Here is a 56,019-nt window from a genome sequence, read left to right as displayed (position 1 = left end):
TGCGAAGCTTCAGTGCTCCGAGGAGAGACCAGATGGACGTCCACAAGAATGCGCCTTATGGGCAAATTGTTAGGTTGTACCAAGCGGAAATCTCATGATCAGACCCGACATTACTGCGTATGACCCCGGAGCAGAAGTCGCAAAGCACGAGGCCGAACTCGAGGAAATAGTGCCTTTGTACCACTACACGTCCGCCGCAGGTTTACATGGCATCATAGCCAGCAGATCGCTGTGGACCTCACACTACCGCTTCCTCAACGACACGTCGGAGTTTCAGCACGGCTGGAAGATCGTGATCGAGGCCCTCGACCGTCGCGGCGCCGAAATCAGAGAACTCTCATCGCTTGCCTGGGAGACGATCGCACTGTTTCGTCAACACAGTGACGAAATTCATGGGTTCGTCGGGTCATTGACGTCTAAAGGCGATCTGCTCTCGCAATGGCGAGGCTACAATCGTGGACAAGGCTTCTCGATCGGATTCAACGCAGACTGGCTTTTGAAGAACGCCGCGGCGCAGGGATTTGATATCACGCCCGTCCTCTATGACCCAGAGAGCCAACGAGCGGCGGCTGACGGGGCAGTAACCCTGCTCATCGACCGCTTGTTGGAAGGGACGGATGAGCCGGAGGGCGCCCGCGCACAAGTCAAGACATGGTGGTCGCATGCACTGAAGACAGCTCTCGTTCTCAAGAACGGGCAGTTCCAAGAGGAGCGCGAGTGGCGCCTGGTTTGGGTTGGTGTTTCCTGGCCCGCTGGACTAAAGACGCGCTTCTCACCAGCCGGTTTAGTTCCTTACCGTGCCTGTCAGTTTAACAAGGTCGTCATCAACAATGCAGCCACGCACCCCAATAACTGGGGCATCGAGGAAATCATCATTGGCCCCGCTTTGGCGCATCAGCAGACCTGCGCGGTGGACGCTCTATTGGCTTCACACGGCATGCGTCTCACGATCAAGCGGTCGGCGATACCCTATGTAGCGGACTGAACGCCTGTGCTGCTACGAAGAGTTGGTTCAGGGGCGCTCTTTATGGCCCTTTTTCCCGAAGCGAGCGAGGCGTTGCGGCTGCCGAACTGGTCTCGACCTGCGCATCCAACCGCGCGAGCATTCGCGCATGGAAACCCGCATCGTCGATACCATTCCCGAGTGGCGCTATCAGGCGGAAGTTATCGCTCGCCTTCATGCGCTCGAAGATGCAGGGCTTCCGATCACCTGCGCCGGCGATATGAACCGAGCTAAGCGTTCGCGACGCGAGCGTATGGAAGCGAAGGTCACGGGCCTCACGGCGGGCGAACCCGACGTTCGTGTTTATATCACCGGCGGGTTTCTGCTCAGCATCGAACTGAAGACGCCGAAGGGATCGCGCTCGAAGGCGCAGAAGGAACGTCATCCGAAGCTTCAGGCTCTCGGCTTCACCGTGATCACGGCGAAGGCTCCCACCTCGGAAGAGCTCGCGGACGAAGTCGAACGGATCGTGCGGAGCTATCTGTAGTGCAGATCACGCTCACGCTCACGAAGGGAATGCTTGACCGGCTGGATCAGCTTCGCGATCGCAGCGTCAACACCGCGACCGCCAAGGCCCTGACGTTCACCGCGCAAGACGCGCAGCAAGCGTTGCGCACGCAAATCCCAGGCGTGTTCGTGCTGCGCCGCCCGTGGGTGGTCAGCGGCATCCGCATTCGCCCGGCGAACGGCGGCAATCTCACGTCAGTGGTCGGCTCCATCGACAAGTACATGGAGCGCCATGTCATCGGTGCGGGCAAGGAGAAGTATCCCGACAACGCGCTCTCGATCCGCTCGAAGCGCAACAGCAACGGCCGCCTCGCGACGGGCGGCATCCTGATCAAACCATACGGCTCCATTGGCAGCGCCCCGGTTCATACCGTGGTGCGTCGCCAGTTGAAGCGCGTGGACGGTCAGAAGCGCAAGACGTTCCAGATCGCGAGCAACGGCAAGGTGCTCATTGTGCGTCGTCGCACGAAGAAGCGTCTGCCGCTGCAAACGCTCGCCGTGCTGCAAGGGAGCGCGACGATCAATGAGCATTGGGATTTCCTCGGGACCGTGTCCGGCGTCGTCCAGGCGCGCTTCCCGCAGCATTTCTATCGGGCGGTGGTCAATGCAGCGACGCGATAGAGGGTCAACGAGCGAATCGAATCCACCCCCTTCGAGCGGGAAGGTTCATGAGCTAAATGACTCCCACCCCCCTCGGACGTAGGCGATCGTGTGCGGCAATGTCGCGCAGATCATGCCCTATACGGGTGGATGATCACCTCGCCATTTCTGAACCTCCTCTGCTGGTTCGTCATCAAGCGGTCGCAGGAGCTCCTCTGGAGAGAACAGCTCGCGATCCAAAGTAAGGTCTTCCGGATCGATGGAAAACGACAGAGCAGGATGATTGTCCCGTCGTCCCTGAAGCTCGTCATGCAACTGCTTTTCCAGTCGCTCAAGCTCCCCTTGCGGGAGTTGCTCTGAATGGAATGCGGCTTGCGCCTGAATGAAAGCCGACGGGGCGGGGTGATCATCTCGCCTTTCCTGAAGCTCCTCTGCTGGCTCGTCATCAAGCGGTCGCAGGAGCTCCTCTGGAGAGAACAGCTCGCGATCCAAAGTAAGGTCTTCCGGATCGATGGAAAACGACAGAGCAGGATGATTGTCCCGTCGTCCCTGAAGCTCGTCATGCAACTGCTTTTCCAGTCGCTCAAGCTCCCCTTGCGGGAGTTGCTCTGAATGGAATGCGGCTTGCGCTTGAATGAAAGCCGACGGGGCGGAGTGATCATCTCGCCTTTCCTGAAGCTCCTCTGCTGGCTCGTCATCAAGCGGTCGCAGGAGCTCCTCTGGAGAGAACAGCTCGCGATCCAAAGTAAGGTCTTCCGGATCGATGGAAAACGACAGCGCAGGATGATTGTCCCGTCGTCCCTGAAGCTCGTCATGCAACTGCTTCTCCAGTCGCTGAAGCTCCTCTGAAGCGACGGAGACCGCCGACGGCATGGCTTGATCATCGAGATGATCCTGCACGCGCTGAAGCTCGCCCTGAGGGAGCTGCTCTGAATGGAATGCGGCTTGCGCTTGAATGAAAGCCGACGGGGCGGAGTGATCATCTCGCCATTCCTGAAGCTCCTCTGCGGGGTCGTCATCAAGCAGTCGCCGAAGCTCCCCTGGATGGAACTGGTCGAGATCAAAAGTAAACTCCTCCGAATCGACGGGAAACGACTGAGCAGGATGATTGTCTCCTACTCCGTGATGCTCGTCTTGCAACTGTGTTTCCAGCCGCTGAAGCTCTCCCTGAGGGAGCTGCTCTGGGTGGAATGCGGTTTGCTCCTGAGTGAAAGCCGACGGGGCGTGTTGACCGTCCTGTTCTTCCTGAAGCTCCCCTAGCCGAGTGCTCGCTTCGTGCGGCGCGCTGTGCTGCGCAGCGGCGGCGTCGATGCGCAGCGGTCCCATCGGCGCCGCGCTTTCAGGATTGATGAGGGCCACGTTCTGGGGGGAAGGATCGATCAGCGTCCTCCGTCTCTTCGCTGCTCTCGATTGAGCGGTGTCATGCTCATGATTTATGAGGACCCCTTCGCTTGGCAGGAGATTGCTCCCGGCGCGTGCATCTGTCCTTTGGCGAAGAGTTTGTTGGACATCGTTAGATGCGTCTTTCCCTGAGGGGAGGGCGCGCGGTCGCCCGCGAGAAACTAAATGATTGGGGTCATGATACGCACGAAGGACGCTCAGCCCGACCTTAATCATTGGGTTGTTCGGAAAGTAAGTAGTTGCGTGATCTAGCAGAGACTTGTAATCTGCTAGATCGGTCGTTTGGCCGCGAGCGCGGAGATCATTCACAAGTCGATGAAGTGCCTGCGTATAGCGTCTAACCGTTTTAGGTTGTGAGTTGTTCTGCGCCACATATTGAGCGATCGCGCTATCGATATGGTTCCGGTCTTCCGTCGACAGATAGTCTGGGGCGGGGTCGTGATACGCACGAAGGACGCTCAGCCCCGTCCTTATCTTTCCGTTTGTCCGAAAGTGGGTATTTGCGTGTTCCACTAGGGCATCGTGGTTCGCTAGATCGGTCGTTTGGCCGCGAGCGCGGAAATCATTCCCAAGTCGATAAAGTGCCTGCGTATAGCTTTTAACCGTTTCAGGTTGTGAGTTGTTCTGCGCCGCATATTGAGCGATCGCGCTATCAATATGGTTCCGGTCTTCTGTAGAAAGATGAGGATAGGTGTTATGCGGACGAAGAACGCTCAGCGCTGCCTTAATATTTTCGTTGTCCGAAAAGTAAGTATTTACGTGTTCCGCTAGGGCATCGTGGTTCGCTAGATCGGTCGTTTGGCCGCGAGCGCGGAGATCATTCCCCAGTCGATAAAGTGACTTAGTATAAGCTCTAACCGTTCCAGGTTTGGGGTTTTTCTGAGCCGCATATTGAGCGATCGCGCTATCGATAAGGTTCCGGTCTTCCGTCGACAGATGGGGATGGCCAGGGCCCCGGCTGCCAGCGGTGCCGTCGATGCGCCGCGGTTCCATCTGCACCGCGCTTTCGGGATTGAGGAGCGCGCTCTGGGAGGAGTTATCGCGCTTAGCTCGTACGACGAGTTCTTCCGCCGCCCAAAAGGTCCTAAAATAATTCAAGGACTTAAGGAGATCCGCATTGCGCCCGCCGGTGTACTTGTGTATGGCGCCATCGTCGATCAGCGACTTGCTGTCCAGGCGATCGACAATGCTTGGTAGCTTATTTTCGAATAGCCAACGGCTATAGGTAATGAGGCGGCTTACATGCTCATGTGCCCCTCGGCTCTTCATGCCGCGCTCTATGAGGGCGTGCTCAAGCTTCAGGACGGCGGCATCCTTGGAATAGAGAGGCCGCTCGTCCGAACGCCCTCGGACTATGATGCCCGTTGTTGCAACCTGCGGTGCACCGCTACTTTCTCCTGAAGCGGCGTTCGCGTTTGACTGTCGGTATATCACAACCTCTTCAAGATCGGGCAGCGTCCTCCGTCTCTTCGCTGCGCTCGATTGAGCCGCGTCATGCTCATGAGGGATCACAGTATCGATAAAGTTCCGGTCTTCTGTAGACAGATGGGGATAGCTGGTGGCCCTGTGTCCGCTGGCGACGGGAGCAGCCTGGCTTGCCTCGGCCAAGTGCTGCTCAAAGACGTCTTGCCCGGCCGGGCCCGCCTGCGGCTCTTCCGAAACGGCGTGCCGCGCTAGCGACCCAGCTGGCACATTAGATGGATCGAAGTTCTGCCGGTCCATGTCAGCCTCGTGTTCAAGATTACCTGCGTAGGTCCCCTACTGCGGCAAGCTTTCTAGAACCTGACGTAGAGATGTCTCGCAGCGGTCGCAAAGGCCAGCCTGGGAACCGACATCGCTAGGAGTCAGCGTCTTCCCCATGATCTAGCTTCTCGCACCTGCTGCCAGCTTCGAACATCTCACAGATTGTAACTGGGTCCTTCCAGGGCCCTTCCCCCATTCGGGTGACGCGCGACCGCTCGACTCTGGCAGATATAAAATTTCAAAAGTGACTTTCTGTTCTCGGATCGGTTGCGGAACCTGGGTTCGGGCGCAACCCGGCCTGCCACGGAAAACATCCGATTGGCGATATTTGAGGCCCGAAATTGATATTTTGGTCCGGCGGCCAACCGGCGCGGCGAGGGGATACCGAAACACGCTCGAAAGAAACTATACCGATTGAGACCGTATGGCTCTTAATCGGAGCCTCCATCCATGATCGTTATCGGCCTCAAGGGCCTTATCGGGTCCGGCAAGACCACCGTGGCCCGCCATCTCATCGAAAATCACGGGTTTGTACGCGGCCGGTTCGCTGGCGCGCTGAAGGACATGCTGCGCGCCTACCTGCGCTACCGGCGCTGCGACGAAGCGACCATCGAGCGCATGATCGACGGCGATCTGAAGGAACAGCCGTCGCCCTGGCTGGGCGGCAAGTCGCCCCGGCACGCCATGGAAGGTCTCGGCGGCCTTTGGGGTCGCGACCACATGGGCTCGGACTTCTGGATCGGGACCGAGACCGACGTGCTCTACATGAGCGCGCCGAAGCGCGTCGTGTTCGAGGACGTGCGCCATCCCAATGAGGGTGAGGCCATCGACCGCATGGGCGGATGGGTCGTCGAAATTCACCGACCCGGCCTGATCCCCCAGGAACACCGCACCGAGAAGGCGCAGGTCGAGGTCAACGCGCATCGCTGCGTCATGAACTACGACGGGGACATGCTGTCCACCTTCCGCCAGGTGGACATCGTCGTCGCCGATCTGATCGCGCGGACGGACCGCAGCAACGTGATCGACTGATCATGGGCAAGACCGTCAATCGGCAAGAGCTTGCGGACATCTTCGGCTATTCGCTGCCGACGATCTCCGCATGGGTCGAGAACGGAATGCCGGTCAAGTCGCACGGCGGCCGTGGCAAGCAGTTCGAGTTCGACACCGAAGACGTGCTGAAGTGGTTGCTCGCGCGCGAGCGCGCCGAACGCAAGGCGCACACGGCCGCGACGCTGAAGGAAGGCGGCGAAGAGATCACCATCGACAAGGCGCGCCTTCGCAATGAGATCGCGAAGGCGAAGCTCTCCGAGTTGGAGTTGGCGACGAAGATGGAGCTTGTCCGCCCCATCGACATGGTCGCCAGGGTGCTCTCGAACGAGATCGCGAACGCTCGCGCTCGTCTGCTCGGTATCCCATCCAAACTACGGCCTGCGATCCAACTCGAAGTCGGCGCGCCGGACGGCACGAAGAAGCTGGTCAACGAAGTTGAGCGGCTGATCCTCGAAGCACTGAACGAAATCAAGATGTCGGCTGACGACGCGGTCGAGGAAGAGCCTCACGCCGAGCCGCCGTCTGAGTCCATCATCGAAGAGAACGAAGAAGAAAATGACGAGTGAGTTCAAGCCTTCTTGGATGAAGTGGCCGCCGAACAGTTGCGAAGTCTGCACCGCCTGGAAACGGGAAGGGGAATGGCATGGCGTGTGCCAGCGCGCGGCGTCGGTCAACTTCGATCAGCCGACCGATGCGCGCCAGCGCTGCCCTGAATATCAGCGCAAGCCGGACGCCTAATGACCGCAGCCGTCGCCGTCGTCGATGAATATCATGAGGATCGCGCGTATGAAGCCCGGCTTCGCGCGCAGGTCCGTGAGATCATTGCGCAGAGCTTCAGCCCGCCGCCTAAGCTGACCGTCTCCGAATGGGCAGACGAATACCGCGTGCTGTCGCCGGAAGCGTCGTCGGAGCCCGGCAAGTGGTCTACTGCGCGCGTCGAGCCGTCGCGCGGCATCATGGATGCCTTCGCCGATCCCGAGATCGAGATCATCACCTGTATGGTCGCGGCGCAGACGGTGAAGACCGAAGTCATCAACAACGTGGCTGGCTTCCACGTCCATCTCGATCCGTGCCCGATGCTCATTCTGCAACCGACGTTGCAGATGGCCGAAGCATATTCGAAGGATCGTCTCGCGCCGATGATCCGCGACACGCCGCCTCTCTCGGCGAAGCTCGGCAACAGCGCGCGGGACTCCGAAGACACGATCCTTCACAAGAAATATGCGGGCGGCCACATCACCATGGCGGGCGCAAACTCGCCCGCATCGCTCGCATCGCGCCCGATCCGCATTCTGCTCTGCGACGAAGTTGATCGCTATGAGGCGAGCGCCGGTAAGGAAGGCGATCCTGTCTCGCTGGCTATCGAGCGAACCACGACGTTCTGGAATCGCAAGATCGCGCTCGTTTCGACGCCGACCATCAAGGGCGCGTCGCGCATCGAGTCCTCCTATGAGGAAAGCGATCAGCGCCGCTTCTTCGTGCCGTGCCCGAAGTGCGCGCACATGCAACATCTGCGGTGGGCGCAGGTCCGATGGCCCGACGACGAACCGTTGGCCGCGCGCTATCACTGCGAATACAGCGATCCCGACACCGGCGAACTGTGCGATCACGGATGGAGCGAGGCCGAGCGCCTGAAGGCCATTCAGCGCGGCGTGTGGATCGCTACGCGCCCCGAAGTGAAGGGCCACGCTGGCTTCCATCTGAACCGCATCGCGTCGCCCTGGCGAGCGCTCGGGGAGATGGCGCGCGACTTCGTCTTGGTGAAGAAGCACCCCGAGCGTCTGAAGACCTGGGTGAACACGCGCCTCGCGGAAACGTGGGAAGAGCGCGGCGAGCGTGCCAACCCGGATTCGATCTATGCCCGGCGTGAGGACTATGACGCCTCGGTCCTTCTCCCGAGCGGTGTCGGCTGCATCACGGGGGCGGTCGATATTCAGGACGACCGCGCCGAAATCGAGTGGTGCGGTTGGGGCCAGGACGATGAATCGTGGTCGCTCGACTACAAGGTCCACTATGGCGCGCCCAACTCTCCCGGCTTTTGGGAGGTCGTCGATAACGCCTTGCAACGGACGTTCAAGCATCCGTCCGGCGTCGAGATGCGCGTGGAAGCGGCCTGCATCGACTCTGGCGGCCACTTCACGCAGCACGTCTACAATTTCGTCCGGCCGCGCATCGCTCGCCGCGTCTACGCCATTAAGGGCATCGGTGGACCCGGCCGCCCGATCTGGCCGGTGAAGGGCACCGTCAACAAGGCGAAGAACGTCACGATCTTCGTGCTCGGCGTCGATCAGGCCAAGGACATGCACTACAAGCGCCTCGAACTGAAGGAGCCCGGCCCCGGATACTGCCATTACCCGCTGCTCGAAAACTATGACAAGAAGTTCTTCGAGGGCCTGACCGCCGAAAAAGCGGTCCTGAAGACCGATAGGCGCGGTTTCGTGACGAAGGAATGGCACAAGGTCCATCAGCGAAATGAACCGCTGGATCTCCGCGTCTACAACATCGCCGCGCGGCTCTCGCTCGGGATCAATATGGAGCGCCGTTTGATGGCCCTGCGGGCCGCTGCGGCGAACGCAATGAATGCTGCCCCTCAACAGACCGTCGCGAGCGAAGAGCCCGCCGTAGCGGCTCCCCAGGCGGTGCCTGGGCGGCGTCGCATGCGCAGCCGTGGCGTTGAAAGTTAAGGAACGACCGGCTAGATGAAGAGCATGATGACCAAGGACGATGTCCGCGCCGCCCGTACCGCCCTGGGCAAGATGTGGAAGCCCGGCGGTGCCCCGCTGACGGCCCAAGAGCTTGTGCGCGCCCTGGGGCTCTCCGAAGAGCACGGCACCGACCATGTTTACAACATGGAGAAGGGAAAATCGGCCGTTTCTGGCACTATCGAGATGCTTCTGCGCATCTATCTCGCCGGTGGAGTGCCACCCGAAGATGTCGTGATCTTCAAGGACGCGCCGAAACGGTCGGGCTAGGTCCGCCGCTTAGAAGTGCGGAAGCAGTAGAAGCTGTAATCCCGCGGTGGCCAGAATTGCCGCAAGGACGAAGCGCGTCGTCTTATCCGTGAGCCACCGCAGCCCGATCATAGTCCCGAGCATCGCGCCGACGAGCGCCGCCATCGCATAAAGCCAAGTGTGAGCAGACGGCATCTGACCGGCGTACCTGGCGCCAATCAGACCCATAAGTGAGTTCGCCAAAATGAAAGGGGCGGTGAGGGCTGCGGTTTGCTTGGGTGAAGCCCAACCCATTGCTATCAGAATGGGAGCAAGAAAAATGCCGCCACCAACACCGGTAAGCCCCGAGACGAGCCCGACCGCCGCTCCAACAGTGACGGAGCCCCAAAACGGGGTTATTTTGTCCGCCTGACCATCACGTCCACGACGGAACGCGAGAATTGCCGCTGCGCATAGAAGTGCAACACCGGTAACAGAATTATAAACACGTTCATCGAGCACGATGAACCCGCCGATAAGAGCGGTTGGCAGTGACGCGAGTAGAAGCGGACGAAGCTTTGCCCAATCTAACGAGCGAGTGCGATTAAACACCCAAGTCGAATAACCAGCAGCCAATATGTTCAGCACGAGGGCCGTCGGACGCATTTCGCTTGGCGGAAAGGAGGCGAATGCCATCAAGGCGAGGAATGCGGTCCCGCCAGCTTGGCCCACCATTGCGTACAAGAGCGAAATCACCGCGAACAGCAGCGGAAGCATCATGGCTAAGCGTTGCCCGGCGTAGCATTCCAAGCGCGAGCTACACTCAGTAGCCGCTCGCCGACCAAGCGATGTCTTTCAACCAGCTCCAAAAACCGCGTCTGGGCCTGTTCTATCGTCATGTCACCGCCCTCAACCAGCCCTTTCAGCCCGTCTATCTCGGCAAAAATGGCATCATTTTCGGCCTGAGCCTTGTCAAGTTCAGGCTCGCCCCATCGCTTTTGGTCTTTCTTGTCAATCGTCACCGCGAGCCCTCAAGAGAAATGCCCTAGCATGAAAGCACAGGAGCGCGGAATTTTCAAAACCTACGGCGCGCTAAGGGAGATCGGAACGATCTCTCTCGAACCATCCATGTCCCGTAGTTTCGGGCCATGGCAAAGACCGTCGAAGAGCAGCTTGAAGAGACCCTAACCTCGATCAACACGGTCGAGCAGAACGGTCAGCGTTACACGATCAAGGATCGTGAGCTTTGGCGCGCCGATCTGCGCCAACTCGATCAGCGTGCCCAACGCCTCGAAAAGCAGGCCGCTCGGGCCAAGCGTGGCGGCATTCGTACCCAGCGGGTGATCCCGCTGTGATTAAGCCCGTCGCACCGACCCTTATGGACCGCTTCCTGGCGGGCGTCGCACCGAACTTCGCGACGCGCCGCTACCATGCGCGCCTCTCGCTCAACTACATGGGCCAATACGCCGGTGCGCGCTCGAACCGCGCCGCCCTGAAGGCGTGGAAGACCCATCCCGGCTCGGCCGACTCCGATACCCTGGGCGACCTTCCCGCGCTGCGCAGCCGCTCGCGCGATCTCGGCCGCAACAATCCCATCGCCACCGGCGCAAGGCAGACCTCGAAGAGCAACGTTGTTGGGTCCGGCCTGCGCGTGCGCTCGAAGCTGAACCCGAAGCTGCTCGGCATGTCGCCGGAAGCCGCCGAGTTGTGGGAGCGCAAGTCCGAGACGCTGTTTGACCTTTGGGCGCAGTCGAAGCTCTGCGACATCACGCTCACGCAGAACTTCTATGAGCTTCAGGGTCTCGTTTTCAGTGCCGTCTTCGAATCCGGTGACACCTTCGTGTTGCGCCGGACGCCGAAGCGCCCCAACGCCGTCGTGCCGCTCGCGCTCAACGTGATCGAGGCCGACCGCGTCGCCACCCCGAGCGAGTTGGAAGGCGAGTACCTGATCCGTGACGGCGTCAGGATCGACGAAGACGGCGCTCCGGTCGCTTACATCGTCCTGAACGAACACCCCGGCGAGCGCCAGACCTATACGGTCAACGGCTTCACCGAAATCCCGGCCTTCGGCAAGAAGTCGGGCGAGCAGATGGTGCTCCATATCTTCGAGCGCATGCGCCCCGGCCTGAACCGTGGCATTCCTGCGCTCGCTCCGGTCATCGAAATCCTGAAGCAACTCGACCGCTACAGCGAAGCCGAGTTGATGAAGGCCGTCGTGTCTTCGTTCTTCACCGTCTTCCTGAAGACCACGGGCGACGACGGCTTTGCAGGCGCTACGCCGGGCCTTCCTGGGATGGGCGCGAACGACGTGACCATGGGGCCGGGCACCATCGTCGATATCGGCACCGACGAAGAGATTCAGACTGCGCAGCCCGCGAACACTGCGAACTTCGACCCGTTCTTTCAATCGGTCGTGAGGCAGATCGGCGTCGCTCTGTCCATCCCGTTCGAACTGCTCATGATGCACTTCACGGCGAGCTACAGCGCGTCGAGGGCATCTCTGGAAATGGCCGCGCAGTTCTTCCGCGACCGCCGCACTTGGCTCGTCCGCAACTTCTGCGCGCCCGTTTACGAGTGGTTCCTGACCGATGCGATCAATGCCGGTCTGATCGACGCGCCCGGCTTCTTCAATGATCCCGTCAAGCGCGCGGCGTGGCTCGGCGCTCAGTGGATTGGCCCCGCGCGGATCATCCTCGACCCGCTCAAGGAATGGAAGGCCGAGACCGAAGCCGTCAACCTGGGCGCTCGCACCATCGAGCAGGTCATCATCGAGCGTGGTGGCGACGACTTCGAGCAGACCACGGCGCAGCGCGCACGCGAGCACACCGCTCGCGCGGCGGCGAAGCTCGAACCCGAAGTGCTCGCGCCGTCCGGCATGGGGTCTCGCGTCAACGAAGACATCGAACAGAAGGGCGACGGCACGGACAAGCCCGCCCCGAAGAAGCCCGAGAAAAAGCAATGACCATCAACGTCCGCAACCCGCTGATCTTCGACGCCGCTCTCACGGCCAATTGGGCCATGGAAGAGGGGGCTCTGCGTCAGGTCATGGAGATCGCCGCGCGCGAGACTCAGATCACGCCGCAGATGCTCGAAGCCTATCGCGGCCAAGAGCTTGAGCGGTCTGAGCGCGCGACGCGGCGCGGCAACGTCGCCGTGATCGACGTGGCTGGCCCCTTGTTCAAGCGCGCCAACCTCATGACCACGTTCTGCGGCGCGACCGCTTACGAGACCGTGCGCCGCGACCTTCAGGCCGCGATGGACAATGCGTCCATTCGCTCGATCCTGCTCAACATTCATTCGCCTGGGGGCGAGGCCGCTGGCGTTGCGGAGCTTGCCACGGCGATCAACGAAGTGCGCGGTAAGAAGCCCATCGTCACGTATGCAGGCGATCAGGCGGCCTCCGCTGCGTTCTGGTTGGGCACCGCGTCGGACGAGTTCTTGATCGGCCCGACCGCCGCACTCGGCTCGATGGGCGTCGTCGCTGGCTATCGTGACACGTCCGCGCAGGACGCGGCGCGCGGCATCAAGACCATCGAGTTCGTGTCTTCGCAGTCGCCCTACAAGCGCGTGGACATCAACACCCAGGAAGGCCGCGACCGCGTGCAAGCGCGCGTTGACGCAATGGCCGCCGTGTTCGTCGAGACGGTCGCGAAGTATCGCGGCGTAAGCGTCGAACATGCACTCGAACGTTTCGGCCAGGGCGATGTCCTGATCGGCAAGGCGGCAGTGGATGCCGGGATGGCCGATGGTGTTGCGACGTTCGAACAGGTTCTCGCGAGCTTGGCTCGCGGCGAAAGTCCGAAGGCTTCCTTCGGTTTTAACCCGGCCGCGACCGGCCAAAGTGGAGAAGTCAAGATGACCGATGAAGAGAAGGCTGCATTCGCTGCGCAGATTCGCGCTGAAGTGCAGGCCGAGAACGAAGCCAAGGCAAAGGCCGAAGCCGAAGCCAAGGCGAAGGCCGACGAAGAAGCCGCCGCAGCCGCCGCCGCCGCCGCGAGCGATCCGGTCGTCGTCGAGCGGAAGCGCGTCACCGAGATCATGGGCCTGACCCTGCCCGGTTACGAGGCCGCCGCCGCAAAGGCTATCGAAACGGGCTCTTCGGCTCACGAGTTCTCGGCCATGATCGTAACCGCTGAAAAGGCCAAGCGCACCGAGCGCGCCGCTGACATCAAGACGGACACCGAAGCCAACTCTGGCGTCGCCCCGTCGAGCGGTCAGGAGAAGGCGCAGGGCGACGAAGCCGCTGTCAACGCAATTCTCGGCGCGATGAAGCTCGCGTCCGGCAACTAAGGAGCCGCAAGGTGGCGAAGTTTGAGAACGAAGGCGCATACGTCCCGAGCATGCTCATGCTCGGCCACCACCGCGCCCGCAAGGTGACGATCAAGTCCGGCGCTGGCGTCCTGGGCCGTGGCACTGTGCTCGGTCAGGTCACTGCCGACAAGAAGTACCTCAAGTCGATCCTCGCGGCGAACGACGGCTCGCAGGTCCCCGACGCGATCCTCAGTGAGCAGGTCGATGCGACCTCCGCTGACGTGGAGGCCATCGTCTACATCGCTGGCGAGGTCGATCAGGAAAAGCTGATCCTCGGCGCCGGACACACCCTCGGATCGGTGGATGGATCGGTGGATGCGGTCTTCCGCACGAAGTCGATCTGGCTCGTTAAGCCGATGGGCTAACCGAGACAACCTCGAAGAAAGCAAACGGGAAGCCCTCACTATGGACCTCTTTTCGACCACCGCCCTCAACCGTGTTGTCGAGGAACTGCCGCTCAACCCGGCGTTCTTCCTCAACACGTTCTTCACGACCGCCGAGACCTCCAACACCGAAGACATCAAGTTTGACTCGGTGAAGGGTCGTCGCCTGATCTCGCCGCTTGTCTCGCCCATCGTCGCGGGCAAGGTGATCCGCGAGAAGGGCTACAAGACTCAGTCGCTCGCCCCGGCCTACATCAAGGACAAGCGCGTCTTCAAGCCGAGCGGCCAGTTCAAGCGCCGCGCAGGCGAGAAGATCGGCGGCTCCCTGTCGCCCGAGCAGCGTCTTGCTGCGTCCATCGGCTTCGCCGTGAGCGAGCAGTTGGATATGTGGACCCGCCGCCTGGAAGTCATGTCGGCCGAAGTGCTGCGTACCGGCAAGCTCGTCCTGAAGGGCGACGACTATCCCGAGCAGCTTGTTGACTTCGGTCGCGATGCCGAACTGAGCATCGTCCTGACCGGCACCGACAAGTGGGACAACGCCGCCGTCAACCCGCTCGACGACATCGAAGATTGGGGCCAGATGATCTTCGATCATTCGTCCCTGACCTGCCGTGACGTGATCATGGCGAGCGACGTGTGGAAGACCATCCGCGCCAAGCTGGCCGGTCCCGACTCCGATGCGGTCGCTAAGGCGATGCGTCTTCAGATCGACATGACCGCCGCGACTCTGGAATCGGCTCGCGCCTCGCTCGGCCCGATCCTGATCACCCCCGGCATCCGTCTGGTCGCTCAGTTCGGCGACTACCGTTTGTGGGTTCACGCGGACAAGTACGTCGATCCGCTCGACAACGTCGAGAAGGACGTGCTCCCGGCTGGCGAGATCGTCATGGCCTCGCGTGAGATCGAGGGCGTCCGCCACTTTGGCGCGATCATGGACCTCAAGGCCGGTATCCAGCCCCGCGACTTCTTCGTGAAGTCCTGGGAGGAAGAGGACCCGTCCGTGCGGTACATCCTCGGCCAGTCCGCCCCGCTGATCGCGCCCTACCGCGTGAACGGCACCCTGGGCGCGAAGGTGAAGTGAGATGCCGTTGTATCGCGGCCTCGTAACGATCAAGCGTGACGGGCGGTATATTCCGCCCGGCACGCCGGTCGAAATGACCGAGAACGAAGCGAAGGCCCTCGGGCCTGCTCGCGTCGTTCTCGATCAGAACCCGGTTTCGGCCGTTGCCGAGATTGCTCTGGATTCCGCCAGCACGCTCGCTGGCATCGAGTCCGCCGGTGATGCCCCCGGCGACGCGCCGTCCGCTGATGAAGTCCCTCCCGCCTCGCATCAGACGGACGGCGCGAGCACTCGCGTCGTGGACATCGCGTCCGCAATCGACCTGCTCGACGAAAAGAAGGACTTCTTCAAGTCCGGTCATCGTCAGGGCAAGCCGAAGCAGAAGCCGATTGAAGAGATCGTCGGGTTCGACATCACCGACGAAGAGATCGACGCTGCTCTGGCATTGCGCGCATCGGGCGTCTGATGCCGGTCGAGACCGACAACGATCTGCTGATCTTCCTCAACCCCGACGAGTTCGGGGTTGAGGCGTCTTATGTGAGCCGCGATCCAGCCGTCGCGCCGAAGGACATCCCCGGCCAGTTCGACGACGAAGGCAGCAATTGGAATCCGAACCGTTGGAACGGGACCCAATTCCAAATGCAGATGGGCGCGAGCGTCACGTCATCCGGCCCGACGTTTCTCTGCCGCACGTCCGATCTGAACAAGGGCGGTCGCAAGGGCGAGAAGCTGACGATCAAGGGCCAAGAATATCGGATCGAGGACAAGCGACCGGACGGCACCGGCCTGTCCCTGCTCTTGCTCATGGCGAACGACTGACATGGCGCATCCTCGTAAGCGAATCCGCGAAGCGTTCCGAGCCCGGCTCGCCGAAATCGTTGACGGCGAGTACCGCACGGTCGCGCAAAGCCGCGTGTTTGCGAGCCGCATGGCTCCCGTGAACGAGGAAGAGTTGAAAGAGGACGGCCCGGCCATTCTCGTCTATGCGCGCATGGAGAAGTACAACCCCGAGAAGGACTACGGGGTCGAGGGCGACGCGACCTATATCGAGCGTGAGTTGACGCTTGTCACGGAGGCCATGCTGCTCGGCGGCGAGACCGTTGACGACAAGCTCGACGACATCGCAGAGCAGATGGAAGCGGCCTTTGAAGGCTTCGTGATTCCCGGCTTCGAGTCCGCGCGCATGCGGCTGCTCGAGTCCGACATCGACGTGATCACCGAGCAGGTCAAGCGCCCCATTGGCGCTATCGGCCTCGTTTGGCAGGTCATCTATCGCACCGCATGGCGTCCGCGCGCCACGGCCGACAACCTCGACGCCGACATGGCGGACTTCCTGGCGGGAAAGTAGCATGGTCAAGTTTCTGCGCGATCCCGCGAGCACCGGCGGCGTGTCCGACCCGGAAGCGACCGACATCGATCGGCGCGCGCAGGATGTCGTCAAGTTCGGCAAGATCAAGGAAGTGGACTACAAGCGGCAGCCCCCCGCGTACCGCGTCCTGATCGGTGACGAGAACGACGAAGACAACCACAACATCACCGATTGGCTCCCGGCGGGCGGCATGCGCGCCAAGGGCGACCGCGAGACGCACTTCCTTGAGAAGGGCGAGAAGGTCGTTTTGCTTGCCGAAGGCGGCGAGCTTGCGACGGCGCAGGTCTATCCGGCAGGCACGTACACGCCTGAGAATGAAGACGAGAAGGAAACGACCGACAAGGCGGGCGTCTGGCGCAAAATCTTCGCGAAGCCGAAGAGCAACGACGGTCAGGGCGGCGAGGGCGGCGAGGGCGGCGGCGAAGGTGGCGAGGACGGGCAGGACGGCGAGGAAGACGAAATCCTTGGCGAGATCAGTTACGACCGCTCTACGGGCGACTGGCTGATCAAGGGGCTGAAGGACAAGGGCACCATCACGATTGAGGGCACGGGCTGCTCAATCGTGATGAAGGAAGGCACGATCACGCTGAAGGCGAAGAACCTGAAGATCGAGATGGAAGAAAACGTCGAGATCGAGGCGGAAGACACGATCAAGACGAAGACCGGGCAGGCGCTCCACGAGTCCGACATCTTTGCGGTCGCCGCCGCGACGTTCCTGGGCCTCGACGATACCAGCGAGCGCCCGCAGGATCGCGTCGAAGTCGTCAGCGACATCCCGACCCTGAAGACCTTCGCCAAGAAGGGCTGATATAGGCGACCGGATCAGGCTGTAAGCGACCGAGCCGACGCGGCACGGTGCGCCTTATGGCGACCATTGACCTCAACACCGGCAAGCCTCTCGAAGGCATCGACGATGTCTGGCAGTCGATTGCGACGATTCTGAGCACTTCGCTGAAGTCGCTCGTTATGGCCCGCGATTTCGGCTCGAAGATGCCGCGCCTTGTTGACCATGCCGTGTCGCCCGTCACGCTGATCGATTTCTACGCGGCCGTGCCGGAAGCGATCAATCGGAAGAGCCCTGAGTCCTTGATGGCTGAAGAGCCTCGCTTCCGCATCATTCAGATGGAGCTTTCCGACATGACGGATCAGGGCCATGCCCAATTCGATATCGAGGGCATCTATTACCCGCGCGGCCATCTCGGCGACTACTCGGAAGCCCGAGACGCGCAGGGCCGCGTGATCCTTTCTGACAACATGGTCGTCGGGAGCTACGTCTAATGGACGCGCCGCTCCCGAACCTGCCGCTGCCTGTCATCGAGCGCGAGCCCGCGTTCCAGGCATTGTTCGACGCCCGCCTGACGCAGATGCGCGGCCTGCTTGAGACTGCCGGTCTCGATTGGGACACGTACATGCTGCGGTCGGACCCGATCAACAACTTCTGCCGCCATGCCGCCTATGGCGATCTGCTCTATGTCACGTCGCTCAACGACACGTTCCGCGCGACGCTGCTCGACTTCGGGCAGGGCGCGGACCTGATCGCGCAGGCGTCCGATTGGAACATGACGCAGGCAGTTGGCGAGTCCCTCGACGACCTGCGACGCCGCCTGCGCGAGCGGAAGAAGGGGCAGGGCGGCTTCACCGAGAATTGGTACAAGCGGTACGCCTTCGCCGCCGACCCGCTCCGCGTGGCCGACGTGGGCGTTGTGGGCGATGCCAAGGGTGGGGTTAAGGTCTCGATCCTGTCCACCGAAGGGGATGGCGTCGCTAGCCCCGCCTTGCTCGCGACCGTCGCCGCCGCGCTGAACGATCCGCTCGTCCTGGGCGACAACGATCACGTCGATGTCGTCCCCGCCGTGATCCGCGTTGTCAACGTCGAGGCGGACGTGTGGCTCTTGCCGGAAGCCCCGGCGAGTGAGTTGCAGACGGCCGAAGATCGCCTGAAGACCGAGTTCGCCGCATCGCGCCGCCTGGGATGGGACTTCACCGCTGACTTCGTGATCGCGTCCCTGCGCACGTCCGGCGTCCGCCGGATCGTCATGATCTCGCCTGCCGCCGACGACTACACGCGCGCGGAGCCGAATGAGGGCGTGGCGCTCGGCACCATCAAGCTCAACTTCAAGGGTCGGTCCTATTGATGACCGACCTGATCGACATCGTCCCGCGCAACACGACGCCGCTTCAGCGGTCCGTTGTGAAGACTATCGACTCGCGCTCGCGCTATGCCGCGTTGGTGCAGTCGATCATCGACGTGCGCTATCTCGATGTGATCCCCGAAGACGTTCTGCCGTGGCTGTTGCGCCATTGGGGCCTCGAAGACGCGGCTGAGTTCGTCGCCGACCATCAGAGGCTCTACAGGGAAGGCAAGCGTTGGCAGACGCTCCGGGGCCGCGTGGAAGCCTATGAGATCGTCTTCGATTGGCTGGGCCTCGACGGTTTCTATGAGCGCGGAGATCACGGCGCTGTGCGCTGGGGCCTGTTCCAGATCGGGCTCACTGAGCGGCCTGACCAAGATGTGCTGCTCAACCTGATCGGGCTGGCGAACCTCTCCAAGAAGGCGTCTAGCGTCCTGGGCCGCATCTATGGCGGCTATGACATCCGGCCGATGCGCCTCGACATGATGCGCCTCGACGGCGCGCTGCTCGACGATTGGTCCGGCGTCTATCTCCCCGGCATCAAGCCGAAGCTTTCGTTCGGCAAGCAGCACGGCGAGGAAGTCGATTTCAACGTCGATATGGACGGCGGTGTCTTCACGTCCGTCGAGGGCGTCGCGCGCTTTGAGGAAGGCTTCGTGCTCGACCGCTCTCTGCTCGATGGCGAGGTCGTCGAGCCGTCCGTGGTCTCCATTCAGGCTTCGCTCTCGGGCGAGCAGATCGACTTCGCAAAGGAAGCGTTGATGCCTTGGCCGCGCGTGCCTTGGCCGAACGTCTCCTATTCCAACATTGAACAGTTCACGATTTACGGAGGACCCGATGGCACTTCTGGTTAATAGCGGGCGCGAAGGTCTCGCCGCCGCGTTGAAGTCTCGCACGATGTTTTTCGCCTGGGGGCGAGGGGACTCGTGGTGGGGGCAGACCGACGTGAAGAACTTCACGTTCTCGGGTTCGCCCGAGCGCTTCATGCTCGATCACGCGCCGGTCTCTGCGCTGGCCGTGAAGAGCGTCGATAGCGCTCTCACGTTCGAGACGCCGCGCGACTACACGTTCAACGCCAACACCGGCGCGGTGACGCGCATCAACGGCGGCCAGATCGCGCCGGGCGCGACCGTCCAGGCTCAGGTTCAGTACGGCACGCCCGCCTTGGGCTCCGGGGAGACCGCCTTGGTCAACGAAGTTGGCCGTCGCATCGCGTCGTCGGTGGAGTTCGTTGTGCCGGACGACAACGGCAACATCAGCACGCCGGGCGGCCAGCGGTGGACGATCTCGACCACGGCGACGCGCTACCTCTATTGCAACGTGCTGTTCGATTACCTCGAAGCCGCGACCGAAACGATCCGCGAAGTCGGCATCTATGTCGATGGCACGCGCAAGCCGGGAGTGCCTGAAGGGCAACTGTACTTGACTCCCGATCAGGTCGCCGAACCGGGATACTTGCTCCTGCTCGACCGCTTCGCGGGCAAGGTTCGCTCCCCGAGTGAGCGGCAGGGATTCTCTTACGTTCTGGTGATCTGAAAATGGCTGACGCTCGCGATACCCTCCCGGCATACATCAACACCTTCGATCCGGCGAAGGGCTATCAGCGGATGGTGGCTCACTATGACCGCTTCCTGACGAGCAACGAACTGAACGTCATTCAGGACATCGAGGCGAACCGCCTGAAGGGCGTCGCCGATGCGTTCTGGCGCGACGGTTCGCTGGTCAGCGGCGGTGCCATCGTGCTCGGGCCGATCATCAACGCCAAAGTCGAGGCGAGGTTGGCGGCGGCCAAGGTCTACATTCGCGGGGCGGTGCATAACATCGACGCCCGCAATCTCGTCATCTCGGCGGTCGGCACCGTCGTGATCGGCATCCGCCTGCGCACCTTCACCGTCACCTATGAGAACGATCCGACGCTGAAGGGCCTCGCCCCCGGAACGCGCGCACAAGGCGAGCCGGGCGCTTCGGCGCTGGCGATGCTCGGCCGCTGGGGCTATGAGGGCGACGGCGAAGAGGGCGACTTCTTCCCGATCTATACCATCAAGGACGGCACTATCGACACTCCGAATGAGCCCGGCATGGATGACGCCTGGGCGAACCTGCTCGCGCGCTATGACCGCGAGGCGCACGGCGGGTACGTCGTGGAAGGCTTCAACTTGAAGGCGCTCGGCCTCGACGACACCGGCAAGCAGACCTTCACCATCTCGGAAGGCACGATCAACGTTTGGGGCTACAAGCGGACCCGGCCTGCCTCCGCACGCCTTCGCGTGACCGAAGAGCCCGAGATCATGCTGCTCGATGACGAGCCGCATGCCGTCAATTCCGGCACGCAGACGATCAAGGTGCGTTTCGCGCCCATCGCCTCGATCAAGGAAATCACGATCATCGCCGAGAAGACCGTGACGCTGACCCACGGCACCTATTCCGGCGCGTCCGACACGCTACCCGATCCGACCGTGCTCTCGATCCGTCAGGTCAAGCAGGGCGCGACCATTTACGCACCGACCGCCGACTACAAGCTGACCGGCGCGGCCGTGGATTGGTCGCCGAGCGGCGCGGAAGTCGCGCCGGGCTCGACCTATCAGGTCACGTATCGCTACCTGACCAACGCGGTCCCGACCAACATCACGCGCGATGGCTTCGACATCACCGGCGCGGCCGACGACACGACCGCGTTCATCAAGTACGAAACGAAGCTGCCGCGCTATGACGCCATCGTGGTCGATCAGCAAGGCGTGATCTCATACCTGAAGGGCATTAGCTCGCTGTACGCGCCGCAGCCGACGACCGTCGCGCCGACGCTGCACAAGCTGGCCGATGTCTACAACAATTGGGGTCTCGTCCCGACGATCAAGCAGGTCGCGACCGTCCGCATGCCGTTCGCCGATCTGCGCAGCCTCGAAACGATGGTCAGCGACCTCTACGCACTGGTTGCCGAAGAGCGGCTTCAGCGCGACGTGGATCGGAAGGAAGTCGCCTCGAAGCGCGGCGTGTTCGTCGATCCGATGCTCGACGACGACATGCGCGATCAGGGCCTTCCTCAGACCGGCGCGATCTTCGGCGGCCTGCTCTGGCTGCCGATCATCCCGACCGTCACTACGATGCCTGCCGACACGGCGCTCACGTACACGTTCGAGAACGTGTTCGAGCAGCGCCAGATCACCGGCGAATCGAAGATCAACCCCTACGCCTCGTTCGGTCCCCCGGCGACCGATGTTGCTCTCGATCCGTCCGTCGATCTTTGGACCGACACGCAGGACGTTTGGACCTCGGTCTTCACGTCGCGCGTCGCTTGGCAGCGCACCAACTTCGCCGCTGGCCCGCTGATCGGAACGACCACGGAGACCACGGATCGCATCGTCAACAACGCCACGGTCGCGGAAGAGACGATCCGCCAGCGCTCGGTCGGCTTCACGATCCACAAGTGGGGCTATAACGAAGTCCTGAAGAAGGTGACGTTCGACGACATCGACGTGACCCCGGCGGGCACCATCCGCGCGGACGGCAATGGCACGCTGACTTCGGCGTTCCAGATTCCGGCGAACGTCCCGGTCGGCGTGAAGCACGTCGCGTTCGAGGGCGTCGGCGGTTCGTCGGCCAATGCGCTCTACACGGCCTACGGCTGGCTGACCACGATCACCAACGAACGCACCGTCGTCACGACGTACTGGTATAGCGCCGATCCGCTCGCGCAGACCTTCCGTCTGAGCGAGCCGCGTCAGGCGCTCGGCGTGGACGTGAAGTTCACCAAGGTCGGCGACAAGAGCAAGCCGGTGCGCGTCCAAATCCGCGAGGTCGAGCTTGGCCTTCCGACCGAGCGCGTCGTCGCGGAGTCGATCCTCGACATGAACACGGTGAAGGTCATCGACCCGCTCTCGGTTCAGCCGCGCGTCGAAAGCGATTGGACCTTCGCCGCGTTCGAGCGTCCGGTGACGCTGCGCGAAGACCGTAGCTACGCGATCACGCTTCTGACCGAAGACCCGACCCATTCGGTCGCCATCGCCGACCTGGGTGGTTTCGATCAGATCAACGGCTGGGTGACGAGCAATGCGTTCCCGCTCGGCACCTTCCTCGACGGCTCGGACTCGCGTACCTGGCTGCCGAAGCCGGGCCGCTCGCTGGGCTTCCGGCTCCGCTGCGCCAAGTACGCCCAAGCCGTTCGCACCATTGAGGTCGGCGATCTGCCGGTGGTGGATTGCTCGGACCTGATGCCGCTGCTCGCGGCAGAGCGCCCCGAAGGCACCGCTATCGAGGTCGAGTTCGAGGCCCCGAACGGAGCGAAATACGTGACGGCCCCGGCGGTCAACGTCTCGCTGCCGCAGGCCATCACTGGCACGCTGAAGGTCCGCCTGCGCGTGACCGGAAAGACCAACCTCTGGCCGATCATGCTGCCCTACGTTCAGGTTGTGGCGGGCGCGATCCAGGCGACCGGCGACTACATCACGCGCGCCTTTGAGGCGGGCACCGACTCGAAGGTTCGCCTGATCCTTGACGTGTATCTGCCCGGCAACGCGACCTTCGAGGCGAAGATTCAGACCGGCGTCAACGCGGGCTTGCCCGTGTGGTCGGCCTCGAACGCGCTCACGCTCGAAAAGGCGACGCCGCTCGGCGATGGCTGGGAAGAGCGCCAGTACATGCTCGATCACGTCAACCTCGCCGTGTCGCGCGCGTATGTGAAGATCGGCGGCGGCCCCGCCGCTCGCTCCAACGCTCGCAACATCCGCGCCGTCGCAGTCAAGTCCACCACGGGTTAATAGGCCATGCCGAACGATAGCACGACGCGCGGTTATCCGCTCCCGCATCCCGACAACGTTGCGCGTGACGACGCGCAGCGGATTCGGGACGCGATCACCGCGATCAGCGAAGACTTGGAAGGCATGGGCATCGAGCCCGCTTCCGAGACCGAGATCGGCGGCGTCCGCCTTGCCACGGCAGCCGAAGCGACCGCAGGCGCGACGCAGGCCGCCGTTCCCGTCGTGAAGCGTGTCATGGACATGATCACGTCGGCTACGTCAGCGCTGCACACGACCATCGTCGGTCAATACGGTGTCGCGATCTCGACTGCCATCAACGATCTGAAGGGTGGCGTCGAACCGGCCTATGACACGCTTGTCGAGATCGCTGCGAAGCTTACCGACATGACGCAGATCAACGCGATCCTCGACTCGCTTGCGAAGCGTCTGCGCATCGACACCGCCGCGCAAGGGTTGGATGCGACTGCGCAAGCCAACGGTCGGGCCAACCTGGGCCTCGGCAACATCGCGATTGCTAATGGCGTTGTGCTCGCCGACCTCCGTGCTGGTACGGGGCAGGGCGTCCTCACGACCGACATCATGTGGCAGGCGACGGGCTTCAAGAACTACGGCAACAGCGGTAACGGCACGGTGCAGATCGACTGCACGCAGGGATCGCGTTGGACCGTCACGCTTACTGGCAACGTCGTCGTCTCTCTGATCAATCCCAAGGACGGTCAGGTCGTCGATGTCGTGTTCATTCAAGACCCGACCGGAAACCGAACGGTTGGCTGGAACAGCAACTTCCGCTTCCCTGACAACATTGTCCCTAGCGTCTACGCCGGTGGGGGCGGGATTGCGGTGGTCGTGTCCGCCGAGTATCACGCTGGCGTCGGCGCTTGGATCGCGGCGGGCTGGAAGGTCTGGTAATGCTGATCCTTCCGTTTCGTCGCATCATCCCGAGCGCTTTTCCGCCGGTCACTCCCGGCAGCATGGCTTGGACGACGCCGGGCACCTACACCTTCACCGTCCCCGCGCACCGCAACTTCAACTATGACGTTCGCGGGGCTGGCGGTGGCGGGCAGGGGCCGGGCGGCATGGTCATCACCACCCCGCCGTTCGGCATGACCTTCAATCCGGGCGGCACGGGCGACACTGGCGGCACGTCACAAGTCTACCTGCAACAGAACCCCGCGCTTCTGAACGTAATCGGCTTTGGCGGCCAAGGCGGCGCGAACCAAGCAACGGGTGCCGCTGGCACTGCGCAGGGCGGCGACCAGAACATCACCGGAGGCGGCGCGGCTGGCGGCGCAGGCGGTTATCTCGCAAGCGGTGATAGCCCTGTTCAATCAGGATATGGAGGCTATGGCGCTCGCGCGACTAGGAGCCATCTCAGGGGCATTATCTTGATCGGGCAGACTTTGGTGATCAATGTCGGCACCGGCGGCGCTCCCGGCGGCTACGGCGCGAACAGTACGCCATTCAACTTCGCTCAATCGCCGGGGGCCTACGGCTCCAACGGCGCAGTCTACATCTCATGGAGCTAAACGTGAAAATCATTGTTCAGGAAACGTCCCAGGGCGTCTTCACGCAACTCCCTTACGGGCAGACGATCTCTGTCGGCGAGGCTCAACAGAGTTGGCAGATTGTCGAGCTTTGGTCGGACGCGGACCTTAAGAAGATCGGCGTCTACAGGGTTGCCCCCGCGACCGCGCCTGACGGCTATAAGATCGTAAGCACGACCATCAAGCGCGTGGACGGCGTCGTGACGCAGGTCGCAATGACGGAGCGCTTGCCGCCGCCGGTGCTGAAGGCCAGCGCGCGCCAACTCCGGCTGGCGATGAACGCCCTGGGGCTCCGCGACGAAATCGAAGAGTACGTCGCTTCGCAGTCGCGCGACGTGCAAGATAGCTGGCAGTGGACGACGGAGTTCGACATGAATCATCCGTTCGTCATTGGCTGCGCCGAGCAGTTGAACAAGAGCGAAGCGGAGCTTGTCGCGCTCTTCACGCTCGCGCAAGGCATCGAGTAAGGGATACCCAAACGGTCCCGACGCAGGGCAGGGTGATCGCTAGGGTACGCTCAATCCCAATACTGAGGATTGAGAGAACAGATGTCCCTTACCGATTTCCTTCACGGCGTCGAGACTGTCGTCGTCGATAGCGGCCCCCGGCCGATCCAGACCGTCCGCTCGTCCGTCATCGGATTGATCGGCACCGCTCCCCTCGCGAACGAAGTGGCGTTCCCCCTCGACACCCCCGTGCTCGTCAACCGTCGTCAGGCGGCGGCCATGATCGGCGCGACCGGCACGCTGCCGCAGGCCATCGACTCGATTTACGATCAGGGCGGTGCGCTCATCGTCGTGGTCCGCGTCGCTGATGCGCAGACCGAGAACGAGCAGCTTTCCAAGGTCATCGGCGGCGTCGATGCCGACACCGGCGCGTTCACCGGCATTCACGTCTTCCGCGCGGCCGAAGCCGAGTGCGGCGTGTCCCCGATGATCCTGATCGCACCGGGCTTCACGCATCAGCGTCCGCTCGGCGTTGCCGGTCATACCGTTACCGCGCAGGGCAACGGCTACACCCAGGCGACCGTGGCCTTCACGGGCGGCGGTGCGGGCGCGGTGCTGCCGACCGCGAAGCCGATCATCACCGGCGGCAAGATCACTGGCCTTGAGTTCGACTCGCTCGGCTTCGGCATCGTCTCGCCGCTGACCGCGACCGTCACCGGCGACGGCACCGGCGCGACCATCACGATCCAGATCGGCGCTTCGGCGAACCCGGTCGTCAGCGAGTTGAAGCAACTGGCTGATGGCTTCAAGGCGCACATCATCGCCGATGGTCCCTCGACCACCGATGCCGCTGCGTTCGCCTATCGCAACGACCACGGCACGCGCCGCGTGTTCATCGTTGATCCGACCGTCTCGGGTTGGTCCGTGAAGACCAGCACCTACGCGCTCGAACACTCGTCCGCCCGAGTGGCTGGCCTGATCTCGCGCGTGGACAACGAGAAGGGCTTTTGGGAGTCGCCGTCGAACAAGGAAGTCTATGGCATCGGCGGCCTGGGCCGTCCCATCGACTACGCCTACGGCGACAAGAACAGCCGCGCGAACATTCTCAACGAGAATGAGATCGCGACGTTCATCCGCGACGAAGGTTGGTATCTGTGGGGCAACCGCACCTGCTCGGCCGATCCGAAGTTCGCCTTCCTGTCCGTCTCGCGTACCGGCGACATGATCGACATCTCCATCGCGAAGGCCCATCGCTGGGCGGTGGATCGCTCGATCACCAAGCAGTATTTCGAGGACGTGACCGCGTCGGTGAAGGCGTACATGCGCCAGCTTCGCGTGCGCGGTGCGATCCTCGGTGGTGACTGCTGGGTCGATCCCGAGTTCAACACCGAAGCCGACATCTCGCAGGGTCATGTGACGTTCTCGTATGACTTCACGCCGCCGTACCCGGCCGAGCGTGTGACCTTCCGGTCGCATCTCGTCTCGGACTACATCCGCAACCTCTTCGCATAACGGGGACGAAAGATGATCCCGCGCGTACTTCGCAACTTCAACAGCTTCGTGAACGGCGTCGGTTACGCCGGTCGCATCTCCGAAGTCGAACTGCCCGAGCTTTCCGTGAAGACGGAAGAGTATCGTGGCGGCGGCATGGACGGCAATGTCGAGTTGGACATGGGCCTCGAAACGCTGACCGCCAAGTTCACCTTCGGCGAGTATGCCAACCAGATTCTCGGTCTGTGGGGCAACATGGACGGCAACGCCGCCCGTATCCAGCTTCGCGGCGCGCTTCAGCGTGACGGCGAGACTGCGGTCCCGATGACCGTCGATCTGCACGGCGGCTTCAAGAAGAACACGTTGGGCACCTGGAAAGCAGGCGACCTGACGCAGAACGAAGCCGAGATGTCCATCCGGTATCTGAAGATTCAGATTCAGGACACCGTCGTTGTCGAGATCGACATCGACAACATGATCCGCATCGTCAACGGCGTGGATCAGCTTGCGTCCATTCGCACTGCGATGGGCATGTAGGGCAACATGGCCGACCCCTCTAGGCGCAAGCGCACGGGTCGGTCCTCAACTTAGCGGGAGAACTAGACTGTGACTGAGAAGAAAGACATGCGGCTGTCGGCGGAAATCACGCTCGACTTTCCGTTCGAGGTCGATGGCAAGACCTACAAGACGATGACCATGCGTCGGCCGAAGACGAAGGACTCGCTGAAGGCCGCGAAGTTCAAGGGCCACGACGCCGACAAGGGCATCCTGCTCCTGTCCGATCTCTGCAACGTCTCGCCGGACGTGATCGAAGAGCTTGACGAGATCGACGCGAAGAAGCTGAGCGACCAACTCGATGCTTTTCGTGGGGGTCAGTCGAGCTAAGCGATCTCCGAAAGGGGATTCTGACGCTCGTTCGGCTGACCAAAGGCGGCGTCTCGATCTCTGAAGTCGAGGAAATGTCCCTCGACGATTTCTACGGCTGGCTTGAAGACGCCACGAAGCTTCAGGCCGACATCAACAAGGCGATGAAGGCAAAGTAACATGGCGACCGGCTTCTCCGTATTCGTCAACATCGGGGGCAAGGTTAGCCCCAGCCTCAACGCCGCAGTCAACGCAGCGAAGACCCAGGTCAACAGCCTGGGAGCTTCGCTCGCTGGCATGGCCGCAAAAATGAACGCGCCGTTCGCGGCCGTAAACAAGCATCTCGCCGATACCTCGAAGCGCATGGCCGTGATGCAGCGGCATGGCCGCAACGCGACGCTCGGAGTCACGACGCCCGCCGCGTGGTTCGGCGCGAACATGATCAAGGACGCCGCCGAGTTCGCCAAGGCGGGCAACATGGTCGAGGCGTTGGGCGAAGCGACGAAAGAGCAGCGCCTTGAGCTTTCGAAGATGTCGCAGGACTTGGCAGGTCGGTTTGACGCCGGTGGCGCGACCGGCATCATGAAGTCGGCGACGGAGCTTCTGAAGGCGGGCTTCACGTTCGAGCAGACGAAGGGCGCGCTCGAACAAGTCTTGGCCGCGTCTGCGCTGGCGGGCGATATGACGCCTGCGGATGTCGGCGCGTCACTGAGCAAGACCATCACGCAATTCCGCATGCCCATGAAGACCTATGAGCAGGCCGTGAAGTCTTCGACCGTCGTCACCGACCGCATGGTCTATGCCGCCGTGTCCACGGTCGCGTCCATGAAGGACATCTCGGAGTCGTTCAAGTATGCGGGCGGCGTCGCGGCGACGACCGGCAACTCGCTCGACTCTGTCACGGCGATGGTCATGGCCTTCGCGAAGGCCGGTGTGCTCGGATCGGAAGCGGGCGTCGCGCTGCGCTCTGCCATCGTGCGTCTCGTCAAGATGCCCAAGGGTGGCATGAAGGCGCTGAGCCGCATCGGCATGAACCTGTCCGACTACACCCAGGCACGACCTGTCACCGCCGACACGGTCCTTGAGAACTTGAAGGCGGACGGCATCGACGCGAGCAGCGTGAAGGGCCAGATCGCCGACGCGATCAAGAACAACAAGGGCGACCACGCCGGGTTGTCGGCCGCGATCACCAAAGCTGTTCAGGGTGCCATCGGCAGTTCGTCGGCGGTTGACGCTGACAAGATTTCGGACTCGGTCAACGACGCCGTCGCGGCGGCGGGGTCGAAGGTGGACATCACGAAGTTCATGACCGACCTGAAGAAGAAAATGGACGACGGTGTCGCGACGACCGGCGACATCGCGCAGATCCTCGAAGCGCGCCATATCTCGCGTTACATGGCGTTGCTGAAGGCCGATCTGCCCGCGATGATCAAGGAAGTCGAAGAGAAGTCGGACGGCTATTCGCAGCGGCAATACAAGATCGCCAACCAAGGCTTGCCCGCGATCTTGCTCAAGCTCGGCGCTGCCTGGGAGAAGTTCCGCAACACGATTGTGGACGCGGTCGGCAACGACATCGCCAACGCCTTCACGAAGCTCGCGGACACGTTGCAGAAGCTGTCGGAGACGAACCCGGCGCTCTTGAAGACCGGCGTCTACTTCGCCGCTGCGGCTGCCGCTGCCGGTCCGCTGCTCTTCGTCCTGGGCGCGCTCGGCCGCGTTGGGCTGCTCGCGATGCGCGGTCTGAACCTCGCGCTGCTCGGTGTGCTGTTGCCGTTCCGGCTGCTCGGCGGCGTCATCGCTGGCGTGGCGACGGCCGCTGTAGGCCGCTTGGCGGCGATGGCCCTGGGCTTCCGCATGCTGACCGCGCTTGGGGCGGCGGCGACCCTGTCGGCTCTCGGTGGCTTTCTGCTCGCCCTGGGGCGGTCGATCCTGCTCTTCCCGCTGACGGCGCTGCGCGCCATTGGCGTCGCCATGTGGGCGCTGGTTGCCAACCCGGTCGGTCTGATCATCACGGCGCTGGTCGTCGCCCTGACGGCTCTGAGCGTGTGGGTCTACAACAATTGGGCGGGCATCAAGGAGTTCTTCGCCGGGTTCGGTCAGGGCTTCATGGAAGGTCTCGGCCCCGCCGGTCCGGCCGTGAAGGCAATCTCGGACGGCTTGGCCTCGGTCTACAATTGGATGTCACAGTTGCTCGGTCCGCTCGACGCGACCAATGCGAAGTGGCGCGAGTGGGGCCAGACCGTTGGCGGCGTTGCAGCGTCGGGCGTGCGGTCGGTCATCTCCGCGATCCAAAGCCTGATTGGCTTCTTCGGCGCAGCCATCGACAAGGCGATGTCGCTGGGCAGCGCGATCAAGAACATCTTTAGCAGCGGCGGCGGCAAGGGTGCCCCGGCAGGCGGTGCGGCCCCTGCGCCCATTGCTGGCGCCCGCGCGCTGGGCGGCCCTGTGAGCTACGGCAGGCCGTATCTTGTCGGCGAGCAAGGCCCCGAGCTTTTCGTGCCCGGCATGTCCGGCCGCATCGAGTCGAACGACAAGCTGCGCAGTCTGACCTCGGACGGCGCGGCAGCGGTCGCCAGTTCGAGCGAAAGCAGCACGGCCGTGTCGCGCACCAACACGGCGCAGATCACCGTCCAAGTTCAGGGCGGCAACCCCAACGATGTTCGTCGGGCGGCCGAAGACGCGGTCTACGCGGCCTTCGCGCGGCTCGAGTCTGAGCAGCGTGGACTCTTGAGCGACTGACATGCAGAGCACCGTCCTTCTCGCGCTCGGCGCGTACCGCTTCTCGATCAACACCGGCGCCTATCAGAAGTTCGACCGGACTTCCGCCTGGCGCTGGCCGTCCACGGAGCGGATCGGCATGGCCCCGGCACCGCAATACGTCGGCCCCGGCGAAGACACGATCACGCTCGATGGCGTGATCTATCCGCACTATCGCGGCGGTTTGCGGCAGGTCGATCAGATGCGCGCGCAGGCCGGTCTCGGGCAGCCGCTCCCGCTCGTTACCGGGTTCGGACGATATCTTGGCAACTACGTGATCGAGAAGATCAGGGAGGGGCAAGAGACCCTGATGTCTGACGGCGCGCCCCGTAAGATCGAGTTCACGATTGATCTGAAGGCTTATGTCTGATGGAGCAGTATTTGACCATCGAAGGCGATACGGTTGACCTGATCGCCTACAACCGCTTCGGCGTCACGCACGGCGCGACGGAGGCGATCCTGCGCGCCAACCCCGGCCTCGCTGCGGCGGGGACGAAGCTGCCCCAGGGGATGTCCATCAACATTCCGGCCTTCACTGTGAAGAAGACCAACACGGCCGCGAGGATTTGGTCATGACGCCCGCTGCTCGCATCCTGCTCGACGGCCGGGACATCACGGCCAACCTGATCCCGGCACCCTTCGGCCTGCCCTTGGAAGGCGGCGGCCACGTCATTCCCGGCGGCGTCCTGGGTGGCGGCCCGCTGCTCTCGCTGACCGTTCAGGACAATGAGGGCAAGAAGTCCGATAGCTGCGAGCTTGAGATCGACAATCGTGAGTACATCCCTGCGCCGGGCAAGGGCTCGAAGCTTCAGGTCTCGCTCGGCTTCGTCGAGACCGGCGTCAACTACATGGGGACCTTCCTCATCGACTCGTGGACGAAGAAGGGGCGGCCCAAGATCATGACTGTGACGGCGAAGGCCGCAGGTCTGACCACGGAAATCAAGTCGCCGAAGTCGCGCTCGTATCATGAGAAGAGCGTCGATGACATTGTGCAGTACATCGCCGGGCGCAACGGCCTGTCGGCCATCGTCAACGGCGAGGTCGGCGGGATCAAGATCGACCACATCGATCAGTCGAGTGAGTCCGATTTGAACTTCCTGACGCGCTTGGCGGGCCGCGTGGGCGCAAATTTCAAGCTCGCCGATGAAAAGGTCATCTTCAACAAAGCGGGCTCTGGCAGCCTTCCCAGCGGCGGCGCAGCCCCTACCTTCGTGCTGACCGAGATCGGCGTCACCGATTGGGATTGCACCGGCTCGACGCGCGGCGACTACAAGTCGGTCGAGGCGGCGTGGCACAACATCAAGAAGGGCGAGCGCGAGTGGGTAAAGGAAGGCGGCGGCTCGCCGATCTTCCGCAGCCGCAAGCTCTTCAAGACCAAGGAAGAAGCGCAGGCGCAGGCCAAGGCCACGAAGGGCGCGCTCGCTCGCGGAAAGAAGGTCTTCGCGGCCAACTTCCTGGGGCGCACTGAGATGTTCGCCGGTGCCGGTCTGACGGCCATCGGCTTCGATCCCGACTGCGACGGCAGCTACACGATCAAGTCCGCCACGCATCGCCTGAACGATCAAGGTCTCTCGACGCGCATCTCATGCGAGACTTCCGGCGAAGGAAGCGACGACTTTTGGGGCGGTGGGGGCGGGGAGTAGGGCGACTCGAACGGCCCTGCGCAATTCGTTCCGCTCGGCAATCATGTTCTCAACAAATTGGAGAACGTGATGTCGATCAGCATCAAGAACGGAATGGGCTATCGGAACGGAGCGGCGATGCCGTTCGTCAAGAGCCCGAACCACGGCGGCGCTCTGAAGCCGCGTTTCATCGTAATCCACGACACGGCGTCGGGCCTCAAGGACGACGGCGACATTTCGTGGCTGACCAATCCGGCGGCGAAGGTCTCGGCGCATGTCGTCGTGAGCCGTCAGGGCAAGATCACCCAGCTTGTGCCGTTCAACGTCGTGGCGTGGCACGCCGGGCAGTCCCAATGGAAGGGGCTGAAGTTCATGAACAGCTACGCGGTCGGCATCGAGATCGACAACCCCGGCAAGCTTCAGAAGGTGTCGGAGGGCGTCTACAAGAACGAAATCTGCACCATCGACACGAACAAGGACCCGTCGCTGAAGGTCGAGTACGCGAAGACCACGGCGCACGGTGCGGGCTACTGGCTGCACTACAGCCCCGAGCAGATCGCGGCCGTCACCGATCTGTGCGCCGCGCTCGCGGAGACCTTCAAGATCGAGGACATCATCACGCATTGGATGATCTCGCCCGGTCGGAAGATCGACACGAACCCGCTCTATCCGCTCGATCAGTTGAAGGCTTCGGCGCTGCCGTACCATCCGGTCGGCCTTCTCTCGACCCCGGAAGACGGCGAGCGCCACGACTCCGACGAAGCCGGTGAAGAGCAGGTCGATCTCGAACCGCACAGCGATGTCCGTGACGAGAGTGCGACCGCGCCCGGCAAGCTGAAGGCGTTCATCAAGAGCAAGATCACGGCGGTGTCCGGCCTGTTCGGCGGCCTGTCGGTCACGTCCTTCCTGGGCGTGCTTCAGGATTGGAAGGTCATCGTCGCCCTGGGCACCTTCATCCTGATCGGCCTCGCCCTCTGGATTTGGATGGAGAAGAAATGATCAGGCAGTTCTTTGTGAGCTTGAACGACAAACTCGGGCTCGGCGATCTGCTTTGGCAGATTGCGGCCTCCGACGTGGTGATCCTTACGCTCGCGGCTCTCGTCTTCGTCTGCATGATCGTCGGCCACTTCCCGATCATCAGCAAGATCAGTTTCATTGCGCCTTACGCCAGCGCGGCGGCGGCTCTCGTCTACGTCTTCCTTTCGGCGCAGGCGTTTCTTGTCGGCTACCGCTTCGCGGATGGCAGAGCCGAAGCCAAGGTGTTGCGTGAAGCAATCTCGGTCCGCGACGGTGTGATCGCTGGGCAGCGCAAGAGCCTCGACATGGTGTTCGACGCCGCCGAGACCGCCGTGAAGCAACGTGACGAAGCGGCGCAGCGCGCCCAAGAAGCTCAGGACCAAATCGATGACTATGAAAAGCGCCTCAAGGATCGCCCGAACGCTGCTTGCCTGCTCACTCCTGACGATTTCGCTGACGGCGTGCAAGACCACCGAAAGCGTTAGGCCGTCGCCGGACTTCAGCGTCCCGCACGAATCCACGCTCGTTCTCGACGAAGTGCCCGCGCCGAAGACTGCCCCCGGCATGGACGCGCGAGTGGCATGGAAGCTCGAAGAAGCAGCGCGCAAGGAAGCGAACAAGCGGCTCCGCATCTCTCGTTCCAACGTGCGCAACGTGCGCCTCAAAGCATCGGCCCAAGTCAAATGATCACGATCCCTGAATGGCTCATCGGCCTGCTCGGCAGCGGCGCCGGCGCAATCATCGCTCTGCTGATCCGCAATGCGGTGGCGCACGCGAAGAACGAGGCGTCTGCGAAGGCGGGGCAGGCCATTGCCAATGAGGCGAAGGCGGCAGCCGCCGAAGCGCAGCGGCTCGCCGCCGCGACCGAACGCGACCTCGCGCACTTCCGCGAGAAAGTCGCAACCGAGTACGCGACCGTCCAACTGCTCGACCGGATCGAAGAGCGGTTGGTCGGCGCGTTGGATCGCATCGGCGAGCGCTTCGATCAGTTTCTCTTGACCCAAGGCAAAGCAAAGTGACCACGGACAAACAGCGTAAGGAAACCATCGAGACCTGTCTGCGCGATGGGTTCGTGCCGTATCGGTCCGAGCATCGCGGCAAGGGCTCGGCCGTTCTCGAAGCGACGCGCCGCCTGAAGCTGAACAAGAACACGCTGACGGATTGGGTGCGGGCGCAGGACGCTCTCGCCAACCGGGGCGAGAAGAACCATCTGCCGGATTGGTCGCTGTACGCGGTGCCGGAAGACAAGCAGCCGCCGTCGCGGCGCGAGCTTCACGATAGCGCGTACTGGCGTCGGCGCGCGCAGGGCGTCGAGAAGGAACTGGCCGCCGTCGAGCAGATGCTTGAAGAGATCGGCGGCATCCGCAACCTTCAGGTCGCGCCGCCGGAATGGCTGTTGAAGCACGGCCTGGGCAAGCGCAACCGCGCCGTCCTCTCGATGCTCTTCACCGATCTTCACATGGGCGAGGTCGTCGATCCCGACGAAATCCTCGGGCTCAACGCTTTCAATCCGCAGATCGCGGCGACGCGCATCCGGCGCTTCTTCGACGCGGTGTGCGAGATCGGCCCGCGTTGGTCGGCTGACTGCAAGGTCGAGGGCCTTCTGCTCAACCTGGGCGGCGACCTGATCTCGGGCGACATCCACGAAGAACTGCGGATCACCAACGGCCTGACCTCGCATGAGCAGGTTCGCATGGTGGTGGCGCTGATCATCGCGGGCATCAAGTTACTGCTCAAGGTCTACAAGCGCATCCACGTTTCGTCGGTGCCGGGCAACCACGCCCGCACCACGTTCAAGCCGACCGCGAAGCTGTACTCGAAGCTGAGCTATGACACCCTCATTGCTCACATGGTCGCAGACGCCTTTAAGGGCGACGCTCGCGTGACTTTCCAGATCGGCGTGTCCAACGACGCCATCATCCCCGTGCTGGGCTACACGGCCTTCCTGACGCACGGAGACAAGATGGGCACCGGCGGCGGGCAGGGCTTCGCCGGTCCGCTTCTCCCCATCGTGCGCGGCACGAAGAAGGTCGAGGCGCAGCAAGCCAGGGCGCAGCGTCGGCCGGACATCATCATGCACGGCCATTATCACCACTCGGCCAATCCCGGCCCGGTGTTCTCGAACGGCGCGTTCCCCGGCTACAGCGAGTACGGCAACGGCCTGCGCGCCTCGCTCGAACTGCCGCAGCAATGGTTCTTCCTGATCCATGAGACCTGGGGCGTGCGCGAGCGGTGCGAGATCAAGCTCGAAACCCCGGCCGTGCCGAAGCGCCCGGCAAGCTCGATGCCGAAGGACATGGCGGCATGAAGCAGGTCGGCGCGTACTTCTGGAACGTGCTGATCGCCATCGATCAGCTTGGCAACGCGCTGCTCGGCGGCTGGCATGACGAGACGATTTCGAGCCGCCTGGGCAAGTCGATCCTGAAGGGCGGCTGGGCATCGACGGTGCCTTGGCCGGTCTGGCTTTACGATCACTTCATCGACTCGGTGGAGCCCGACGAAGACTGGAATAAGGGCTACTGAACCGATCTCGCGCTGCGGTGCAAAGCGGGCTCTCCTGTCTCTGACTTTCACAGGAAAAGCCCGTGTCCCGCGAGAACCCTTACGCCGTTCCCTTCGATGGTCCCGCCCTCGATTGGGTGCCGATTGTCCCGAGCGCGACCGCTCTGGCGCAGCCCATCCGCGCGATCCGCGCGAACACCGATGGCACCGTTACCGTCACCATGAAGCGCACCGGCGCGAGCCGGACGCTCAACTTCGTCGCCGGTGAAACGCGGACCCTTTGGGCGACGCACGTCACCGCCGCGACCGCGACCGGATTGGAAGGCGCGATCTAATGCGTCTCGGTCTCGGACTCGGAATCGTCCGCTCCACGGGAACGGTACTCGCGCCGCCGCCGGGCTATGTCTTCGTCGTCGATAGCGACGGGTTCATTCTCGTCGATAGCGACGGGGCCTTCCTGATCGACAAAGCCTAAGAGAACGGCCCGCACATGCAGACCCGCAACGCAGCTTTCGCGCTTAGCCTTCGCAAGCGTTTTCTGAACACGATCTTCTACGTCGGCGATAGCCGCAACGCGATGAAGTATCTTGATCCGCTCAAGTACAACAAGGCGGCGAACGGCTGGGCGAATTGGATGGAGGCTTACTGCCGTTCGCAGGGGCGTCCGCTGATCTGTCTCGGCAATGTCGCCGTCTCGGGAACCTTCCCGTCTCAATGGCAGGCGCAGGTCGATGCGGCCATTGCCTCGGGCGCGCGCTTCATCTGCTTCACCGGCATCATCAACGCCATCGCGCAACAGACCCCGGTCGGTAACGTCGTCCAGGGCAACCTCGACTTGATGAAGAAGTACATCAAGCAGGTCAACGACGCGGGCTCGACCGCTGTGCTTTGGTGGGAGCGCGGCGCGAACAATTTCAACTCGACGCACATCGCGAACATGAACGACTACAATCGTCTCATGGTCGATTTCATTCAGTACGGCGACGACGATGGTCGCGGCCCGCCTGATGTCTTGGTGCTCGACCAGACGCCGTTCTCGAACAACACCGCGAGCAACGGCACCATCGCGCTCAAAAACACCTATGATGGCACGCACGACGACACCGCCGCAGGCCAGATCATCGGTCTCGGCTGCGGCACGATCATCCTGCCGCATCTTCGCCCGATCCCCGGCCATCGCCTGGGCGCTGTCAATCAGTCAAAGTCCGGCTATGGCGCGCGCTCGATGTTCTCGCAAGCTGGCTTCCCCGGCTCGGTCGCTGCGACCGGCAACGGCAACAGCGGCAACGTGCCGACCGGCATCATCACGAAGGCATGCACCGGCGGCGTGACCGTCGTGTATTCGGTCCAGCCGACGCAGGCCGACGCGAACGGCAACACCTTCGGTCAGGAAATCAAGATCGTCGCGACTGCTACCGCCGCCGGTGCGTTCGGCTGCTACGCCGCGCTCGACCGCACCGGCGTCAAGCAGGGCGTCGTCGTGCGCGGTGGCGGCGAAGTCGATCTTGCGCCCGGCGCAACCGGCTTCGCGTCTGTGCTCGCCGATCTCGAATGGTTTCCGTCCACCGGCGGCTACGGCCCGGTCTATGACATGCTCGCTGCTTCGAACCTGGGTAACGATCCCGGCAGGGGCTTCACCGGCATCGTCTATGAGCCGGACGGCATGGTCATTCCGGCGTTCACCGGGACGCCGTTCACGAACCTCGCTTTCGGCGGCAACTTCAATGGTGCCGGGCAAGCGACGATCATTTTGCGCAAGTGGTGGGCGGAAATCGCCAGCCGGTAAGGAGAACGACCATGATGATTCCGATGATTACGAACACGGCGACGAACGAGGGACGTGCTGTGACCCGCGAAGACGGGCGCACTGGCAAGATCGGCGAGACGCACGCGGACGAAAGCTTCGACGTGATCTTCGACGACAACGGCGGGACCGTCACCTATGACGAGCCGATGCGTATGGTGTTCAGCTACACCGACGAAATCCCGGTCTGATCAGTCGAGCGCGTGAACGCGATCCTGCGCGGTCCACACGCAGGACTTCTCTCCCTTCGGCCGAACGCAGGCAAGCACCGCGTTCGGCACTTCGACCACGAAGACCTCCGTGCCGAACGACTTGCATCCTTCGGCCGCACCCTTCGCAACCCCAGCTTCAAAGTCAGCCTTCGCAGTCTGCAACACGGCGCGCATGCCATCGAGCGTCGGGCAGGCCAGGGCGGTCGTGTGAAGGACGCCAGACTGGCCGACTTCCAATCGCTTCGCCGCGTGCGCAGAGGCAGTCGCGGCGAGCAGGGCGGCGGCAATGAGGGCTACTCGAATGGGCATGTCACGGGCCTCCTAATCGCTACTGTAAGCCATCGCCGTTGAGGCGGACGACTTCCGCAACTGACTTGGAGCACAGTCATGAAGAAGTAAACCCCTTCTCATGTCACCTTAATCGAGCCTGTTAAATCCGAGACCCGATCTCGTTCTGACGGCGGCCTTCGTACCCGCCCGGCAATGCAAAAGTGTCGCACTCGTTCCGACGACCGCGATCCGCAAAAATGCCTTGAGAACGATAAGGGGGCCGTGGGCGACACGGCTTTGAGAGACCCGCCGGGGAGACCCGCGCGGGTCTCATGTATTTATGGCCGTTGACCACAAATGATCTGGTCTGCCCGTGTGCGGTGCGGCGTCTGTACAAGCGCACGCGATCATCGTGCTTGCGCACCATGAGCCGGTATCCTCTTCGGCCGCCACGAGTGGGTAAAAAAGCCCGTACGTCTCGGAAAGGCTTTCGGATAGATCGCGCAGGTTCTCAATATCCCATGATCCATCTACCGGGATTTTGATTACGCCAAGTGGTGAGTTTGCCATGTTTCCCCCTCTGCGAGCCTAGCGGCACTCGGGGAGCGGTCCAAAACGAATCCGAGTTGATTCAGGCCGTCTCTTCCTTTTTCCTTGATATCTTCGGCGGCGGCTTTGGCTGATCGCTCATAATTAGAAATTGCAGGTAGAGTTCGCGGCCGTAATACACGCCGAAGCGGTGCGCGCGGTACAGAAAGACGCTTCCCACAACTATCAGACCGAAGGCGGCCCACCAGAGGGACTGCGTAAGAGCGAAGACGGTGAGGACCAGCATGGCGCTCGCGAGACCTCGGTTAAGCCCGTAGTTCCCATTGAACGTATCGATCCGGCTCGTCTGCCCGTCCTTCATCACCTTGGCGTAGATTTGCCGTGAGATCGGCTTCCACGTCTTCACATCCATGCCGGTGACCTTTTCGACGCAGATCCCCATCAACACCTGCAACTTTTCTCTGAGCTGGTTGAGCTGTTCCGGAGCAAGAAGAGTCTGATCCTCTCGCACGATCCAGTCGCTGGGCATTCCGCCGAACGCCTTCCACATAAGCCATTCGACTGCATTGCCGACCGCAGCAACGAGGTGACCGGCGGCATACGAGAGCAAGACAAAGATGCCAAGTTGGCCAACGCTCACGCCGTCTTTCGTCAGCGCACCGCGCAGATCGGGGATGAAGAAGAACAAGCCGAACAACATCGCACTGCCGGGAATGATGATCCCGACCTGTTCGTAAAAGCTCAGTTTGGTAATGCCTCTACTCTTCTTGCTCACCGGGATATGCCACGTTTGTCAGTTTGCCAGGCCAAGGGTTCGGCGAGTTCTTGTGCGCGCGAAATGCGCTGTCCTCGGTCGTTGCTATGAAAGCGCCACGGTGACGCATCGCGCGGATCACCGCGTTACGGGGATGGTCGGTATCTTCCTTGGCAGAGCTGATGAGAGCGTAAAAGGTCTCGCTGCCCTCTGGGACCATCGCACGCAGGCGCTGACCGAGCCAACGATCACATATCTCAGTCGATAGATTGCGCCGTCCGCCGTGGTGCGGGACTTGAAACTGCTGCACGCCGGGCAAGAACAAGCCTTCGTAGGGAGCATGGTCCGCCGCTTCGGTCATTCCCTCGCGCCCCGCATCACCGGTAAGAACAATGTTGTCGCCCGCAATGTTGGCCCACTGCACAACACTCATTTCATTTTCGACGCTCGTGTCTTCGCTTGAGAACCGTTCGGAGCCCCAACCATCGCGGACCATCCGGGCCATGGCTTTTATCGGCTGCACCAAGCCAGCGAGAGCGCCTCCCAGTCCGGGCGCGAGTTGAGGCGTGCGATCGGACCGCAGGATCAACCGGCCGTATCGCGCAGGCGAGGGAGTCAGCACAGTGAAGGCGCCAATCTTCCGTCCCTGGAACGGCTCTTGGATGTTGATACCGCGCTTCTGCGCGATCTTCTCTAGCTCGGCGATGTACGGATAGTCGTCGCGGAGACGCTGCTGCAGCGTGGCCACCGACTGCATGCGCGGGAAGTGCTGAATGAGCTGATCCGCGTAAATCCACGGTCTCAGCATCCAGAGCGTACCGACCGGATAGTATTCCAGGATCGGTGCCAGACCTTCGGCGTGATCTTGATCCGGGTGCGTCACGACCATGTGGTCGATGTACGGGACGTGCCACTTATCGATGTGCGCAGCTAGTTCCGCTGCGGTGCTGGTATATCCACCATCTACGACGTGCAGGACCGGCGGCATGCCGCCGATGGAGTACCGGATCGTGATGCAGTCGCCGCTTTTTGAAGTATGAACCGGGATAAAATCTATCTCGTAAAAATCCGCCACCAAGTCGCCCCATATTTAGTGATTAATGGCCTCCTGGCCCCCTTTATATGGAGTTCCGTTTCCGGTTTGCAACCCCGGCGATTTCCGGATGGAAATTACACCCGCTGTTCACAGCCTTGACCCTTTCCCCGATTGTTCTCGATTTGTTCTCATGGCTGTGGAAACAATCGGCGAGGCTTGGCAGCTCGGCTGGCGCATCACCGCGCGGTGCGCGTTCGGCAATAACGACGGCATGCGCTCGATCCGGTCGTGCATCTATCAGTACGATCTCGATCTCAGAACGCTGATTTGGACGCGCGGCGCGGCCTTTCCCATTTCGGACCTTCCGACTAGACTCAAATGCCCGAGCTGCGGATCGCGACGTGTGGCGCTCGTCTTTCACATGCCACGAGAACCGCAGGTCAAGAAAGCCAGGAGGGCCGGGTGACCCCGGAGTTCGCGAGCCGACGTAATCCGATTACGACTCATGGCCTGCTGACTTATCTGTAGCGGCAGATCGGCTGCGCACCGTTCATTGAATCGGATAAAAGAGACCTCTACTGAAAGGGGCGAATCATGAGGAAGTGCTTATTGCTGATGACCGCTCTTGCTGCGTCCACTTGCGTGGCAAGCGCACAACAGAAATCCTGCGAGTATGCGGGACAATCGTTCTCTGTAGGTGCCACGATCTGTGAGTGCCCGAGCGTAAAAGCTCAAAACGTAGATTGGCAGGGTGACAACAGCCACATCACTAGCCGTCGCTTGATTTGTAATGCGGACCAGACCTGGGGCGACAGCAACACCCATTGCATCGATATGACTACCCAATACACATCGAAGCTATATGACAAACATATGCAGCATTTCTGCCCTCGGCTGCCGGTCAACTTCGCCGAGATTCAGAAGGCCGTGGACCAAGAAACTGCGAAGTTCGTTGAAAAAGCGCCGAAGAGCACTCTAGTAACAATGCTCGAAGGCATTTGTCGTCGAGTAAAGTTGGAAGCTCAATGTAAGCCCCTTGTAGACGTGCTCAGCGTGCAGTGATGAGTGCAAAACTAGCTGTTGGCTATAGCGCCTAGCTGCCCAAACTCGTCCATCAGACCCTTTGCTTCTGCCGCCGCGCGAGCTAGCTTTTCTGGTTTTTCAAAATGCATTTTGGCCTCAAGTGAGTGCCTGCTTGCGTACCGAGCTCCCTCCACGCTCCAGCTTCCATGAGCAACGACGACGCGGACCTCTTGATTGAGCTTCCTGCATTTGTTGAAAAATGACTTCAACGCAGGGTGATGTTCGGGGTCGAAATCTAACTTGATGGTCTTTTCCGCTACCGTGCAGAGCATCGCGAAATCGTAGGGGCCGACGATCGCATCGAATTGGTCATCTCTCAGTTTCAGGTAGGAGGCGAGTGCCGACTTAATGAGATATTCAAGCTGCGAGAACCTGAAAATGAACTCGCCGATGGCTCGATAAAACTCCTCCGACTGCATGATGTCGAAGGCCTCTTTCATACTGCTGACTTCGACAGGGCCTTGCGGCAGCCCTGATACAGTTATTTTCGCCATGGATGCCTCCTAGGTATTCTGCTCAAATTACTTTGCGTTGTGCGCGCTAAGGGTTACTCGAATGTCCGCATCCCGGCGAGCGTCGCCGCGTGGCTTGAAGGGTGGAAGAGGCGTCTGGCGACCCAAAATTAGGGGTGCGCTTTGTGATACAAATTGGGATCAATTTGGGATACAGACCGCTTCTCTCAGGAAAAATTACCTAATAAAATCAACGGGTAACGTCGCCAAATGGTTCCCTCCGAGCGCACCATAGACCCGCGATTGGCGTTGAAATCATTTAGCTTTTTTGGTGTTGCCCGGGAATGTTACCGCTCTGTTTCCGCGCGGCGTTCGCACGCTGTTCGCTTCGGGTCCCCGCAAAAGGTCATCGAGTGACCGGCTCTGACCGAATGCGACGACCTTTTTCATGCCGCTGAGGTCGAGCTTCTCTCGATTCGCCTGAGCGATGCAGTGGCGCCGGCATTTTCGGGTCGGTCCAGCCGAACATAGCCATCATCTGGCTCTCGGTGCAGTCGGCGTAAGCAGCAACCTCGGCGCGGGCCTTGCGCACGCCGAGCATGGCGAGAAGCCGTTCGCGGTGCTGACGCGCAAGGTCGTCAACTTTGCCTGTAGCCGTTCCAGCACCAGCGCAGCGTGCCAGGTTGTGCCGCGCCGACCGTGCTGCCGATCCGCAGCTCGGCCCCGGCGTGACAAGCGCACTCGACCGTTCTTTCGAGACGATCGACAGCAAGGGTCAATCTGTTTGCGAGCGGTCGTCCGCAAGAGGTGATCACGGCGTCGATGCCAGCAGATGTGTACGGCGTCGATGCAGTCGTGGAGCATACTGCGGGAGGCGGACTGCATATCCAGGTCGGCTGAGCGTACCAGTTCGTCAAACTCGTTCTCAACGCCGACCATTGACAACCATTCCTCGGGATAGCGCCTTCGAGAGAGCCGCTGCAGTGTCCCGCAGAGCGGCAAGTCGATCCTCCATCTGCTTGTTCATGATACGCTCAAGCGGCCCGGTCATGCCTACCGACTGCAGAACTGAGCCATCTGAAAGCACAACGGGGACCGCAAGCGCCGCAAGCCCTTCGTCGATCTCCCCGACACAGGTGGCGTAACCCAATCTTCTGACCTTTGCGAACTCCTGTTCAATCCACTTTCGGCTGGTGTGTGAATTGACGGTCGGCTTAGGAAGCTCATTTGAGAGAGCTTCAGCGATCAGTTCTTTGCTCTGAAATGCCATGATGGCCTTGCCCGTCGCAGCTGCATTCACGGGCATCTCGATTCCCGGCTGAACATATCCGCGCCACCTCACATCGGGCGAGTATGAAACGGCTACCAGTACGCGTGCCCCGACCAGGCGTGCGAGATAGCAGGTCTCGGTGGACGCCTCCGTCAAGGCATGAATATGGGGACCGGCAAGCGATGCGTACCAGCCGTCGTCGGCGCTCGCATGCAGCAGGCGCGTCAGCCTATCGCCGACTGAATAGGTACGTCCGGCTTCTCGTTCGACCGCTAGTCCCGATCGAACCAGCCCCTTCAGCAATCGATGCGCGGTCGTTTTGGGGAGTTCGAGGATCGATGAGACGTCGGCGAGCGTGATCCCGCCAGGGAAGGCCGCAATCAATTCGAGCACGTCGATGTACCGAGCCAGCGGGCCGGGCGAATTGTCATCCATGCGCATGTGATCCGATCAATTTTTGTGCGGCGCAAGCAAAAATGAACGGCTTGACACCTGACGAGGATGCCGTCTACCGTTTCGTTATTCGGGATTATGTTCCGGAAAACGGAACGTCTGTCAAGCCTCGTGAAGCTCCATTGGGCGTGATGGACAAGGTTATTTCATTCCAGGAGACGACATGAAGATCACGCGGAAGGCCTTTCTCAGTTTGATGATGGGAGCAGGAATGCTGCCGTTGGTCGGTGCGGCTCAAGCTCAGCAGGGTGGGCCCATTTTGATCGGCGCGACCGTGCCGATGACGGGGCCGCTCTCGCTGACGGGAAAGCAATACCAGAACTCTCTTTCGATGGCCGAAGAGGACATCAACAAGGCAGGGGGCATCAACGGTCGCCAGATCAAGATTGTGTTTGAGGACACGCAGGCCTCCAACGGCACCGCGGTCAACGCATTCGTAAAGCTGGCCCAGGAGACCAAGCCCGCGTTCTTCTTTCTGTCGAGCTACTCCACGCAGAATCTTGCGACCGCGCCCGAGCTTGGCAAAGTGCAAGTGCCTGCGATGTATGCGGGCGGTGCCGATGTTGTGGCTGAAAACGGAAATGAATGGATGTTCCGTATCCGTCCCGCTGACAGCGTTTCGGCCGAAGGAATGGTGAAGGCTGCGGTCGACGTCATCAAGGCGAAGAAACCCGGGATTCTCTATATCCAGAACGACTTCGGCCAAGGCGGTGCGCAGACTGCCGCCAAGCGCTTCGAAGCTGCAGGCATCTCGGTCGCCGGCATGGAAGCCTATGGTCAGAACGACAAGGACTTCTCGGCGCAGCTCCTTGGTCTGCGCAACAAGGGCGCGGATGCCATTCTGATTTTCAACTATCCGCAAGATGGCGCGCTGGTGCTCCGCCAGGCCAAGCAGCTCGGCTTCAAGATGCCGCTCGTTACGTCCTCTGCTGCGCTGGTACCCGCGGCGACACAGCTTCTTTCCCCCGCAGATCTCGAGGGTGTCTGGGGGGTGGTCGATGCTTTCATGGATGTTGGTGTCGGTGGCCGGATGAAGGACTACGTGGAGCGCTTCAAGGCGAAGTTCGGAGTTGATCCAGATCCCTACGGGCTTGCTTATTACGACGGCGCGATGCTGATGGCCGACGGCATGCGCAAGGTCGGGACCGATCCGAAAGCGCTGCGCGAATGGCTGTCCTCGGTCAAGGGCTGGCAGGGCATTGGACACGTCTATTCGTACGACAGCAAAGGCAATGGCGTACGCGATCTCGCTGTCGTGAAGGCGAAGCCGGGCACCAAGACCTTAGAGCTCGTGCAGCCTGTCACCCTCAACTAGTCCTTCGCAAGGAAGTGGTCTGCGATTCGGCGAGCCGACCGCAGACCGGGATCGTGTAGGAACGTCATGGCGGACTTCGTCCAGCTTCTAGTCAACGGACTGGCGATCGGCAGCGTCTATGCGCTCGCCGCGATCGGCTTCGTGATCGTCTACTCTGCTACCGGAGTGGTCAATTTCGCGGCTGGCCAATTCGTAATGTTCGGAACGTTCGCCGGCGTTGCGACGCTTATTCGCGCTCAGCTTCCCTGGCCAGTTGCGTATGGTGCGGCGCTCGTCATCATGGCACTGTTCGGGGCCTTGTTCTTTGTCGCGGTCTATCTGCCTCTACGACGTGGGTCGATTGTGACGATCATCATCGGGACCGTCGCGATCAGCATCACGATGCAGAACGCTGCGTTGCTCTCTTTTGGATCGTGGCCGTTCCGCCTGCCGTCTCCCGTCGAAGACAGCGCGGTCTCGCTTGGCGGCGCGATCATTTCTACGCACGCACTTGGCGTGGTCGCTGTGACCGCCGTGATGGTTGCCGGATTATGGCTTCTCTTCAACCGCACTTCGGCGGGCGTGGGGATGCGAGCCGTCGCGCAGGATGTGCAGGCGGCCAAGTTGATGGGCCTCAAAGTCAACCGCCTGCTGGCGTTATCGTGGATCCTCGCGGCAGTACTTGCAGGGGTGGCGGGACTGATGCTCGGACCAATGTGGTTCGCGGACGTCAATATGGGCGACCCGATCGCATTGAAAGCCTTCGCCGCCACCATCATCGGCGGCTTTGGCAGTCTGCCGGGGGCCATTGTGGGCGGCCTGTTCGTTGGTCTGACTGAGGTCCTCGGCGCATCCTACGTCTCGTCCGCGTACAAGGACCTGATCTCGTTCGGCATCATGATCGCTTTCTTGCTGGTGCGTCCGCAAGGCGTGTTCGGCGAGAAGATTCAGGATCGAGGCTGACAGCATGGCGATGCGTATTCCCCTGCAGATCGCCACAGCGATCATTGTGCTTGGCGGGTTATCCGGTATCGTTTTGCCGGAGTATCACCTTCGCCTGTTGAACCTGTCGCTGATCTCCGCAGTAGCGGTGATCGGGCTCAACTTTGCCTTTGGCTACGCCGGTTTGATCTCGCTGGGCCATGCGGCCTTTGTGGGCATGGGCGGCTATGGTCTGGCCATCCTGACCACCACTTGCGGATGGTCACCGTGGCTCGCTGCGCCAGTAGCGGTCGCGGCGACAGCCGTCTCTGCCGGTCTGATTGGGTACCCATTGCTTCGCTTGCGCGGGCACTACCTGGCACTGGCCACGCTCGGCCTCAACGTGTCGTTCTATATCGTGACGTCTAATTGGATTGCGATGACAGGGGGGACCAACGGGATCGCGAGAATCCCGGGCTTGGCGCTTGGCTCGCTCAGCTTCTCCGGGGAGCATCAATTCCTGTGGCTTGCACTTGTAGTCCTGGCGCTGATCGCCGCAGCGGCGGCCGCATTGCACAAGTCCCGTCTCGGCCGCGAGATGATGGCTGTGCGCGATGATGAAATCGCGTCCGAGATGACCGGAATCGATACGACGCGGATCAAGATTGCAGCATTCGTGCTTTCCGCCGTCTGCGCCGCCGTTGCCGGATGCCTGTTTGCCCTGCACGTGCGCTTCGTCGCGCCCGAGGATTTCACCTACGCGCATTCGATCACATACCTCGCCATGTTGATCGTCGGCGGGGAAGGCACGATCGTCGGTGCTATCCTCGGAGCGGTGCTGCTGACGTTTCTGCCGGAATGGCTGCGCTTTCTCGGTACCGCTTACCTCTTCTTCTTCGGCCTGCTGGTGCTTGGCATTCTGGTGTTTCTGCCCACGGGTCTCGTTGGCCTCGGCCAACGCCTGAGCCGCCGGTCAGCAAGACGTCCGGTCTTCGCGTCTGCTCGTGCTCCGGAGGCGACGCCATGAATGCCTTGGAAGCACGGAGCATTCACAAGCGCTATGGGGGCCTGGCTGCGTTGGCGGACGTGGATCTGACCGTAAAAAAGGGGCAGTTCGTCGCGGTCATCGGCCCTAACGGCGCCGGCAAATCCACTCTGCTGAACGTTCTGACTGGCCTGGCGATGCCAGATGAAGGGCAGGTGTTTCTCGATGGTCAGGCGATCACGCGTATGGCCACTAACAAACGTATTCGTGCCGGCCTTGGCCGTACGTTTCAGCACGGGCGGGTGTTCGCGCGTCTTAGCGTACTGGAAAACGTGATGACGGGTGCGGCGATACGTGGCGGCCTAAGCGAGTCTGGCCTGCGCGACGTTTCGATGGAGATCATCGAGCAAATGGGGTTGGCAGACGAGGCGCACGAAGCCATTGGGTCGCTCTCGTACGGTCGGCGCCGAATGGTGGAGCTCTCACGTGCGTTGGCCTGCCGGCCGCACGTCCTCCTACTGGACGAGCCGGCGGCCGGCCTCAACTCCGGCGAGGTCGACCAACTCATCGATCGCCTGGCAGAGTTGCGGGCGGCGCACGGACTCGCCGTGGTGTTGATCGAACACAATATGGGGATGGTCATGCGGCTCGCCGAGCGCATCTTCGTTCTCAATTTTGGTTGCAAGATCGCCGAGGGAACTCCAGCGGAGATTCAAGCAGATCCGGCCGTGCTATCTGCTTATCTGGGCGAAGGATATGCTCATGCTGTCGTGTAACGATCTCGTGGTCGCGCATGGCGATATCGTGGCGCTGCAGGGAGTGACCCTGCAGGTCGAAGCTGGCGAAACGGTCGCACTTATCGGTGCCAACGGCGCCGGCAAGACGACCTTGCTACATGCGATCTCCGGCCTCAACCGGGTCGCGTCGGGAGACATTAGATTCGAGGAACGCTCGATCGCCGGATGGCCCACCGATCAACGCGTCTCCGCTGGAATTGCGCAGGCGCCCGAAGGCCGAAGGATATTTCCCGGATTGTCGGTCGAGGAGAACCTGACCCTCGCGACCGTCAGCTGGCGTCGCTGGAGGCAGTCGATCGCGGCAGATCTCGATCGCGTCTTTGGATTGTTTCCGCGCCTTAAGGAGCGCCGACGACAGCTGGGATGGTCATTGTCGGGTGGAGAGCAGCAAATGCTCGCGATCGGACGCGCTCTGATGGCTCGCCCCAAGTTGTTGCTGCTCGACGAGCCATCGCTCGGCTTGGCGCCGCGGCTCGCCGAGGAGGTTTACGAACAAGTCAGGTGCATTGGCGAGACCGGTCTGACCATCCTGGTCGTGGAGCAGAACACGGTGCTCGCGCTCTCGGTCGCCGATCGCGCCTATGTGCTGGAGACAGGGCGCATTGTGCTCGAAGGACCAGCAGACGAACTCAAGCACAATGCGCGCGTGCGCGAAGCTTATCTGGGCCGTTGAACCCGGAATCAAGGAGGCAAGATGTATCCCGCCAATCATTCTCAGTCGCGAGATCTCTATCAGCGAGCGCTGAAGAGCCTGCCGGGTGGCAATACGCGCACCACAGTCTACATGAAGCCGTTTCCGATCTATGCAGCTTCGGGTGCCGGCTGCCGAGTCTGGGACGTCGATGGCAATGAATATATCGACTGCATCAACAACTTCACGTCTCTGATCCATGGCCACGCTCATCCCGCATTGATCGAGGCGGCGACCAAGCAACTCGCGCTGGGCTCGGCCTTCGGCATGCCGACGGAGTCCGAAGTCGAGCTCGCTGAATTGCTTGCGGCAAGGCTTCCCTCGGTAGATCATGTCCGTTTCTGCAATTCGGGCACGGAGGCGGTGATGATGGCGCTAAAGGCTGCCCGCGCCTACACGGGTCGTCCGAAGATCGCCAAGTGCGAGGGGGCTTATCACGGCTCCTATGACTACGCTGAAGTCAGCCTCGACCCGACACCCGCGGCTTGGGGAGGCAACGCCCCCGTATCGGTAGCTTATGCCAAAGGCACGCCCGACAAGGTGCTCGCCGACGTCGTGACCATTCCGTTCAACGACGTCGAAGCGGCTGTGAGCTTGATCCGCGAGCATGGTCCCGAACTCGCTTGTGTACTCGTTGATCCGATGCCGAACCGGGCAGGTCTGGTTCCGGCGGATAGAGCCTATTTGGAAGCGCTCCGTCAGGTCACGCGCGAAGTCGGCGCGCTGCTTGTGTTCGACGAAGTCATCACATTCCGTCTCGGCTACGAGGGGGCACAAGGGCTCTGGGGTATCGATCCGGACCTGACTACGCTCGGCAAGATCATCGGTGGTGGCTTCCCGGTCGGCGCAATCGCCGGCGGCAAGAAGTTCATGTCGGTGTTCGATCCATCTTCCGGCAAGCCGGCGCTCCCGCACGGTGGCACTTTCTCGGCCAATCCCGTCACCATGCGCGCCGGTCTTGCCGCGATGAAGCTGCTCGATCCAGCAGCCTATTCACGGCTCGATAGGATCGGCACCGCGGTTCGCGACGGTATCAATGCGGCTTTCCGCAAGACCGGCGTTGCCGGGACCGCAGTCGGATTGGGCTCGCTTCTCAAGATTCATTTTACTGATCGCAACGTCCGTGATTATCGATCAGCCTACTTGAACGAGACGGAAACGAAGCGGCAGGCCGTGTTCAACGCCGGGCTGCTCAATCGCGGGATTTTCGTTGCGAGCTATGGCCTGATGGCGCTGTCGTTGCCGATGACCGATGCTGACGTCGATACGATTGTGAAGGCGGCTGCGGAGTCCTTGGAGGAGGTCGCCGCGTTCGGCTGATCAAGCTCCCTGTACCGCGAACTGTTCCGACCGGCTCACTTGACGCCGGATTGAGATCCTCATTCCTACCAGCAGGCTTGCGATGACCACCAGGATTGACCCTATCACCCGTTCCGTTGTCCAGCACCGCCTAAGTTCGATCGTGAACGAGATGGGTGAGGCGATGCTGCGTACATCTTACTCGCAGATCCTGAATTCCAGCCGTGACTTCTCGTTGGGGATCTGCGACGTAGATGCGCGGTTGATTGCGCAGGCGGACCATATTCCGGTTCATGTCGGCGCGCTGTCCTGGGCCACGCTTGCTATCGAGGAGCGCTTCAAGGACATCAAGCCCGGCGACGTTCTGCTGCTCAACGACCCCTATCACGGTGGCAGTCACTTGCCCGATCTGACCGCGTTCGTGCCAGTCTTCGATGGGAAGCGGAGGCTGTACTGGACCATCGTGCGCGCACACCAAAGCGATATCGGCGGGGCCACTCACGGCGGCTACAATCCGAGTGCGACCGACATTTGGCAGGAAGGATTGCGGGTACCGCCGATCCGTCTTTATGAAGCGGGCAAACTTCGCGACGACCTGCTCGACATGCTGGCACTTAACGTGCGGAATCCTCGCGATTTCCGCGGCGACCTTGCTGCGATGATTGGTGCGGCGCACCTCGGCGAACGCCGGGTTAGGCGGCTGCTCGACGAATTTGGTGGACGGGTCGTCGAAGCGGCCGTCGAAGCAATTCTCGATGCTGCCGAACAACAGACGCGGGCAGTCCTGTCGACATGGCAGGACGGTACGTTCTATGGAGAAGCGTATCTCGACGACGATGGTCATGGCCGAAGCGATATCAGAATCGCGGCGAAGGTGACCAAGAAGGGATCCGATATCGAGATCGATCTTTCGGAATCGGATCCTCAGTCGACGAGCTTTGTCAATTCGTCGCACGCCAATATGCAGGCTGCGGTCGTCATGGCTTTTGCCTATCTCATCGACGCGGACATTCCCAAGAATGCCGGCGCACTTCGGCCGCTGAAGGTCGTTGCCAAACAGGGCACGATCGTATGGGCAGATCCCGGCCGTCCGGTCACGATGTGCACCAGTCATCCTTCGAATGAAATCGTGGAAGCTATCGTCAAGGCACTTTCCCAGTCGTGCCCCGATCGTGCGATGGCCGGGTGGAGCCGCAGATTCCGCATCGCCATCCAAGGTGAGAATCCGCGGACAGGGCGCAATTTTATCTGGCATTTGTTTCAGGCCAGGCCCGGAGGAGGAGCGTCGTCGGCCGGCGATGGTTGGTCATCGATTGGTGAGTGGCATACGGTCGGAGGCATCAAGTTCGGCAGCATCGAAGTCGACGAAGCCCGGTTTCCGCTCTATTTCCGACATCACGAATTTCGTCCGGACTCCGGCGGTGACGGCAAGTTTCGTGGCGGCCTGGGCGTATCGTTGGATCTCGTCGTGGAAACGGCGAAGCCTGCGCGAGCGAACACGGCAGGGGAGGGCACGAAGCATGGAGGATGCGGGATGCTCGGCGGCAGCGATGGGCTTCCACATCAGTACACTCTCGTGTCGCAAGGCCGCGCGCCGCGCGTGCTGCGCACGAAGGAGGTCGGCATCGAAGTCCTTCCCGGCGACTGCTTCGAGGTTCGCTCCTCGGGGGGCGGAGGATGGGGCCCCCCTGGTCAACGGTCCGTTCAGGCGCGCGAAGCCGACTTGATGCAGGGCCTTACGACAAAACTCACAACGATTTAACGGATAGCCTGAAGATGTTTACCATCGGAATCGATGTTGGCGGTACGTACACCGACCTCGTCGCGATCGATCGCGACGGCAACACCGTGTTCGCAAAATCGCCGACAACGCCGGCAGACCAGTCTTTAGGCGTAATGAATGGACTTGAGGAACTCGCAAGCCGGCTGAAGATGCCGCGAGCGGACATGCTCGCTACAACGGACCGCCTGGTGCACGGGACAACGGTCGCGACGAACGCATTGCTCGAGCGGAAGGGAGCAAAGGTCGCGCTTCTCACGACGGAAGGCCATCGTGACGTCATCGAGATGCGCGAGGGTCTGAAGGAAGATCGCTACAATCTCCGCATCGCACCGCCGTCTCCCCTGGTACCGCGCCAGCTGCGCTTCGGTGTACGCGAGCGCGTTAGGCCGAACGGCGAAGTGCTGATCCCACTCGATCAAGACTCTCTCGGTGAGGCGATCTCGGCGATCCGCGCCGCCGGAGCAAGCTCCGTGGCTGTGTGCTTCCTGCATGCCTACCGCAATCCAACGCACGAAATTGCGACCGTCGAACGACTGAAGCGCGAACTTCCGGAACTCGACGTCTCTCGATCGAGCGATGTGTTGCCGCAGATCAAGGAGTATGAACGCGTTTCAACGACGATCGTGAACGCCTACGTCGCTCCGGTGGTGCGGCGCTATCTGACCAATCTGGAAGCCCGGCTGAAAGACGCAGGGTTGGCCAGCAGCCTTTTCATCATTCTTTCGCATGGCGGGATGGCCCCACTCGAGGAAGCCGCGCGGCTCGCTGCTGGCACCGTACTTTCCGGCCCAGCGGGCGGCATCTCGGGAGCCCGACGCTGTGCGGAACTGCTCGGAATTCCCGATCTTGTGCCGTTCGACATGGGGGGGACCAGCACCGACATCTCGCTGATTGCGGATGGACGCGCGTCGCTGTCGGCCGAGGGTGGGCTTGCCGGTCAACGCATCGCGCTCAGGAGCCTCGACATTGCGAGCATCGCCGCCGGTGGAGGCTCGATTGCCACTCTGGACGCGGGTGGTACGCTCCGCGTCGGGCCAGAAAGCGCAGGGTCCGTGCCGGGGCCTGCGTGCTACGGCAACGGCGGTGTCGAGCCGACGGTTACAGATGCCAATGTTGTTCTCGGATATCTGGACGCGTCTGCGTTCATGGGTGGAAAGCGGCCGCTCGATCGCGCGGCCGCAGAAGCGGCAGTCGATCGGCTCGCGAAAGCGCTCGAGCTATCCCGGGACGATGCCGCGGCTGGAATCTATCGAATGGTCAATCTGCGCATGGCGGACGGCATCCGTCTGATGACCCTGCGACGCGGCGTCGACCCACGTCGCTTCGCGCTGCTCAGCTTTGGCGGCGCTGCCGGCCTGCATGCGGCCGAAGTCGCGCGCGAACTCGAAATCAAGCGCGTCATCGTGCCGACGGCGGCTTCGGTCCTGTCCGCCTGGGGCATGTTGACCAGCGACCTGAGGTACGAGGTGAGCAGTACACACTACAGCTCCGGCCAACGGATTACGGCCCAGGAGGTCAGGACCATCTTCGCTGACCTCGAAAGAGAAGCTACGGGCCGTCTGAAGTCGTGGTTTGGTGGCGATGTGGCTGTCGAACGTTCCGCCGAGATGCGCTACGGCGAGCAGATCTTCCAGATTGATGTCCCGCTAAACGATCTCGATTGGAATTCGGAGAACATCGTCGATCGGATAGAGGAGCGATTCCATCGTCGCCACGAAGAACTGTACACCTACTCGTCGCCGGATCAGGAAGCGGTGTTCGTCAATGCGCGGGTCGCTGCCATAGGCGCTGTCCCGAGCGTCGGACAGGTCGCGCGTGGGCAGAAGACCGTAGCGCCCTGCAAGCCAAAGGGACGTCGAAAAGCATTCTTCGGCGAATGGCGAGAAGTTGAAGTATTCGCCGCGGATCAACTTCGTCCTGGTAACAAGATCGAAGGTCCAGCAATTGTGGAAGCTGAGACGACGACCGTCCTGGTTGGTGACGGCGATCAAATCGAGGTCAATGATCTGGGATGGCTCGACATTAGGCTCAGGTGACTGAATGATGAGGCCGCTCAGCGTTTGGGTGCGCCACTCCGTCAGCTTGGTCTGGCCTGAACTGCTGACGTTCCGAGCGCGACCGCGATCTTCGCCTTAGGGCGACGCCTTCGAAAGTCGGGATATCGTGCTGGCGGCAATGCGGCCGCATGCTGGACAGCGATAGGGACTTGGACTATTTCTGCCGCAGCGCGCGGGCGAGCTGATCTTCCAGCGGCTTGCGCAGGTAGGCGAGCGCCGTCCGCACGCCGTTCTGGATGAAGGCTTCAACCGGCATGCCGGGCACCAAAGCCTTGCCGTCGAGCTTGGCGAGTTCGCTCGCGTCGAGGCTGATGCGGGCGACGTAGTAAGCCGCGCCGGATTGCGGGTCTTTGGTCAGGTCGGCGGCGATCCGCGTCAACGTGCCGTCGAGCTCGGGGGTCACGGCGGCGTCGAACGCGCTGAAGCGGAGCTTGGCGGATTGCCCGACCTTGAGCCGGTCGATCATTTGCGGATCGACCCGGGCCTCGACCACAAGCGAATCCTTCGGCACGATGAGCATCAGCTGTTCGCCCGCGGTGATCACGCCTCCGACGGTGAAGACCGATTTCTGGTGGATCAGACCGTCTTGCGGCGCGCGCAATACCACGCGATCGAGCTGGTCCAACGCGGCAACGCGGCGTTCGCCGAGATCGGCAAGCTTGGTCTCGACGTCGCGCAGTTCGGTCGCGACCTCGCGGCGCTGGTCCTGAACCAGCTGGATGATTTGAAGTTCGGTTTCGGTGATCCGGCCCTTGGCGCGCGCGATCTCGGCGATCAGCTGGCCTTCCTCGCCGGTCAGGCGGGAGGCCTCGCGCTCGAGCGCAGTGAGGCGCGCATAGGGCACCAGACGCTTTTCGTACAGCTGGCGGACGCCCTCCAGCTCGGTTTCGATCCAGCGGATCTGTTCGCGCTTCGACGCGATCTGCGCCTCCAGGCCGCGGATTTCGTCCGCGATCTGCGCCTTGCGTTCGCGCAGCTGCGATTGCTGGCCGCTGATCGCCTCGCGCCGCCGGGCGAACAGCGTGGTCTCGCCCTCGATCATCTCCGCGATCGCGGCGACGGCGCGGCGTGCGGCGATCTCGCCGGGCAGCACCACCGCGTCGCGGCCGTTCTGCTCGGACTGCAGCCGGGCACGACGTACCCCTAGCTGGTTGAGCTGGTTTTCGATCAGCGCAAGGTTGGCGCGCGACAGCGTCTCGTCGAGGCGGACCAGCACGTCGCCGGCGCGAACCTGATCGCCGTCGTTGACGTAGATGTCGGCGACCACGCCGCCGGTCGGGTGCTGAACCCGGCGGACGTTGCTGTCGACCACCACCTGTGCCGGCGCGATCACGGCGCTGGCGAGCGGCGCGGTCATCGCCCAAACGCCGGCGGTGGACACCACGATCGCCAGCGTGCCGATTCCGAGTCCGGTGGCGCGCCGGATATCGCGAAACGGATCATTGCGGCGAGCTTCGGGCGTGCGGGGTGCGGTCATATGGAGGTCCTCAACTGGCGGCGGCGGCCGGAACCGAGCGCGCATCGGGCACCGCCTGCAGCGCCGCTCCGCCCGGCGCCGGATGAGCGGCGAGCGATTTGCGCAGCACTTCGTCCTTCGGGCCGAACGCCTGCACCTGGCCGGTCGCCAGCGTCAGCACGAGATCGACCGCGGCGAGCGCCGCCGGTCGATGCGCGATGATGATGGCAATGCCGCCGCGAGCCCGGACGCGCCGGATGGCGTCGGTCAGCGCGGCATCGCCTTCGGCATCCAGACTGGCGTTCGGCTCGTCGAGCACCACCATGAACGGATCCTTGTAGAGCGCGCGCGCCAACGCGATCCGCTGCCGCTGGCCGCCCGACAGGGTGGCGCCGGCTTCGCCGATCCGCATCTCGAATCCCTTCGGCAGCTTCAGGATCATCTCATAGGCGCCGGCGGCCTTCGCCGCGGCGATCACCGCCGCCTCGTCGATCTCCGGGTCGAAGCGTGCGATGTTCTCCGCCACCGTTCCGTCGAACAATTCGACGTCCTGCGGCAGATAGCCGATCATGCCGCCACGAATTTCTGCCGGCCACTGGTCGAGGGTGGCGCCATCAAGGCGGATCTCGCCGCGTGCGATCGGCCAGATCCCGACCAGCGCCCGCGCCAGCGTCGATTTGCCGGCGGCTGACGGGCCAATGATGCCGACCGCCTGTCCGGCTTCAAGTGCGAACGACGCGTTGTGCACGATCGCGGTGGTGCCGGCGGGGGCGGCGATCGTTACCTGCTCGACCGTGAGCCGATGGACGGCGCGTTCGGGCGCGACGTCCGGATTCGGGGCGTCGCCGTCGCGCAGGGCGGCGCGGAGCCGTTGGCCCGCCTGTCGCGCGCCGAGGAACGGACGCCAGATGGAGATCGCCAGTTCCACCGGCGCGAGCGCGCGGCTGCCCATGATCGACGCGGCGATCATCACGCCGCCGCTGGCCTGCCCCTCGATCACCAGATAGGCGCCGAGGCCGAGCAGCGCCGATTGCAGCATGAAGCGCAGCGTCTTCGACAACCCGCCGAGCGATCCGGCGATATCGGCGTTGCGCTGCTGGGCGGCGACGAGATCGTCGTTGGCGGCCCCGATCCGGTCGATCAACCGCTGCTCCATCCCCAGCGCGGCCACGATTTCGGCGTTGCGCCGACCGGCTTCAAGCTGGACGCCGCGGATTGCGCCGGCACGTGACGCGTCCCGGGTCGGCGCCCGCGTCAGCACCTCGGTGAGCAGCGCGATCCCGAACAGCAGCACCGCGCCCGCGACCAGCGTCCAGCCGAGATAAGGATGCAAGAGAAAGCAGCCGGCGAGATACAGCGGCATC

Annotated in this window: 62 protein-coding genes (1 of these 62 running past the window's edge); 51 read left to right on the top strand and 11 right to left on the bottom strand. The window is 62.0% G+C overall.

All coding sequences use genetic code 11. The features are described 5' to 3' along the window. Positions 1 to 94 precede the first annotated feature (94 nt). The 3 genes from ABIA42_RS17405 (at position 95) to ABIA42_RS17395 (ending at position 2,131) form a co-directional block, all read left to right on the top strand. A complete protein-coding gene (locus tag ABIA42_RS17405) occupies positions 95 to 985 on the top strand; it encodes a DUF2971 domain-containing protein (RefSeq protein ID WP_166342943.1) in 891 nt (296 codons plus the stop codon). A 127-nt stretch (positions 986 to 1,112) separates the two neighbouring features. Further along, complete coding sequence (locus ABIA42_RS17400; RefSeq protein ID WP_166342941.1) at positions 1,113 to 1,490, top strand: hypothetical protein; 378 nt, start codon at positions 1,113 to 1,115, stop codon at positions 1,488 to 1,490. Further along, entirely contained in the window at positions 1,490 to 2,131 is a 642-nt protein-coding gene (locus ABIA42_RS17395; RefSeq protein WP_370122953.1) for a hypothetical protein, read from the top strand. The genes ABIA42_RS17400 and ABIA42_RS17395 overlap by 1 nt, the downstream gene beginning before the upstream one ends. A 117-nt stretch (positions 2,132 to 2,248) precedes the next feature. Here the strand turns inward: ABIA42_RS17395 and ABIA42_RS17390 are convergent, their stop codons facing one another. Further along, positions 2,249 to 5,119, bottom strand: a complete 2,871-nt coding sequence (locus ABIA42_RS17390; RefSeq protein ID WP_370122956.1) for a hypothetical protein — start codon at positions 5,117 to 5,119, stop codon at positions 2,249 to 2,251. A gap of 585 nt (positions 5,120 to 5,704) precedes the next feature. Between ABIA42_RS17390 and ABIA42_RS17385 the strand changes: the two genes are divergently transcribed. Genes ABIA42_RS17385 through ABIA42_RS17365 form a run of 5 tightly spaced genes read left to right on the top strand, consistent with a single transcriptional unit; the run spans position 5,705 to position 9,279 of the window. Then, on the top strand, positions 5,705 to 6,286 hold the full coding sequence (locus ABIA42_RS17385; protein WP_304500810.1) for a deoxynucleotide monophosphate kinase: 582 nt from the start codon (positions 5,705 to 5,707) through the stop codon (positions 6,284 to 6,286). Between the two features lie 2 nt (positions 6,287 to 6,288). Further along, positions 6,289 to 6,873 carry a terminase small subunit gene (locus tag ABIA42_RS17380; RefSeq protein WP_304500809.1) on the top strand — a complete coding sequence of 195 codons (585 nt, stop codon included), beginning with the start codon at positions 6,289 to 6,291 and terminating at the stop codon, positions 6,871 to 6,873. Then, complete coding sequence (locus tag ABIA42_RS17375; RefSeq protein WP_304500808.1) at positions 6,863 to 7,045, top strand: hypothetical protein; 183 nt, start codon at positions 6,863 to 6,865, stop codon at positions 7,043 to 7,045. Before ABIA42_RS17380 ends, ABIA42_RS17375 begins: the two co-directional genes overlap by 11 nt. After that, positions 7,045 to 8,991, top strand: coding sequence for a phage terminase large subunit family protein (locus tag ABIA42_RS17370; RefSeq protein ID WP_304500807.1), 1,947 nt, complete (start codon positions 7,045 to 7,047; stop codon positions 8,989 to 8,991). Before ABIA42_RS17375 ends, ABIA42_RS17370 begins: the two co-directional genes overlap by 1 nt. A 15-nt stretch (positions 8,992 to 9,006) precedes the next feature. After that, a complete protein-coding gene (locus ABIA42_RS17365) occupies positions 9,007 to 9,279 on the top strand; it encodes a hypothetical protein (protein ID WP_304500806.1) in 273 nt (90 codons plus the stop codon). Positions 9,280 to 9,288: 9 nt separating this feature from the next. Here the strand turns inward: ABIA42_RS17365 and ABIA42_RS17360 are convergent, their stop codons facing one another. Beyond that, positions 9,289 to 10,017, bottom strand: coding sequence for a sulfite exporter TauE/SafE family protein (locus ABIA42_RS17360; protein ID WP_304500805.1), 729 nt, complete (start codon positions 10,015 to 10,017; stop codon positions 9,289 to 9,291). A 2-nt stretch (positions 10,018 to 10,019) separates the two neighbouring features. Then, positions 10,020 to 10,259, bottom strand: coding sequence for a hypothetical protein (locus ABIA42_RS17355; RefSeq protein WP_304500804.1), 240 nt, complete (start codon positions 10,257 to 10,259; stop codon positions 10,020 to 10,022). 126 nt (positions 10,260 to 10,385) lie between these two features. Here ABIA42_RS17355 and ABIA42_RS17350 point away from each other — a divergent pair, with 126 nt between their 5' ends. The 33 genes from ABIA42_RS17350 (at position 10,386) to ABIA42_RS17190 (ending at position 37,484) form a co-directional block, all read left to right on the top strand. Continuing rightward, entirely contained in the window at positions 10,386 to 10,592 is a 207-nt protein-coding gene (locus ABIA42_RS17350; protein WP_035679805.1) for a hypothetical protein, read from the top strand. Beyond that, the gene (locus ABIA42_RS17345; RefSeq protein WP_304500803.1) at positions 10,589 to 12,199 is read left to right on the top strand and encodes a phage portal protein; all 1,611 of its coding nucleotides are present in this window, start codon (positions 10,589 to 10,591) and stop codon (positions 12,197 to 12,199) included. Before ABIA42_RS17350 ends, ABIA42_RS17345 begins: the two co-directional genes overlap by 4 nt. Before the next feature lie 83 nt (positions 12,200 to 12,282). Then, positions 12,283 to 13,527 carry a S49 family peptidase gene (locus tag ABIA42_RS17340; RefSeq protein ID WP_370122967.1) on the top strand — a complete coding sequence of 415 codons (1,245 nt, stop codon included), beginning with the start codon at positions 12,283 to 12,285 and terminating at the stop codon, positions 13,525 to 13,527. 11 nt (positions 13,528 to 13,538) lie between these two features. Further along, the gene (locus ABIA42_RS17335) at positions 13,539 to 13,913 is read left to right on the top strand and encodes a head decoration protein (RefSeq protein WP_370157147.1); all 375 of its coding nucleotides are present in this window, start codon (positions 13,539 to 13,541) and stop codon (positions 13,911 to 13,913) included. Then, positions 13,864 to 15,012, top strand: coding sequence for a major capsid protein (locus ABIA42_RS17330; protein ID WP_244441997.1), 1,149 nt, complete (start codon positions 13,864 to 13,866; stop codon positions 15,010 to 15,012). Before ABIA42_RS17335 ends, ABIA42_RS17330 begins: the two co-directional genes overlap by 50 nt. A 1-nt stretch (position 15,013) precedes the next feature. Then, positions 15,014 to 15,457, top strand: coding sequence for a hypothetical protein (locus ABIA42_RS17325; RefSeq protein WP_028181385.1), 444 nt, complete (start codon positions 15,014 to 15,016; stop codon positions 15,455 to 15,457). Next, entirely contained in the window at positions 15,457 to 15,810 is a 354-nt protein-coding gene (locus tag ABIA42_RS17320) for a head-tail joining protein (RefSeq protein ID WP_370122973.1), read from the top strand. Before ABIA42_RS17325 ends, ABIA42_RS17320 begins: the two co-directional genes overlap by 1 nt. Position 15,811: 1 nt before the next feature. Beyond that, positions 15,812 to 16,339 (top strand): hypothetical protein, encoded by a 528-nt coding sequence (locus tag ABIA42_RS17315; protein ID WP_028152701.1) that lies wholly within the window; start codon positions 15,812 to 15,814, stop codon positions 16,337 to 16,339. A gap of 1 nt (position 16,340) precedes the next feature. After that, positions 16,341 to 17,168 carry a phage baseplate assembly protein V gene (locus ABIA42_RS17310; protein WP_028152700.1) on the top strand — a complete coding sequence of 276 codons (828 nt, stop codon included), beginning with the start codon at positions 16,341 to 16,343 and terminating at the stop codon, positions 17,166 to 17,168. Positions 17,169 to 17,224: 56 nt separating this feature from the next. Next, positions 17,225 to 17,638, top strand: a complete 414-nt coding sequence (locus ABIA42_RS17305; protein ID WP_097532546.1) for a GPW/gp25 family protein — start codon at positions 17,225 to 17,227, stop codon at positions 17,636 to 17,638. Then, complete coding sequence (locus ABIA42_RS17300; protein WP_370122976.1) at positions 17,638 to 18,495, top strand: baseplate assembly protein; 858 nt, start codon at positions 17,638 to 17,640, stop codon at positions 18,493 to 18,495. The genes ABIA42_RS17305 and ABIA42_RS17300 overlap by 1 nt, the downstream gene beginning before the upstream one ends. Next, positions 18,495 to 19,346, top strand: coding sequence for a hypothetical protein (locus ABIA42_RS17295; RefSeq protein ID WP_028152697.1), 852 nt, complete (start codon positions 18,495 to 18,497; stop codon positions 19,344 to 19,346). Before ABIA42_RS17300 ends, ABIA42_RS17295 begins: the two co-directional genes overlap by 1 nt. After that, complete coding sequence (locus ABIA42_RS17290; RefSeq protein WP_028152696.1) at positions 19,330 to 20,028, top strand: hypothetical protein; 699 nt, start codon at positions 19,330 to 19,332, stop codon at positions 20,026 to 20,028. Before ABIA42_RS17295 ends, ABIA42_RS17290 begins: the two co-directional genes overlap by 17 nt. A gap of 2 nt (positions 20,029 to 20,030) precedes the next feature. Beyond that, entirely contained in the window at positions 20,031 to 23,246 is a 3,216-nt protein-coding gene (locus ABIA42_RS17285) for a DUF4815 domain-containing protein (protein ID WP_370122980.1), read from the top strand. Between the two features lie 6 nt (positions 23,247 to 23,252). Then, entirely contained in the window at positions 23,253 to 24,155 is a 903-nt protein-coding gene (locus tag ABIA42_RS17280) for a hypothetical protein (RefSeq protein ID WP_049831900.1), read from the top strand. Then, on the top strand, positions 24,155 to 24,772 hold the full coding sequence (locus ABIA42_RS17275; protein WP_028152694.1) for a hypothetical protein: 618 nt from the start codon (positions 24,155 to 24,157) through the stop codon (positions 24,770 to 24,772). The genes ABIA42_RS17280 and ABIA42_RS17275 overlap by 1 nt, the downstream gene beginning before the upstream one ends. 2 nt (positions 24,773 to 24,774) lie before the next feature. After that, positions 24,775 to 25,257, top strand: a complete 483-nt coding sequence (locus ABIA42_RS17270; protein WP_304500792.1) for a hypothetical protein — start codon at positions 24,775 to 24,777, stop codon at positions 25,255 to 25,257. 81 nt (positions 25,258 to 25,338) lie between these two features. Next, on the top strand, positions 25,339 to 26,748 hold the full coding sequence (locus ABIA42_RS17265; protein WP_028152692.1) for a phage tail sheath C-terminal domain-containing protein: 1,410 nt from the start codon (positions 25,339 to 25,341) through the stop codon (positions 26,746 to 26,748). Between the two features lie 12 nt (positions 26,749 to 26,760). Then, positions 26,761 to 27,264 (top strand): phage major tail tube protein, encoded by a 504-nt coding sequence (locus tag ABIA42_RS17260; protein ID WP_028152691.1) that lies wholly within the window; start codon positions 26,761 to 26,763, stop codon positions 27,262 to 27,264. Positions 27,265 to 27,333: 69 nt separating this feature from the next. Beyond that, positions 27,334 to 27,612, top strand: a complete 279-nt coding sequence (locus ABIA42_RS17255; protein WP_245289301.1) for a phage tail assembly protein — start codon at positions 27,334 to 27,336, stop codon at positions 27,610 to 27,612. A gap of 159 nt (positions 27,613 to 27,771) precedes the next feature. Then, a complete protein-coding gene (locus tag ABIA42_RS17250) occupies positions 27,772 to 30,330 on the top strand; it encodes a phage tail tape measure protein (protein WP_370143797.1) in 2,559 nt (852 codons plus the stop codon). A 1-nt stretch (position 30,331) separates the two neighbouring features. Further along, on the top strand, positions 30,332 to 30,718 hold the full coding sequence (locus ABIA42_RS17245; RefSeq protein ID WP_166342171.1) for a phage tail protein: 387 nt from the start codon (positions 30,332 to 30,334) through the stop codon (positions 30,716 to 30,718). An 11-nt stretch (positions 30,719 to 30,729) separates the two neighbouring features. Next, entirely contained in the window at positions 30,730 to 30,924 is a 195-nt protein-coding gene (locus ABIA42_RS17240; protein WP_224517389.1) for a tail protein X, read from the top strand. Continuing rightward, complete coding sequence (locus ABIA42_RS17235; protein ID WP_224517311.1) at positions 30,921 to 31,991, top strand: phage late control D family protein; 1,071 nt, start codon at positions 30,921 to 30,923, stop codon at positions 31,989 to 31,991. The genes ABIA42_RS17240 and ABIA42_RS17235 overlap by 4 nt, the downstream gene beginning before the upstream one ends. A 69-nt stretch (positions 31,992 to 32,060) precedes the next feature. Beyond that, positions 32,061 to 32,969, top strand: a complete 909-nt coding sequence (locus ABIA42_RS17230) for an N-acetylmuramoyl-L-alanine amidase (protein ID WP_166342169.1) — start codon at positions 32,061 to 32,063, stop codon at positions 32,967 to 32,969. Further along, positions 32,966 to 33,472 (top strand): hypothetical protein, encoded by a 507-nt coding sequence (locus ABIA42_RS17225; protein ID WP_212479433.1) that lies wholly within the window; start codon positions 32,966 to 32,968, stop codon positions 33,470 to 33,472. The genes ABIA42_RS17230 and ABIA42_RS17225 overlap by 4 nt, the downstream gene beginning before the upstream one ends. Before the next feature lie 198 nt (positions 33,473 to 33,670). Continuing rightward, the gene (locus ABIA42_RS17220; RefSeq protein WP_166353197.1) at positions 33,671 to 34,006 is read left to right on the top strand and encodes a hypothetical protein; all 336 of its coding nucleotides are present in this window, start codon (positions 33,671 to 33,673) and stop codon (positions 34,004 to 34,006) included. After that, positions 34,003 to 35,295, top strand: a complete 1,293-nt coding sequence (locus ABIA42_RS17215; protein WP_208087331.1) for a hypothetical protein — start codon at positions 34,003 to 34,005, stop codon at positions 35,293 to 35,295. Before ABIA42_RS17220 ends, ABIA42_RS17215 begins: the two co-directional genes overlap by 4 nt. After that, entirely contained in the window at positions 35,292 to 35,510 is a 219-nt protein-coding gene (locus ABIA42_RS17210) for a hypothetical protein (protein ID WP_028152681.1), read from the top strand. The genes ABIA42_RS17215 and ABIA42_RS17210 overlap by 4 nt, the downstream gene beginning before the upstream one ends. A 62-nt stretch (positions 35,511 to 35,572) precedes the next feature. Continuing rightward, positions 35,573 to 35,824, top strand: coding sequence for a hypothetical protein (locus ABIA42_RS17205; RefSeq protein ID WP_028152680.1), 252 nt, complete (start codon positions 35,573 to 35,575; stop codon positions 35,822 to 35,824). Next, on the top strand, positions 35,824 to 35,964 hold the full coding sequence (locus tag ABIA42_RS17200; RefSeq protein ID WP_208087330.1) for a hypothetical protein: 141 nt from the start codon (positions 35,824 to 35,826) through the stop codon (positions 35,962 to 35,964). Before ABIA42_RS17205 ends, ABIA42_RS17200 begins: the two co-directional genes overlap by 1 nt. A 15-nt stretch (positions 35,965 to 35,979) precedes the next feature. Beyond that, positions 35,980 to 37,275 (top strand): hypothetical protein, encoded by a 1,296-nt coding sequence (locus ABIA42_RS17195; protein WP_208087329.1) that lies wholly within the window; start codon positions 35,980 to 35,982, stop codon positions 37,273 to 37,275. Between the two features lie 11 nt (positions 37,276 to 37,286). Continuing rightward, complete coding sequence (locus ABIA42_RS17190) at positions 37,287 to 37,484, top strand: hypothetical protein (RefSeq protein ID WP_028152677.1); 198 nt, start codon at positions 37,287 to 37,289, stop codon at positions 37,482 to 37,484. On the opposite strand, the gene ABIA42_RS17185 is transcribed toward ABIA42_RS17190, so the two are convergent. From ABIA42_RS17185 to ABIA42_RS17175, 3 genes are all read right to left on the bottom strand, one after another. Next, positions 37,485 to 37,814, bottom strand: a complete 330-nt coding sequence (locus ABIA42_RS17185; RefSeq protein WP_370122991.1) for a hypothetical protein — start codon at positions 37,812 to 37,814, stop codon at positions 37,485 to 37,487. A 592-nt stretch (positions 37,815 to 38,406) separates the two neighbouring features. Beyond that, the gene (locus tag ABIA42_RS17180; RefSeq protein ID WP_028152675.1) at positions 38,407 to 39,099 is read right to left on the bottom strand and encodes a hypothetical protein; all 693 of its coding nucleotides are present in this window, start codon (positions 39,097 to 39,099) and stop codon (positions 38,407 to 38,409) included. Then, positions 39,083 to 40,153, bottom strand: coding sequence for a ComEC/Rec2 family competence protein (locus tag ABIA42_RS17175; RefSeq protein WP_208087327.1), 1,071 nt, complete (start codon positions 40,151 to 40,153; stop codon positions 39,083 to 39,085). The genes ABIA42_RS17180 and ABIA42_RS17175 overlap by 17 nt, the downstream gene beginning before the upstream one ends. A 151-nt stretch (positions 40,154 to 40,304) precedes the next feature. Between ABIA42_RS17175 and ABIA42_RS17170 the strand changes: the two genes are divergently transcribed. Beyond that, a complete protein-coding gene (locus ABIA42_RS17170; protein WP_208089458.1) occupies positions 40,305 to 40,580 on the top strand; it encodes a hypothetical protein in 276 nt (91 codons plus the stop codon). Positions 40,581 to 40,723: 143 nt separating this feature from the next. Beyond that, positions 40,724 to 41,176 carry a hypothetical protein gene (locus tag ABIA42_RS17165; protein ID WP_304500790.1) on the top strand — a complete coding sequence of 151 codons (453 nt, stop codon included), beginning with the start codon at positions 40,724 to 40,726 and terminating at the stop codon, positions 41,174 to 41,176. Positions 41,177 to 41,187: 11 nt separating this feature from the next. Here ABIA42_RS17165 and ABIA42_RS17160 read toward each other — a convergent pair whose 3' ends face one another. The 3 genes from ABIA42_RS17160 to ABIA42_RS17150 form a co-directional block, all read right to left on the bottom strand. After that, positions 41,188 to 41,691, bottom strand: a complete 504-nt coding sequence (locus tag ABIA42_RS17160; protein ID WP_035673363.1) for a hypothetical protein — start codon at positions 41,689 to 41,691, stop codon at positions 41,188 to 41,190. A 364-nt stretch (positions 41,692 to 42,055) separates the two neighbouring features. Then, positions 42,056 to 42,421, bottom strand: coding sequence for a hypothetical protein (locus ABIA42_RS17155; protein WP_370122996.1), 366 nt, complete (start codon positions 42,419 to 42,421; stop codon positions 42,056 to 42,058). A gap of 153 nt (positions 42,422 to 42,574) precedes the next feature. Further along, a complete protein-coding gene (locus ABIA42_RS17150) occupies positions 42,575 to 43,354 on the bottom strand; it encodes an IclR family transcriptional regulator (protein WP_370122999.1) in 780 nt (259 codons plus the stop codon). A gap of 181 nt (positions 43,355 to 43,535) precedes the next feature. Between ABIA42_RS17150 and ABIA42_RS17145 the strand changes: the two genes are divergently transcribed. The 8 genes from ABIA42_RS17145 (at position 43,536) to ABIA42_RS17110 (ending at position 53,178) form a co-directional block, all read left to right on the top strand. Continuing rightward, positions 43,536 to 44,687, top strand: a complete 1,152-nt coding sequence (locus ABIA42_RS17145) for an ABC transporter substrate-binding protein (RefSeq protein ID WP_271529514.1) — start codon at positions 43,536 to 43,538, stop codon at positions 44,685 to 44,687. Positions 44,688 to 44,753: 66 nt separating this feature from the next. After that, positions 44,754 to 45,629 (top strand): branched-chain amino acid ABC transporter permease, encoded by an 876-nt coding sequence (locus tag ABIA42_RS17140; RefSeq protein WP_370123002.1) that lies wholly within the window; start codon positions 44,754 to 44,756, stop codon positions 45,627 to 45,629. Between the two features lie 4 nt (positions 45,630 to 45,633). Then, positions 45,634 to 46,614, top strand: coding sequence for a branched-chain amino acid ABC transporter permease (locus ABIA42_RS17135; RefSeq protein WP_271529512.1), 981 nt, complete (start codon positions 45,634 to 45,636; stop codon positions 46,612 to 46,614). After that, the gene (locus ABIA42_RS17130; protein WP_370123005.1) at positions 46,611 to 47,348 is read left to right on the top strand and encodes an ABC transporter ATP-binding protein; all 738 of its coding nucleotides are present in this window, start codon (positions 46,611 to 46,613) and stop codon (positions 47,346 to 47,348) included. The genes ABIA42_RS17135 and ABIA42_RS17130 overlap by 4 nt, the downstream gene beginning before the upstream one ends. Then, on the top strand, positions 47,335 to 48,042 hold the full coding sequence (locus ABIA42_RS17125; protein WP_271529510.1) for an ABC transporter ATP-binding protein: 708 nt from the start codon (positions 47,335 to 47,337) through the stop codon (positions 48,040 to 48,042). Before ABIA42_RS17130 ends, ABIA42_RS17125 begins: the two co-directional genes overlap by 14 nt. Before the next feature lie 21 nt (positions 48,043 to 48,063). Beyond that, positions 48,064 to 49,380, top strand: coding sequence for an aspartate aminotransferase family protein (locus tag ABIA42_RS17120; protein ID WP_370123007.1), 1,317 nt, complete (start codon positions 48,064 to 48,066; stop codon positions 49,378 to 49,380). An 82-nt stretch (positions 49,381 to 49,462) separates the two neighbouring features. Continuing rightward, positions 49,463 to 51,121, top strand: coding sequence for a hydantoinase B/oxoprolinase family protein (locus tag ABIA42_RS17115; protein ID WP_370123010.1), 1,659 nt, complete (start codon positions 49,463 to 49,465; stop codon positions 51,119 to 51,121). A gap of 14 nt (positions 51,122 to 51,135) precedes the next feature. Then, positions 51,136 to 53,178 carry a hydantoinase/oxoprolinase family protein gene (locus tag ABIA42_RS17110; protein ID WP_370123013.1) on the top strand — a complete coding sequence of 681 codons (2,043 nt, stop codon included), beginning with the start codon at positions 51,136 to 51,138 and terminating at the stop codon, positions 53,176 to 53,178. 175 nt (positions 53,179 to 53,353) lie between these two features. On the opposite strand, the gene ABIA42_RS17105 is transcribed toward ABIA42_RS17110, so the two are convergent. After that, positions 53,354 to 54,676 (bottom strand): HlyD family type I secretion periplasmic adaptor subunit, encoded by a 1,323-nt coding sequence (locus ABIA42_RS17105; RefSeq protein ID WP_370123015.1) that lies wholly within the window; start codon positions 54,674 to 54,676, stop codon positions 53,354 to 53,356. A 10-nt stretch (positions 54,677 to 54,686) separates the two neighbouring features. Beyond that, positions 54,687 to 56,019, bottom strand: partial view of a type I secretion system permease/ATPase gene (locus ABIA42_RS17100; protein WP_370123018.1) — the 3' portion only. It continues 446 nt past the right edge of the window; 1,333 of the gene's 1,779 nt are visible here — the last part of the coding sequence; its start codon lies off the right edge, out of view — the gene reads right to left on this strand; it ends in the stop codon at positions 54,687 to 54,689.

Source organism: Bradyrhizobium sp. USDA 327, from assembly GCF_041262065.1.
Classification (GTDB): domain Bacteria; phylum Pseudomonadota; class Alphaproteobacteria; order Rhizobiales; family Xanthobacteraceae; genus Bradyrhizobium; species Bradyrhizobium liaoningense.
Note: the sequence above shows the minus strand (reverse complement) of the source record. Positions and strands in the feature narration are given on the sequence as shown.

Bases quoted from the DNA above. Each gene is read 5' to 3' on its own strand.
- ABIA42_RS17405 (WP_166342943.1), top strand. From the start codon at position 95: ATGATCAGACCCGACATTACTGCGTATGACCCCGGAGCAGAAGTCGCA.
- ABIA42_RS17400 (WP_166342941.1), top strand. From the start codon at position 1,113: ATGGAAACCCGCATCGTCGATACCATTCCCGAGTGGCGCTATCAGGCG.
- ABIA42_RS17385 (WP_304500810.1), top strand. From the start codon at position 5,705: ATGATCGTTATCGGCCTCAAGGGCCTTATCGGGTCCGGCAAGACCACC.
- ABIA42_RS17380 (WP_304500809.1), top strand. From the start codon at position 6,289: ATGGGCAAGACCGTCAATCGGCAAGAGCTTGCGGACATCTTCGGCTAT.
- ABIA42_RS17375 (WP_304500808.1), top strand. From the start codon at position 6,863: ATGACGAGTGAGTTCAAGCCTTCTTGGATGAAGTGGCCGCCGAACAGT.
- ABIA42_RS17370 (WP_304500807.1), top strand. From the start codon at position 7,045: ATGACCGCAGCCGTCGCCGTCGTCGATGAATATCATGAGGATCGCGCG.
- ABIA42_RS17365 (WP_304500806.1), top strand. From the start codon at position 9,007: ATGAAGAGCATGATGACCAAGGACGATGTCCGCGCCGCCCGTACCGCC.
- ABIA42_RS17360 (WP_304500805.1), bottom strand. From the start codon at position 10,017: ATGATGCTTCCGCTGCTGTTCGCGGTGATTTCGCTCTTGTACGCAATG.
- ABIA42_RS17350 (WP_035679805.1), top strand. From the start codon at position 10,386: ATGGCAAAGACCGTCGAAGAGCAGCTTGAAGAGACCCTAACCTCGATC.
- ABIA42_RS17340 (WP_370122967.1), top strand. From the start codon at position 12,283: ATGGAGATCGCCGCGCGCGAGACTCAGATCACGCCGCAGATGCTCGAA.
- ABIA42_RS17330 (WP_244441997.1), top strand. From the start codon at position 13,864: ATGCGGTCTTCCGCACGAAGTCGATCTGGCTCGTTAAGCCGATGGGCT.
- ABIA42_RS17325 (WP_028181385.1), top strand. From the start codon at position 15,014: ATGCCGTTGTATCGCGGCCTCGTAACGATCAAGCGTGACGGGCGGTAT.
- ABIA42_RS17320 (WP_370122973.1), top strand. From the start codon at position 15,457: ATGCCGGTCGAGACCGACAACGATCTGCTGATCTTCCTCAACCCCGAC.
- ABIA42_RS17315 (WP_028152701.1), top strand. From the start codon at position 15,812: ATGGCGCATCCTCGTAAGCGAATCCGCGAAGCGTTCCGAGCCCGGCTC.
- ABIA42_RS17310 (WP_028152700.1), top strand. From the start codon at position 16,341: ATGGTCAAGTTTCTGCGCGATCCCGCGAGCACCGGCGGCGTGTCCGAC.
- ABIA42_RS17305 (WP_097532546.1), top strand. From the start codon at position 17,225: ATGGCGACCATTGACCTCAACACCGGCAAGCCTCTCGAAGGCATCGAC.
- ABIA42_RS17300 (WP_370122976.1), top strand. From the start codon at position 17,638: ATGGACGCGCCGCTCCCGAACCTGCCGCTGCCTGTCATCGAGCGCGAG.
- ABIA42_RS17295 (WP_028152697.1), top strand. From the start codon at position 18,495: ATGACCGACCTGATCGACATCGTCCCGCGCAACACGACGCCGCTTCAG.
- ABIA42_RS17290 (WP_028152696.1), top strand. From the start codon at position 19,330: ATGGCACTTCTGGTTAATAGCGGGCGCGAAGGTCTCGCCGCCGCGTTG.
- ABIA42_RS17285 (WP_370122980.1), top strand. From the start codon at position 20,031: ATGGCTGACGCTCGCGATACCCTCCCGGCATACATCAACACCTTCGAT.
- ABIA42_RS17280 (WP_049831900.1), top strand. From the start codon at position 23,253: ATGCCGAACGATAGCACGACGCGCGGTTATCCGCTCCCGCATCCCGAC.
- ABIA42_RS17275 (WP_028152694.1), top strand. From the start codon at position 24,155: ATGCTGATCCTTCCGTTTCGTCGCATCATCCCGAGCGCTTTTCCGCCG.
- ABIA42_RS17265 (WP_028152692.1), top strand. From the start codon at position 25,339: ATGTCCCTTACCGATTTCCTTCACGGCGTCGAGACTGTCGTCGTCGAT.
- ABIA42_RS17260 (WP_028152691.1), top strand. From the start codon at position 26,761: ATGATCCCGCGCGTACTTCGCAACTTCAACAGCTTCGTGAACGGCGTC.
- ABIA42_RS17250 (WP_370143797.1), top strand. From the start codon at position 27,772: ATGGCGACCGGCTTCTCCGTATTCGTCAACATCGGGGGCAAGGTTAGC.
- ABIA42_RS17245 (WP_166342171.1), top strand. From the start codon at position 30,332: ATGCAGAGCACCGTCCTTCTCGCGCTCGGCGCGTACCGCTTCTCGATC.
- ABIA42_RS17235 (WP_224517311.1), top strand. From the start codon at position 30,921: ATGACGCCCGCTGCTCGCATCCTGCTCGACGGCCGGGACATCACGGCC.
- ABIA42_RS17230 (WP_166342169.1), top strand. From the start codon at position 32,061: ATGTCGATCAGCATCAAGAACGGAATGGGCTATCGGAACGGAGCGGCG.
- ABIA42_RS17225 (WP_212479433.1), top strand. From the start codon at position 32,966: ATGATCAGGCAGTTCTTTGTGAGCTTGAACGACAAACTCGGGCTCGGC.
- ABIA42_RS17220 (WP_166353197.1), top strand. From the start codon at position 33,671: ATGATCACGATCCCTGAATGGCTCATCGGCCTGCTCGGCAGCGGCGCC.
- ABIA42_RS17210 (WP_028152681.1), top strand. From the start codon at position 35,292: ATGAAGCAGGTCGGCGCGTACTTCTGGAACGTGCTGATCGCCATCGAT.
- ABIA42_RS17200 (WP_208087330.1), top strand. From the start codon at position 35,824: ATGCGTCTCGGTCTCGGACTCGGAATCGTCCGCTCCACGGGAACGGTA.
- ABIA42_RS17195 (WP_208087329.1), top strand. From the start codon at position 35,980: ATGCAGACCCGCAACGCAGCTTTCGCGCTTAGCCTTCGCAAGCGTTTT.
- ABIA42_RS17190 (WP_028152677.1), top strand. From the start codon at position 37,287: ATGATGATTCCGATGATTACGAACACGGCGACGAACGAGGGACGTGCT.
- ABIA42_RS17185 (WP_370122991.1), bottom strand. From the start codon at position 37,814: ATGCCCATTCGAGTAGCCCTCATTGCCGCCGCCCTGCTCGCCGCGACT.
- ABIA42_RS17170 (WP_208089458.1), top strand. From the start codon at position 40,305: ATGGCTGTGGAAACAATCGGCGAGGCTTGGCAGCTCGGCTGGCGCATC.
- ABIA42_RS17160 (WP_035673363.1), bottom strand. From the start codon at position 41,691: ATGGCGAAAATAACTGTATCAGGGCTGCCGCAAGGCCCTGTCGAAGTC.
- ABIA42_RS17150 (WP_370122999.1), bottom strand. From the start codon at position 43,354: ATGGATGACAATTCGCCCGGCCCGCTGGCTCGGTACATCGACGTGCTC.
- ABIA42_RS17145 (WP_271529514.1), top strand. From the start codon at position 43,536: ATGAAGATCACGCGGAAGGCCTTTCTCAGTTTGATGATGGGAGCAGGA.
- ABIA42_RS17140 (WP_370123002.1), top strand. From the start codon at position 44,754: ATGGCGGACTTCGTCCAGCTTCTAGTCAACGGACTGGCGATCGGCAGC.
- ABIA42_RS17135 (WP_271529512.1), top strand. From the start codon at position 45,634: ATGGCGATGCGTATTCCCCTGCAGATCGCCACAGCGATCATTGTGCTT.
- ABIA42_RS17130 (WP_370123005.1), top strand. From the start codon at position 46,611: ATGAATGCCTTGGAAGCACGGAGCATTCACAAGCGCTATGGGGGCCTG.
- ABIA42_RS17125 (WP_271529510.1), top strand. From the start codon at position 47,335: ATGCTGTCGTGTAACGATCTCGTGGTCGCGCATGGCGATATCGTGGCG.
- ABIA42_RS17120 (WP_370123007.1), top strand. From the start codon at position 48,064: ATGTATCCCGCCAATCATTCTCAGTCGCGAGATCTCTATCAGCGAGCG.
- ABIA42_RS17115 (WP_370123010.1), top strand. From the start codon at position 49,463: ATGACCACCAGGATTGACCCTATCACCCGTTCCGTTGTCCAGCACCGC.
- ABIA42_RS17110 (WP_370123013.1), top strand. From the start codon at position 51,136: ATGTTTACCATCGGAATCGATGTTGGCGGTACGTACACCGACCTCGTC.
- ABIA42_RS17105 (WP_370123015.1), bottom strand. From the start codon at position 54,676: ATGACCGCACCCCGCACGCCCGAAGCTCGCCGCAATGATCCGTTTCGC.